Annotated in this window: 41 protein-coding genes (2 of these 41 cut by a window edge); 13 read left to right on the forward strand and 28 right to left on the reverse strand. The window is 73.1% G+C overall.

Annotated features, from left to right (window positions below; all coding sequences use genetic code 11):
• On the reverse strand, positions 1-2,289 hold the 5' portion of the coding sequence (locus ACZ4M5_RS15255; RefSeq protein WP_467736820.1) for a SpoIIE family protein phosphatase. The gene continues 384 nt to the left of window position 1, outside the view; the window shows 2,289 of its 2,673 coding nt (coding positions 1-2,289); it begins with the start codon at positions 2,287-2,289; its stop codon lies beyond the left edge, outside the window.
• A gap of 174 nt (positions 2,290-2,463) precedes the next feature.
• On the opposite strand from ACZ4M5_RS15255, the gene ACZ4M5_RS15260 reads away from it, so the two are divergent.
• The 3 genes from ACZ4M5_RS15260 to ACZ4M5_RS15270 are packed head-to-tail and all read left to right on the forward strand — an operon-like array spanning position 2,464 to position 4,336.
• Positions 2,464-3,591 carry a PP2C family protein-serine/threonine phosphatase gene (locus ACZ4M5_RS15260; protein ID WP_467736822.1) on the forward strand — a complete coding sequence of 376 codons (1,128 nt, stop codon included), beginning with the start codon at positions 2,464-2,466 and terminating at the stop codon, positions 3,589-3,591.
• A gap of 47 nt (positions 3,592-3,638) precedes the next feature.
• Positions 3,639-3,947, forward strand: a complete 309-nt coding sequence (locus ACZ4M5_RS15265; RefSeq protein ID WP_467736824.1) for an ArsR/SmtB family transcription factor — start codon at positions 3,639-3,641, stop codon at positions 3,945-3,947.
• Positions 3,944-4,336 carry a VOC family protein gene (locus ACZ4M5_RS15270; protein WP_467736826.1) on the forward strand — a complete coding sequence of 131 codons (393 nt, stop codon included), beginning with the start codon at positions 3,944-3,946 and terminating at the stop codon, positions 4,334-4,336. The genes ACZ4M5_RS15265 and ACZ4M5_RS15270 overlap by 4 nt, the downstream gene beginning before the upstream one ends.
• A gap of 436 nt (positions 4,337-4,772) precedes the next feature.
• On the opposite strand, the gene ACZ4M5_RS15275 is transcribed toward ACZ4M5_RS15270, so the two are convergent.
• The 4 genes from ACZ4M5_RS15275 to ACZ4M5_RS15290 all read right to left on the reverse strand — a co-directional run bounded on the left by ACZ4M5_RS15275 (position 4,773) and on the right by ACZ4M5_RS15290 (position 6,533).
• Positions 4,773-5,072, reverse strand: coding sequence for a hypothetical protein (locus ACZ4M5_RS15275; RefSeq protein WP_467736828.1), 300 nt, complete (start codon positions 5,070-5,072; stop codon positions 4,773-4,775).
• Between the two features lie 112 nt (positions 5,073-5,184).
• A complete protein-coding gene (locus ACZ4M5_RS15280) occupies positions 5,185-5,607 on the reverse strand; it encodes an ATP-binding protein (RefSeq protein ID WP_467736830.1) in 423 nt (140 codons plus the stop codon).
• 119 nt (positions 5,608-5,726) lie between these two features.
• Entirely contained in the window at positions 5,727-6,161 is a 435-nt protein-coding gene (locus ACZ4M5_RS15285; RefSeq protein ID WP_398107953.1) for a response regulator, read from the reverse strand.
• Between the two features lie 3 nt (positions 6,162-6,164).
• On the reverse strand, positions 6,165-6,533 hold the full coding sequence (locus ACZ4M5_RS15290; RefSeq protein WP_467736832.1) for a hypothetical protein: 369 nt from the start codon (positions 6,531-6,533) through the stop codon (positions 6,165-6,167).
• A 119-nt stretch (positions 6,534-6,652) separates the two neighbouring features.
• On the opposite strand from ACZ4M5_RS15290, the gene ACZ4M5_RS15295 reads away from it, so the two are divergent.
• Together ACZ4M5_RS15295 and ACZ4M5_RS15300 are read left to right on the forward strand one after the other, a co-directional pair.
• Complete coding sequence (locus tag ACZ4M5_RS15295; protein ID WP_467736834.1) at positions 6,653-8,239, forward strand: sensor histidine kinase; 1,587 nt, start codon at positions 6,653-6,655, stop codon at positions 8,237-8,239.
• Positions 8,236-9,450, forward strand: coding sequence for a PP2C family protein-serine/threonine phosphatase (locus tag ACZ4M5_RS15300; RefSeq protein ID WP_467736836.1), 1,215 nt, complete (start codon positions 8,236-8,238; stop codon positions 9,448-9,450). The genes ACZ4M5_RS15295 and ACZ4M5_RS15300 overlap by 4 nt, the downstream gene beginning before the upstream one ends.
• Before the next feature lie 69 nt (positions 9,451-9,519).
• On the opposite strand, the gene ACZ4M5_RS15305 is transcribed toward ACZ4M5_RS15300, so the two are convergent.
• From ACZ4M5_RS15305 to ACZ4M5_RS15315, 3 genes are all read right to left on the reverse strand, one after another.
• Positions 9,520-9,933: an SRPBCC family protein gene (locus ACZ4M5_RS15305; protein ID WP_467736838.1), complete on the reverse strand. Its 414-nt coding sequence runs from the start codon at positions 9,931-9,933 to the stop codon at positions 9,520-9,522.
• A 170-nt stretch (positions 9,934-10,103) separates the two neighbouring features.
• Positions 10,104-10,496: a hypothetical protein gene (locus tag ACZ4M5_RS15310; protein ID WP_467736840.1), complete on the reverse strand. Its 393-nt coding sequence runs from the start codon at positions 10,494-10,496 to the stop codon at positions 10,104-10,106.
• A 91-nt stretch (positions 10,497-10,587) separates the two neighbouring features.
• The gene (locus ACZ4M5_RS15315) at positions 10,588-11,346 is read right to left on the reverse strand and encodes a DeoR/GlpR family DNA-binding transcription regulator (RefSeq protein ID WP_467736842.1); all 759 of its coding nucleotides are present in this window, start codon (positions 11,344-11,346) and stop codon (positions 10,588-10,590) included.
• A 48-nt stretch (positions 11,347-11,394) separates the two neighbouring features.
• Between ACZ4M5_RS15315 and ACZ4M5_RS15320 the strand changes: the two genes are divergently transcribed.
• Together ACZ4M5_RS15320 and ACZ4M5_RS15325 are read left to right on the forward strand one after the other, a co-directional pair.
• Positions 11,395-11,778 carry a DUF4406 domain-containing protein gene (locus ACZ4M5_RS15320; protein ID WP_467736844.1) on the forward strand — a complete coding sequence of 128 codons (384 nt, stop codon included), beginning with the start codon at positions 11,395-11,397 and terminating at the stop codon, positions 11,776-11,778.
• Positions 11,775-12,437 carry an NUDIX domain-containing protein gene (locus tag ACZ4M5_RS15325; RefSeq protein WP_467736846.1) on the forward strand — a complete coding sequence of 221 codons (663 nt, stop codon included), beginning with the start codon at positions 11,775-11,777 and terminating at the stop codon, positions 12,435-12,437. Before ACZ4M5_RS15320 ends, ACZ4M5_RS15325 begins: the two co-directional genes overlap by 4 nt.
• Positions 12,438-12,444: 7 nt before the next feature.
• On the opposite strand, the gene ACZ4M5_RS15330 is transcribed toward ACZ4M5_RS15325, so the two are convergent.
• The 16 genes from ACZ4M5_RS15330 to ACZ4M5_RS15405 form a co-directional block, all read right to left on the reverse strand.
• Positions 12,445-13,410, reverse strand: coding sequence for a GNAT family N-acetyltransferase (locus ACZ4M5_RS15330; RefSeq protein ID WP_467736848.1), 966 nt, complete (start codon positions 13,408-13,410; stop codon positions 12,445-12,447).
• A 90-nt stretch (positions 13,411-13,500) separates the two neighbouring features.
• Positions 13,501-14,307, reverse strand: coding sequence for an SCO4651 family lipoprotein (locus tag ACZ4M5_RS15335; protein WP_467736850.1), 807 nt, complete (start codon positions 14,305-14,307; stop codon positions 13,501-13,503).
• Positions 14,308-14,511: 204 nt separating this feature from the next.
• Positions 14,512-15,243, reverse strand: a complete 732-nt coding sequence (locus ACZ4M5_RS15340; RefSeq protein ID WP_467736852.1) for a 4'-phosphopantetheinyl transferase family protein — start codon at positions 15,241-15,243, stop codon at positions 14,512-14,514.
• A gap of 9 nt (positions 15,244-15,252) precedes the next feature.
• Positions 15,253-16,506: an MFS transporter gene (locus ACZ4M5_RS15345; protein WP_467736854.1), complete on the reverse strand. Its 1,254-nt coding sequence runs from the start codon at positions 16,504-16,506 to the stop codon at positions 15,253-15,255.
• Positions 16,507-16,618: 112 nt separating this feature from the next.
• Entirely contained in the window at positions 16,619-16,933 is a 315-nt protein-coding gene (locus tag ACZ4M5_RS15350) for a hypothetical protein (RefSeq protein WP_467736856.1), read from the reverse strand.
• Positions 16,934-17,016: 83 nt separating this feature from the next.
• On the reverse strand, positions 17,017-18,309 hold the full coding sequence (locus ACZ4M5_RS15355; RefSeq protein WP_467736858.1) for a glutamate synthase-related protein: 1,293 nt from the start codon (positions 18,307-18,309) through the stop codon (positions 17,017-17,019).
• Positions 18,306-20,738 (reverse strand): amino acid--tRNA ligase-related protein, encoded by a 2,433-nt coding sequence (locus ACZ4M5_RS15360; protein WP_467736860.1) that lies wholly within the window; start codon positions 20,736-20,738, stop codon positions 18,306-18,308. Before ACZ4M5_RS15360 ends, ACZ4M5_RS15355 begins: the two co-directional genes overlap by 4 nt.
• A complete protein-coding gene (locus ACZ4M5_RS15365; protein ID WP_467736862.1) occupies positions 20,735-21,157 on the reverse strand; it encodes a cobalamin B12-binding domain-containing protein in 423 nt (140 codons plus the stop codon). The genes ACZ4M5_RS15360 and ACZ4M5_RS15365 overlap by 4 nt, the downstream gene beginning before the upstream one ends.
• A gap of 176 nt (positions 21,158-21,333) precedes the next feature.
• Complete coding sequence (locus ACZ4M5_RS15370) at positions 21,334-21,540, reverse strand: MbtH family protein (RefSeq protein WP_467736864.1); 207 nt, start codon at positions 21,538-21,540, stop codon at positions 21,334-21,336.
• Positions 21,537-28,652, reverse strand: coding sequence for an amino acid adenylation domain-containing protein (locus ACZ4M5_RS15375; RefSeq protein ID WP_467736868.1), 7,116 nt, complete (start codon positions 28,650-28,652; stop codon positions 21,537-21,539). The genes ACZ4M5_RS15370 and ACZ4M5_RS15375 overlap by 4 nt, the downstream gene beginning before the upstream one ends.
• A gap of 285 nt (positions 28,653-28,937) precedes the next feature.
• Positions 28,938-34,274 carry a condensation domain-containing protein gene (locus ACZ4M5_RS15380; RefSeq protein WP_467737364.1) on the reverse strand — a complete coding sequence of 1,779 codons (5,337 nt, stop codon included), beginning with the start codon at positions 34,272-34,274 and terminating at the stop codon, positions 28,938-28,940.
• 11 nt (positions 34,275-34,285) lie between these two features.
• A complete protein-coding gene (locus ACZ4M5_RS15385; RefSeq protein WP_467736870.1) occupies positions 34,286-36,130 on the reverse strand; it encodes a non-ribosomal peptide synthetase in 1,845 nt (614 codons plus the stop codon).
• A gap of 8 nt (positions 36,131-36,138) precedes the next feature.
• Positions 36,139-37,185 carry a TauD/TfdA family dioxygenase gene (locus ACZ4M5_RS15390; RefSeq protein ID WP_467736872.1) on the reverse strand — a complete coding sequence of 349 codons (1,047 nt, stop codon included), beginning with the start codon at positions 37,183-37,185 and terminating at the stop codon, positions 36,139-36,141.
• Between the two features lie 69 nt (positions 37,186-37,254).
• Entirely contained in the window at positions 37,255-38,043 is a 789-nt protein-coding gene (locus ACZ4M5_RS15395; protein WP_467736874.1) for a thioesterase II family protein, read from the reverse strand.
• An 11-nt stretch (positions 38,044-38,054) separates the two neighbouring features.
• Positions 38,055-44,441 (reverse strand): amino acid adenylation domain-containing protein, encoded by a 6,387-nt coding sequence (locus ACZ4M5_RS15400; protein ID WP_467736876.1) that lies wholly within the window; start codon positions 44,439-44,441, stop codon positions 38,055-38,057.
• A gap of 130 nt (positions 44,442-44,571) precedes the next feature.
• Positions 44,572-45,876, reverse strand: coding sequence for a helix-turn-helix domain-containing protein (locus tag ACZ4M5_RS15405; protein WP_467736878.1), 1,305 nt, complete (start codon positions 45,874-45,876; stop codon positions 44,572-44,574).
• Positions 45,877-46,390: 514 nt separating this feature from the next.
• On the opposite strand from ACZ4M5_RS15405, the gene ACZ4M5_RS15410 reads away from it, so the two are divergent.
• Positions 46,391-46,585, forward strand: coding sequence for a hypothetical protein (locus tag ACZ4M5_RS15410; RefSeq protein WP_451879494.1), 195 nt, complete (start codon positions 46,391-46,393; stop codon positions 46,583-46,585).
• An 83-nt stretch (positions 46,586-46,668) separates the two neighbouring features.
• Here the strand turns inward: ACZ4M5_RS15410 and ACZ4M5_RS15415 are convergent, their stop codons facing one another.
• Positions 46,669-50,205 carry an AfsR/SARP family transcriptional regulator gene (locus ACZ4M5_RS15415; RefSeq protein ID WP_467736880.1) on the reverse strand — a complete coding sequence of 1,179 codons (3,537 nt, stop codon included), beginning with the start codon at positions 50,203-50,205 and terminating at the stop codon, positions 46,669-46,671.
• A gap of 332 nt (positions 50,206-50,537) precedes the next feature.
• Here ACZ4M5_RS15415 and ACZ4M5_RS15420 point away from each other — a divergent pair, with 332 nt between their 5' ends.
• Positions 50,538-50,870, forward strand: a complete 333-nt coding sequence (locus tag ACZ4M5_RS15420; protein WP_467736882.1) for a nuclear transport factor 2 family protein — start codon at positions 50,538-50,540, stop codon at positions 50,868-50,870.
• A gap of 49 nt (positions 50,871-50,919) precedes the next feature.
• Here the strand turns inward: ACZ4M5_RS15420 and ACZ4M5_RS15425 are convergent, their stop codons facing one another.
• A complete protein-coding gene (locus tag ACZ4M5_RS15425) occupies positions 50,920-51,549 on the reverse strand; it encodes a dienelactone hydrolase family protein (protein ID WP_467737366.1) in 630 nt (209 codons plus the stop codon).
• Between the two features lie 200 nt (positions 51,550-51,749).
• Here ACZ4M5_RS15425 and ACZ4M5_RS15430 point away from each other — a divergent pair, with 200 nt between their 5' ends.
• Positions 51,750-52,319, forward strand: a complete 570-nt coding sequence (locus tag ACZ4M5_RS15430) for a hypothetical protein (protein ID WP_467736883.1) — start codon at positions 51,750-51,752, stop codon at positions 52,317-52,319.
• Positions 52,320-52,369: 50 nt separating this feature from the next.
• On the opposite strand, the gene ACZ4M5_RS15435 is transcribed toward ACZ4M5_RS15430, so the two are convergent.
• Both ACZ4M5_RS15435 and ACZ4M5_RS15440 read right to left on the reverse strand, forming a co-directional pair.
• Positions 52,370-53,233: a GNAT family N-acetyltransferase gene (locus tag ACZ4M5_RS15435; RefSeq protein WP_467737368.1), complete on the reverse strand. Its 864-nt coding sequence runs from the start codon at positions 53,231-53,233 to the stop codon at positions 52,370-52,372.
• A gap of 55 nt (positions 53,234-53,288) precedes the next feature.
• Positions 53,289-54,362: a LacI family DNA-binding transcriptional regulator gene (locus ACZ4M5_RS15440; RefSeq protein ID WP_467736885.1), complete on the reverse strand. Its 1,074-nt coding sequence runs from the start codon at positions 54,360-54,362 to the stop codon at positions 53,289-53,291.
• 295 nt (positions 54,363-54,657) lie between these two features.
• Between ACZ4M5_RS15440 and arfA the strand changes: the two genes are divergently transcribed.
• The 3 genes in view from arfA to ACZ4M5_RS15455 are tightly spaced (at most 56 nt apart) and all read left to right on the forward strand, a layout consistent with a single transcriptional unit that may run on beyond the window.
• Complete coding sequence (gene arfA, locus ACZ4M5_RS15445) at positions 54,658-56,163, forward strand: arabinosylfuranosidase ArfA (RefSeq protein WP_467736887.1); 1,506 nt, start codon at positions 54,658-54,660, stop codon at positions 56,161-56,163.
• 56 nt (positions 56,164-56,219) lie between these two features.
• The gene (locus ACZ4M5_RS15450) at positions 56,220-57,578 is read left to right on the forward strand and encodes an ABC transporter substrate-binding protein (protein WP_467736889.1); all 1,359 of its coding nucleotides are present in this window, start codon (positions 56,220-56,222) and stop codon (positions 57,576-57,578) included.
• A gap of 10 nt (positions 57,579-57,588) precedes the next feature.
• A protein-coding gene (locus tag ACZ4M5_RS15455; protein ID WP_467736891.1) for a carbohydrate ABC transporter permease crosses the window boundary here: on the forward strand, positions 57,589-57,671 show its 5' end (the start). The gene runs 904 nt beyond the window's last position; only the first 83 of its 987 coding nucleotides appear in the window; its start codon is at positions 57,589-57,591; its stop codon lies beyond the right edge, outside the window.

Here is a 57,671-nt window from a genome sequence, read left to right on the forward strand (position 1 = left end):
GGTGCGGGCGACGAGCAGGGCGACGTCGTCCTTGGGACGGTCGGGGAGTACGGAGTCCAGCACGTCCTGGCAGGTCTGCTCGGGCGACCGACCGGGATGACCGGCGAGGGCCTCACGCAACAGCTCCAGCCCCACGTCCAGGTCGCGACTGCGGTCCTCGATGAGACCGTCGGTGTACAGCACGAGCTGGGTCCCCTCGTCGAGGGAGACCTCCGCCGTCAGGAACGGCATGCCGCCCAGCCCCAGCGGCGGGCCGGTGGGCACGTCGGGGAACTCGACCGTCCCGTCGGGCCGGACCACGGCGGGCGCCAGATGCCCCGCGCGCGCCATGACGCAGGTGCGCGTCACGGGGTCGTAGATGCCGTACAGGCAGGTGGCGCCCACGACACCCGCCGCGCTCTCCGTCGCCTCCCGCTGGTCGATGCTCCCGACCAGGTCGTCCAGATGGTTCAGCAGTTCGTCGGGGGGCAGGTCGAGAGCGGAGAAGTTGTGCACCGCGGTGCGCAGCCGTCCCATGGTGGCGGCCGCGTGGAGGCCGTGGCCGACCACGTCGCCGACGGCCAGCGCCACCCGGCTGCCCGGCATGGGAATCACGTCGAACCAGTCCCCGCCCACTCCCGACTGGGCGGGGATGTAGCGGTAGGCGAGGTCCAGCGCGCTCTGCTCGGGCATCGCCCGCGGCAGGAGGCTGCGCTGGAGGGTGACGGCCAGGGCGTGTTCGCGTGTGTAGCGGCGGGCGTTGTCGATACTCACGGCGGCGCGGGCCACCAGTTCCTCCGCCAGCGACACGTCCTCCTCGTTGAACCGCTCGTGCTGCCGGGTGCGCCAGAAGCTGGCCATGCCGAGCACGACGCCCCGGGCCTGGATGGGTGCGGTGATCAGGGAGTGGATGCCGTAGTCGATGATCGCCCGGGCCCGCTCCGGGTCCTGCACGCGCCAGCCGGTGGCCGTCGCCAGATCGCTCACCAGCTGGGAGCGGCCGGAGCCGTAGCCGCGTGCCTGCGGGGTGGCCGGCTGGTAGTCGAAGAGCCGGCCCTGCTCGGTGAGCGGATGGTCGTCCGCGATGCCGGACACGGCGGCACGTCGCATCTCCGTCCCGGTACGGGCCGGCTCCTCGCCGTGCAGGACGGCGTCGGCGAGGTCCACGGTGACGAAGTCGGCGAAGCGGGGAATGAGGACGCGCGCCAGTTCGTCGGCGGTGCGCAGCACGTCCAGGGTGGTGCCGATGCGCAGTCCGGCGTCGTACAGCAGCCTGAGCCGCTCCCGGGCCACCTCCGCCCGGCCCGTCACCGCCTGCAGTTCGGTGGAGTCGCGCAGCGTCACGACCGTCTGCCCGGGTGGTCCTCCCTCGCGCCCCGTGGGCCGCTGGTTGACCGCGATGAGCCGTTCACCCGCGAGGTGGACCTCGTCGGTCGCCTCCCGCCCGGAGGCGAGCAGTGCCCGCAGGCCGGGGTCGAGGCCCGTCAGGTGCGAGACGGGCTGTCCCTCGATGTCCGGGGGCAGCTCCAGCAGTCGTCTGGCCTCGTCGTTCGCCAGCATCAGCCGCCCGTCGGCGGCCACGATCAGCACGCCTTCGCGGACCGAGTGGAGCACGGTGTCATGGTGCTCGTACATCAGGGCCATCTCGCTCGGCGCGAGGCTGTGTGTCTGGCGTCGCAGCCGTCTGCCCACCAGGGCCGTCACGCCGGCCGACAGCACGAGCGCCGCGGCCCCGGCGCCCAGGATGATCGGCAGTTGCCGGTGCAGCTGGCTTTCGACGTTCTTGACCTTCATGCCGGCCGAGACGAGGCCCACCACTGTGCCGTCGGCTGTCTTGACGGGAGTGGTGGCCTGCACCTCGCGCCCGAGCGGCCCGTCGACGCTCTCCACGTAGAGCCGGCCCTGCAGCGACGGTCCGATCTCGCCCACGAACCGTTTCCCGATCCGGTCCGGCAGCGGGTGCGTGTAGCGCAGGCCCGCCGTGTCCATCACCACGATGAAGTCGACATCGGCGGCGCGGCGTGCCGCCTCGGTGAGCGGTTGCAGGATCCTCGTTGGATCCGGGGCCTGCAGGGCCGCCACGACACCCGGCGCGTGCGCGAAGGTCTGCGCCACCGCCGTGGAGCGACGCCGGGCCTCGGCGCCGGCGTCCCGCTCCGACTGCAGGATCAGGGCGAAGACTCCGCAGCCCACGAGCAGCACCACGAGGGCGACCTGGAAGACCAGCACCTGCCCGGCTACTGTCCGCACACTCTTCGCGATCTGGCGCTTCACCGACAGGCGTCGCAAACGGGCGAAAGGATTCGCCATGTGACCTTTCTAGCACTGGCGATCCCGACCGGCCACGCGCGCCCGATCCCTGGCCGGCGGACCGCGCGTGCTCGCGAGGTCAGCCACCGCTCGACCTCACCCTGCGCCCACCAGGCAGTTCGCCGCGGAGCCGCACCCGGAGCCCGTGTCCGTTATGCCGGATAAGATACCTATGTGATCATGTCTGGACGGCCGTGGCGCCGTCGCCCGGCCTACAGCGGCCGATGGGAAGCCGCCCGGCTGTCGCCCGTGGTCCTGACGCTTCTCATCGCCGGCATGGCGTTCTCCACCCCCAGGGAGATCGCGTTCAGCCGACTCCTGCCCACGGCACCCGCCCTGGCGGCCGCGATGTGGCCCGTACTGCCCACGGTCCTCCTGGGAGCGGTCTGCCTGCTGCTCATGATCGTTCTGAGCTTCTTCCACACCGACCTGGGGACGCCGTACACGTCGGCCGCCATCGTCGCGGTCACCCTGGCAGCCGCGTACGGCAGCCACATCCGGCTGCAGCGGGAGGAGACGTTGTTCCAGGTCCGGCTCGTCGCCGACGCGGCCCAGAAGGTACTGCTGCGCCCACTGCCGCGCCGCATCGAGGACATCGAGATCGAGTCGCTGTACCTGGCGGCCCAGGAGCAGGCCCGGATCGGCGGTGACTTCTACGAGGCGATCGGCACTCCGCACGGGGTGCGCCTCCTCATAGGCGACGTGCGGGGCAAGGGCCTGTCCGCGGTCGGGGCGGCCGCGGCGGTGATCGGCTGCTTCCGGGAGGCCGCCTACGACGAGCCGGACCTGACGGGCATCGTCCGCCGCCTGGAGACGACCGTCACGCGCCACAGCGCGGCGTTCCCCGTGCACGACCAGCCCGAACACTTCGCCACCGCGATCCTCGCCGAGATCCCGCCCGGCGGCGGCCGGCTGCGGCTCCTCAACTGCGGGCATCCGCCGCCTCTGATCGCACACGCCGGCGGCATCCGGGTCCTCGAACCGACCATCCCGTCGCCGCCCCTCAACCTCGCGGCGCTCGTCGGCGAGCGCTACCGGGTCGACACCGTCACCTTCACGCCGGGCGAGCGGTTGCTGCTCTACACGGACGGCGTGTCGGAGACCCGGGACGACACGGGCCGCTTCTTCCCCTTGCCGGAATGGATGCGGCGACAGAGTCCGCAACACCTTCGCGGACTGCTGGACCAGTTGCACCTGGATCTGCTCCGGCACAGCGGCGGACGGCTCGACGACGACATCGCGGCCCTTGCGCTGACACCGACCACGGCGCGGGACCGCGGGGTCCTCGGCACCGAGGGATGAGCCGCGCGCACTTGATAGGCAAGTACTCACTTGCCTATGCTGACGTCGTGGCCGATGACCTGTTCAGAGCGCTGGCCGACCCCACGCGCCGCATCATCCTCGACGAGCTCACGGAGAAGTCCGGACAGACCCTGTTCGAGATCTGCTCCCGGCTCAGCATGAAGCACCACCTCGGCATGTCCCGCCAGGCGGTCTCCCAGCACCTCGCCGTACTGGAAGGCGCCGGGCTCGTCGTGACCAGGCGGGAGGGGCGCTACAAGTTCCACGACCTGCGTACCGCTCCGCTCCGGCAGATAGCCGAGCGGTGGCTCACGGCCGAACCCGACGGAACCGAACCGGAAGAGAGCACTCCATGAAGATCCACCTGACCAGCGTGTTCGTCGACGACCAGACGGCGGCGCTGCGCTTCTACACCGAGGTCCTCGGTTTCGTGAAGAAGCACGACGTTCCGGTCGGGGAGAAGGACCGGTGGCTGACCGTCGTCTCCCCGGAGAACCCCGACGGTCCCGAACTCCTCCTGGAGCCCCTGGGCCACCCGGCCGCCCGGACCTACCGCGACGCCCTCGCGGCGGACGGCATCCCGCTGGCCCAGTTCGCCGTCGAGGACGTCAAGGCGGAGTACGAGCGCCTGCGCGGCCATGGTGTCCGCTTCACCCAGGAGCCCTTGGAGATGGGCCCCGTGATGACCGCCGTCTTCGAGGACACCTGCGGGAACCTGATCCAGATCGCCACCCAGCCGCAGTAGGCACAGTCGATCCGCCGGGACGCCGTGCCGAACCCGAGCGCCGTGCGAGCCCCGTGCCGCGCCGGACTGCGCGGCGCTCTCCGAGCGGCCGACGCAGGGCCACCGTCCGCGGCCGGCTGCGGCGGTCCCCCACGCCGGAGCCGGCCCGTTCCGCGGCCGCACTGAACGCCCCCGCCATCCCACTGCTGACGGCCCACGACACCGCATCGTCCGCATTCTCCGCCGTCCGCCAATTGCCCGGCAGTTCGTCTGCCGCATGCCGAAACCACCCGGCGCGCTTTCCGGAACCACCGCCCTGCACGCGTTGCCGTGTGCCCCGGCGGCGGCCGGACCGGCCGTTGCGGGCACGGCGCGCGGCCCCGCGCGGGTCCCGGGCGCCTGAGGAACTGCCCGTGGGCGGGACGGACCGCCGGACCGTGCCGCCCCGGCCGGCTCCCTACCGCCCGCCGCGGGACGGCACCGGACGGTGTGCCGTGCGTGCGGGTGGGGCCGCGAACTGCAGGGGAAGCAGGCGGTTCCAGTACCGGTGCAGCGTCCGCGCCGGGGAGTCGTCCGGGGGTGTCGTCGCGTCGTCGCGGAAGACCCGGTGCAGTTCCTCGACGCGTTCCGGGGCCGGCACGTCCGTGTCGGGGTACGGCCGGCGTTCGCGGGAGCTCCACCAGCGTGCGCCGAGTGCGGCCCCGGCGGCCGCCGCAGCGGTGATGATCATGACCTCGCGAGACGGTACGGTCTGCATGACACTCCCCCGATTCCCCGGACCGGCACAGCACTTGCCTATGGGGGTGTCCCGCGCGGCACGGTTCATGCCCGCGCGGTCCGCCGGGAGCGTGCGGATCCTCCGTGAGCCGTCAGGGGCCGCCCGCCTCGTCGGCGAGGGCGATGCGAGCGGTGATGCGTTTGCCCACCTCCACCCGCGCCGCTTCGAAGCCCTGCGAGACGGCCATGACGATCTCCAGGCCGTGCTGGCCGACCCGGCCCGCGTCCGCCGCCCTCGCCACCGGGAGCACCGGGTCGGAGTCCCACACCGACACCTCGATCACGCCGTCGTGGATCCGCAGGTCCAGCCGCGCCGGACCCGGTGCGTACTTCCCGGCGTTGGTGACCAGTTCACTGACCACCAACTGCGTCACGTCCGTCGCGCGTTGTGAGACGGGCAGGCCGTGGGCGGTCCTGGCCCGGAGGAGGAAGTCGACGGCGCGGTGGCGTGCGTGTGCGATGCACGTGCCGTCACCGTCGAGATCGACCGAGATCTGAGGGTGCTGCTCGTCCATGCGCGCAGCTATGCCGTCACCCAACATCTGGACCCATTACGTTGCCTCTTGCTCCCCCCTCGCGCCCCGCGCGATCCCTGCCGGCGGCAGCGACTGCCGCAGGTGCGGTCCGGTCGTCGTCACTGCTTCGGCGGCTTCACGGCGATGTCGAGGTAGAAGGCGTCGATGCTGCGGACCGCCGCCTCGAACTCCTCCAGGTTGACCGGCTTGGTGACGTAGGCGTTGGCGTGCTGGTGGTACGCGCCGGTGACGTCGTCGGGCGCGGCCGAGGTGGTGAGCACGACCACCGGGATGGTGCGCAGCTCGGCGTCCTCCTTGACCACCGCGAGGAACTCGCGGCCGTTCATGCGCGGCATGTTGAGGTCGAGCACGATGAGGTCGGGGCGCTCGTTGCCGGGGTCGCGCAGGTAGTCCAGGGCCGCGATGCCGTCGGAGACCTGGGTGATGTTGCGGGTGCCGCGCTCGGACAGGGCGTCCTGGATGAGCATCGCGTCGGCGACGTCGTCCTCGACCAGCAGCACGTCGTGGGGGCGGGTAGCGGCGGCAGCGGCCATGGGTCACAGACTCCGAGGAGTGGAAGGGGTGGTGGAAAGGTGGGTGGTGCCGGTGATGAGCCCGGGCCAGCGTCGCCGGGCTCCCTGACGGCTCATGCTCACGGCCTGGCCGATCTCCGGATAGCCGGCTCCGCTCGCGGCGGCGGCCTGGGCCGCCTGGTCCTCGAGCAGGCGCACGGCCTCCTTGACGCCCGCGATCACCCTGAGGCGCGCGAGCGCGCGTCGCCGGGCGTCGTCGGCAGCCTCGGCCGAGTCCCCCGATGGGTGGAGGCCGTACTGGGCGAGGCGCCGGGTGATGTCCTCCACCACCGCGCTCACCAGCGCAGCCGTCTCACCGCCGGGCGGATCGGGCAAGGGTGGTGGAGCAGGCATGGAGCCACCTTAAGGCGTTGATCTCTCCCGAGACAACGTGTGTTGTCGGGGCCGGTACAGTGGGCGTGCCGTGTCCCAGGCCGTGCTCGCGGCCCGCCGAGGGGGAGCAACAAACCGCCATGAACAGCGAACAGTCCGTGACCGAGGGTGCGTTTTCGGGCTGGACCACGCGGCGTTGGCTGCGTGCGGGGGTCACCTCGACGCTCGTCGTGCTGGCCGTGCTCGGGTCGCTGGGCGGCTGGGCGATGTGGCGCACCTCACAACTGACCGACGAGCTCGTCGACCGGCGCTCCCCCGCCCTCATCGAGGCGATGCGGCTGGAGGCGGCCCTGGTCAACCAGGAGACCGGCATCCGGGGGTACGGCCTGTCCGGCCGCTCGGACTTCCTGTCGCCGTACCAGCAGGGCAAGGCCGAGCAGGACGCGGCGCTGCGCCGTCTGCGGCCGCTGGTCGAGGACGACGCGCGCGCCCGCGCGGACCTGGCCGAGGTCGAGAAGCTGGCCCGCCGCTGGCAGGAGCGCATAGCCCGTCCTGTCTCGGCGGCGTCCCCCGAGAGCGCGGTACGGCTCGCCACCTCGCGGGCCGAGGAGGGCCGGACCACGTTCGACTCGCTGCGCCGGACGATGAACGGCCAGCAGACCCGCCTCCAGGCCGAGAGGGCCGCGACGAACCGCGAGTTGCGGCAGGCCGAGACCTTGCGGAACTGGATGTTCGCGGTCATCGCCCTGGTGATCCTGTTGGTGGCGGCACTCATCTTCGAGGGCCTGCGCCGCGGCGTCACCGGACCGCTCACCCTGCTCAGCGCCTCGGCCCGCGACGTCGCACGCGGCCGCTTCGACCGCACCCTGAGCGTGACCGGCCCCTCCGACCTGCGTCAGCTCGCCGCGGACGTGGAGTCGATGCGCCGGCGTCTGGTGGAGGAGCTGCAGTTCAGTGAGGACTCCCGCCGTCTGCTCGACGAGCAGGCCGAGGACCTGAAGCGGTCCAACACGGAGTTGGAGCAGTTCGCCTACGTCGCCTCCCACGACCTGCAGGAACCCTTGCGCAAGGTGTCCAGCTTCACCCAGCTGCTGCAGCGGCGCTACGGCGGCCAGCTGGACGCGAAGGCCGACCAGTACATCGCCTTCGCCGTCGACGGCGCCAACCGGATGCAGAGCCTCATCAACGACCTCCTGGCCTTCTCGCGGGTGGGCCGGGTCCTCAACGACCACCAGAAGGTCGACCTCGAGGCGGTGATGGACGGGACCCTGAACGACCTCGGGGTGGCCATCGAGGAGACCGGCGCCGAGATCACTCACGACCCCCTGCCCACCGTCGTCGGTGACGCGAGCCAGATGGGCATGCTCTGGCAGAACCTGCTCTCCAACGCGATCAAGTTCCGCAGCCCGGGACAGCCGCCGCGGATCCACGTCGCCGCCACGAAGGACGGTGCCGACTGGCGGTTCGCCGTCAGCGACAACGGCATCGGCATCGCACCGGAGTTCCGCGAGAAGGTCTTCGTCCTGTTCCAGCGCCTGCACACCAAGGACGCCTACCCGGGTACCGGCATCGGCCTGGCCATGTGCAAGAAGGTCGTGGAGTTCCACGGTGGCGCCATCACCATCGACCCGGAGTACACCTCGGGCACCCGCGTGGTCTTCACCCTCCCCGTGACCACGGCCGGCGCCGGGACCGACACCGATGCGGAGAGAGAGGCGCAGCCGTGACCACCCCGTCCGCACGGCATGCCGAGGCGTTCCGCATCCTCCTGGTCGAGGACGACGACGGCGACGCCCTCCTGGTGGAGGAACTCCTCTACGACACCGACCTGCCGCACACCCTCGCCCGCTGCCGCACCGCCGCCGAGGCGCGTGCTGCACTCGCGGCCCGTCCCGTGGACTGCGTGCTGCTCGACCTCCACCTCCCGGACGCCTCCGGGGTGCAGACGGTCCAGGCGATCCAGGAGGAGGCCGAGGCCGCCATCATCGTCCTGACCGGCCTCGACGAACCGCGCGCCGGAGTCGACGCCCTCGCCGCGGGCGCGCAGGACTACCTGGTCAAGGGCAAGGTCGAGCCCGATCTGATGCAGCGTGCCGTCCGCTACGCCGTCCAGCGAAAGCAGGCGGAACGCGCCAACGCGGCCCTCCAGATCGGCCGGCTCAGGGCCGAGGAGAACGCGCGCCTGGAGCGCGGCCTGCTGCCCGAACCCCTTCTGACGTCGACCGCCGTCACCGCGGCGAGCCGCTACTACCCCGGGCGGGCGCAGGCGCTGCTGGGCGGTGACTTCCTGGACGTCGTCCAGACCGACGACGGACAGGTGCACGCCGTCATCGGTGACGTCAGCGGCCACGGTCCCGATGCGGCGGCCCTCGGTGTCTGCCTGCGCATCGCCTGGCGCTCACTGACTCTCGGCGGCCACCGGGACCAAGGGCTGCTCCACCTGCTGGAGCAGATCCACATCGCCGAGCGCGCCAACAGCAATCTGTTCACCACGTGCACCCTGATCACCCTGGACGCCGACGCGGCCCGGCTCACCCTGCATCTCGCCGGTCACCACGCGCCCCTGCTGATCACGCCCGACGGTACGACGGAGATCGAGGCCGCCCACGGGATGGCCCTCGGCATCGCCCCCGGCCTGGGCAAATGGCCCGCCACGACCCTGACCCTGCCCGCACAGGGTGCCCTCATCGCCTACACCGACGGGCTCATCGAGGGTTTCACCGACGTCGCCGGTGCCCGGCTCGGGGTCGACGGTCTGCTGCGCATCATGGACGAGCTGCGCACGTCCGATGCGGGCAGCCACCTCGACCAGCTCATCGGCAGGACCCGCACGCTCAACGCCGACCGGCACACCGACGACCTCGCCATCCTGCGCCTGGACTGGAACGCCGGCAGCGGACCCGCGGCCGGCGAGTGGCGCACGGCACCCTCCACCTGACGCGCTGAAGGGTGTCGTGGCCCGTGACGTGCCGTGCCGCCGGGGGCGTGGGCCCAAGGGCCGGCCGGGTCAGCGGTCGGCGGCCTCGGCAGCGCTCTTGATGCCGCGCAGGGCCTCCTCCAGGCCGTGATCGACCTGGGCGCCCTCGGTGCTGTCGGTGTGCAGCTGGACGGTCAGCCGCGACGTCGCGGCGTCGTCACCCGGGTCGATCTGCAGCCGGCCGTGGTAGTCGTGCTCGCCGGGGGCGCCCCACTCGAGCGTCTTCCCGTCCTCGATGACGTGGATCCACGCCTCGCTGGTGACGTCCTGCTCGGGGGCGTCCGGCGGGTCGATGTGGGCCGTGACGGTGACCTGGTCGCCGCCGTGCGGCCGCGCGGAGGTCAGGCGCGGCAGGTAGGCGGGCAGGTTCTGCACGTCGGCCAGGTAGGCGAAGAGCCGGTCCGGTGCGACCGTGACCGTGATCGTGTCGTTGTAGTCACCCATGCAGGCGGGGTTCCTCGGCACCTGTGCCGTGAAACGGGGCCGGCGGCCCGTCGCCCCTCGGATGCGGCAAACGGACGCACCCCCCGCCTCACCTGTGCCGATACCGGTGCCGGTGCCGGTGCCGGTGGTGCAGGGTGAGCACCACCGGCACGACGCGTGGTTTCGTTCTGTCAGCCCGAGATGCTGTCCTCAGCGTGGTCGCCCAGTCTGTCGCCGAGTACGAGGCACCCTGCCGCGACCACGAATCCGATCCCACCGGTCGCCAGCCCCGCCGCCCCGGCGAGCGCGGTGCACGACGCCTCGGCCGCCGCACCGACCGCGGCACCGGCCGCGATGCCCCACAGTTTCCTGCCGTTGCCCGCTTGGAAGGCCATGCCCGCTTCGGCGACCGACTTGATGTCGAGGAGCTTGCCGACGGTGTCGACGACCCAGTACGTGCCGCTCGGGTCGATGCGGTTGAGCGGGTCGCCTTCGGCGTACAGGTAGGGGTTCTTCTCCTGCCCCGAGGGGGGCGGGAGCCTGGGGCCCGCGCCGCCCCAGCCCCGGGAATTCCGCGAAGTCACGGCAAGATGAGGCGAGTTGCCGATCGCGCCGGTCCTGACATGTGTCAGGACCGGCTTCGACGGTTGTGGGCAGCCCGGGGCCTTCCGCGCTTCAGCCCGCCGTCAGGATCCGCACCCCGAGCTCCGTCAGCTGCTCGACGACCGTGTCCCCGGGGGACGCGTCGGTGATCAGTGCGGTGACCTTCTCCCAGGGCAGGACGCGGTACGGCGAGGCTGTGCCGATCTTCTCGGAGGACGCCAGGACATAGGTGTCGGCGGCCCGGGCGGACAGGGCGCGCTTCATCGCCGCTTCCTCGGCGTCCCCGGTGGTCAGGCCCGCCTCGGGGTGGACGCCGGTGACACCGAGCAGACAGAGGTCGGCGGAGACGTTCTGCGCGGCCTCGACCGCGGCGGCACCGCAGGTGACCGCCGAATGCTTGAAGACGCGCCCGCCCAGCAGGAAGAGCTCCGCACCGGGATGGTCGAGGAGGGCCGCGGCGATCGTCGGACTGTGCGTGATCACGGTGCAGACGAGGTCCCTCGGCAGCGCTTCGGCGACGGCGAGGGCCGTGGTGCCCCCGTCGAGGATCAGCGAGCCGTGCGGCCGCACCAGGCCGGCGGCGACCGCGGCGACCTTCCGCTTGCCCTCCGGCGCCACCGTCTGCCGCGCGTCGTAGTCCACCACCGCCGGAGACGCGGGCAGGGCGCCGCCGTACACCCGCTGGCACAGCCCCTCGGCCGCGAGTTCCCTCAGGTCGCGCCGCACGCTGTCCTCGGAGATCCCCAGCTCGGCGGCGACGTCCTTGGCGACGATCTTTCCGGTGCGGGCGAGGAGACCGAGTAGGTGCTCGCGTCGTTCAGCGGCCAGCATGCACGTTCCTTCCGAATGTTGCCTGTTTTTGCGTGTAGTCTAGCGGCCATGACCGACAAGCCGATGCTCATCCTGATCGCGGGCCCCTACCGCTCCGGCACCGACGGCGACCCACAGGCCATGGCCGCCAATCTGGCGCGGCTCGAAGCCGCGGCCTGGCCCGTCTTCGCGGCCGGCCACCTTCCGGTGATCGGTGAATGGATCGCGTTGCCCGTCCTCCGGTCCGCCGACGCGGGTCCCACCGACCCTCTCGCCGACCAGGTGCTCTACCCGACCGCCGACCGCCTCCTGGCCCACTGCGACGCGGTGTTGCGCCTGCCCGGCGAATCCACCGGAGCCGACCAGGACGTCGCCACCGCCCGGCGCCGCGGCCTGCCCGTCTATCACGACGCGGCCGAGATACCCCACCGCACGCCGCAGGAGGCCGCGTGACGAGCCGCCCAGGCATCGACACACCCGACCACCGCGGACGCACCCACCTCGACCGGGCCGGACGCGGCCTCGACCGCAACCCCGGCGTCGTGGTCCGCGACGTCGAACTCACGTCCCAGGGCTGGCACGTGCTGCGCCGCACCACCTTCGACTACCGCCGGCGTGACGGACGGTGGGAGAGGCAGCAGCGCGAGACCTACGACCGGGGCAACGGCGCCGTCGTCCTGCCCTACGACATGGAACGCGGATGCGTGCTGCTCACCCGCCAGTTCCGGTACCCGGCCTACGTGAACGACCACCCCGACGGCATGCTCGTCGAGGCTGCGGCAGGGCTGCTCGGCGGGGACGACCCGCACACGGCGATCCGACGCGAGAGCGCCGAGGAACTCGGCGTCACCCTCGGCCCCGTCACCCACGTCCTGGACGCCTACATGAGCCCGGGTTCCGTCACCGAACGCCTGCACTTCTTCACCGCTCCGTACAGGCCCGCCGACCGGAACGGCAGCGGTGGCGGGCTGGAGGAGGACGGCGAGGACATCGAGGTCCTCGAACTCCCGTTCACCGAGGCCCTCGCGATGACCCGGGACGGACGCATCGTCGACGGCAAGACCATCCTCATCCTGCACTGGGCGGCACTGAGCGGGCCCTTCGCGGGATGAGCGGTGGTCACGGCGCGGTACTGGTGCGCAGCTGCCATGTGTCGATGGCCTCGTCGGGCCGCATGCCCAGGTGCTCGTAGAGCGCGAGGGCCCCTGTGGTGTTCTCGGTGTCCACCCCGAGGCCCACCGTGTCCCTGCCGCGTGCGGCGAACGCGGCGAACGCGGTGCGCAGGAGGTGCGCGCCGACTCCACGGCCGCGCGCGTCCTCGAGAACTGCGAGTTGCCGGACCCAGCCCATCGTCAGGCGGTTGTCGTGGGCGGCGAGGGTGCCCACCGTGCCGCTCCCCGCCACGTCCGCGAGCCACACCAGCGACGGATCGGCCTCGGTGGTGGGCGTGGCCAGTGCCTCGCGCCACCGCTCGAAGCCCACGGGGTGATGGCCGAAGTGGTCGACGAAGGCCTTCTCGACGAGGTCGTGAGCGAGCCGCAGGTCCGCTTCGGACGTGCAGGTGCGCACGGACACTCCCGGAGGCGCGGCCGGCGGGGTGTCGGTGTCCGCGGCGACGGGTTTGCTGAGCACGTTGTACCGGCGCACCCGCTCCCAGCCCCTTGCCCGCAGCAGGGTGGGGTCGAGGGTCGAGGGGTCCCTGAGGTAGAGGTGGCACACCGCTTCGGTCCGGCCGTTGGCGCGCGCGACGGCCGCAGCGCGGGAACCCATCAGGTCGAGGAGGGCGGCCCCCGCCTCCTGGTGTTCCGGCAGCACGTAGTGATCGGCGTCGATGTGTCCGGTCCCGTGGCTGTCGCAGACCAGCGCGTAGCCGACCAACGTCCCGCCCTCGTCGAAGGCGAGCCAGGTGTCGGTCTCGGGCCGGGTGCCCGACAGCGTCATGTCGCGGACGACCTCGGCCACTTCGGTTCCCGGTTCACCGGTCTCGATGACGTCGATCTTGTTGATCAGTTCGCATATCCCGGCGGCGTCCTCGACCGTGGCCGGCCGTACGGTGATGCGTGATGTGGCGGAGCGCTGTCGCATGTCCGTCAGTGTGTTCGGCGGTGATGGAGGGTGCAACGGCTTTTCTGCGACCCGGACCTCCGGCCCCACCGGACGGGGGGGCCGGTGGGCTCAGCCGTTCAGGACGCCGCCGACCTCGGAGACGGGGACCGTGTCCGCGGCCGGCGGGACCTTCACGCGGATCGGCTCGCCGATGTCCGACAGGGTCATGGTCTGCTGGACCTGCGCGCCGGACAGGTTGACGCTCATCCGGGTCCTCGCCGGCCGTCCGCGGCCGTCGACCCACACGTCGGCGAAGACGGGGATGTCACTGCCCAGGGAGTCCCGCACCTGGTCCATCTTCGTGCGCACCTTCGCGGCCATGCGCAGGGTGACGGTCCGGTGGTCGAGGATCCCGCGGTAGTGCACGGTGCGCACGCCCCGGACCTTCTCCTCGCCCTCCCGGGAGATGTCGCGCATGGCGGCGATCTGCCGCAGGACGTGCTCGGGGTCGTTGAGCGGGGCTCGCAGCAGGTAGTGGGCCTCGGCCTTGGCGCGGGGCAGGACCCCCCAGGTGTCCTCCCCCATGCCCGCGGCGCCGCTGAGGTAGATCTGCCCGCCGGCGAAGACCTGGTCGCTGTGGTCGATGGCGCCGCCGGGGAAGTCGACCGCCAAGTGGCCCTTGTCGGCCGCGAAGTCGAAGCCGCCCGTGACGGTGAGGTCGTACACCTGGCCCTCGCCCTCCAGCCTGACCTCCTGGCGGACCGCGGCGCTGGTCTCACGGAGACGCGCGACGGCCTCTCGTACGGCGGAGCGGCCGTCGGACGCGGCGTGGGAGGCCGGTGACGACGCAGGCGCTGCGTGGTCCTCGGCGTCGGCCGTCGCACATCCGGCGCACAACAGCACGGCGGCGGCGACGAGCACGAGAGGGCGGCGCATGGGCTTCTCCGAGGTCCGGGCGAGTGACGCGGCCCCTGCGGCACCGTCTCGCGCCGCGATCATACGGAGGCCGCGCACAGCAGTGCGAATCGGAGCCGGCCCGTGACCACGGGTCGCTGACCAGGGGCGGGGAACGAGCGGAACGAGGGCGGAGCGGTGCCGGGTCGCAGGGACCCGGCACCGAAGTGCGGCCGTGCGCGACGGTCAGGGTGTGCGCAGGGCCACCGCCGCGCAGTGGCCCACCGGGACCGTGACGTCCGCCAGGGACCAGCCGGGCACGGGGGCCGGCCGGGGCCCTGAGCCGACGTAGTCCGCCGAAGGGTCGGCGGACAGGCCCACACCCAGCCCTTTCAGATAGGCCTCCTTGCGGGTCCACACCCGGGTGAAGGCCGCCGGCCGCTCCGTTGCGGGGAGGCGGGAGAGTTCCGCCGCCTCCCGTGGATGCAGGACGTCGGCGGTCTCCAGGATCGTCGCCGGCGCCACCAGTTCCTCCACGTCCACCCCGACCGGGGCGGTGGCGAACGCCAGGAGGCTCAGGCCGGTGCAGTGCGAGAGCGAGAAGTGCAGGGTGTCGCCGGGCAGGACGGGTCTGCCGTGGGGTTCGTCGCAGTGCAGGCACGGCGCCCGCTCGATGACGACCTCGCCCGGCGCGATGTCGAGGTAGAGGCCGAGGAGGCGGCGCAGCGCCACGTGCGCGCAGACGTAGGAGTCGCGGTCGGCGGTCTGGACGAACTCGGCGGCTCGCGCGAGTTCCTGGCCGTCCAGGACGGCCGGTGCCCCACGCTCGGCGTGTGTGCGGTACTCGCTGGTGTCCACCAGCCACACCTCCGGGCCCGGGGACGGGCGGGGTGTGCCGTCCGGCCCACCGCCGGGGTCGGGGGCGGAGCCGGTCAGCCGCCGGGGCAGCAGCAGACGGGGAACGGTCAGGACGGTCATGGCCCTCCTTCAGGCGGCGGCCGGCACGGGAGTTTCGGCGGCCTTCTGCTCGGCTTCCTCGACGCGGGCCGGGTGGCGCAGGGCGAGGACGGCGGCCAGCGGGGAGACGAAGGCGATCGTGCCGCACAGCAGCCACGTGGCCTGCACGCCCAGTACGAGCGACAGGCTGCTGAAGACGGCGATGGAGATCGGGGCGGTGCCGATGCCGGCGAGCGCTAGCGTGGACATCGCGGCACCCATCCGCTCCTCGGGGGCCGCCTCCTGGTAAAGGGTCACGATGGCGGGGCCGTTGAGGCCGGACAGCAGGCCGACGGCGGCGGCGACGGCGGTGAGCGACACGACCGACGGCATCAGTGCCATGACCAGGATGCCCGCGGCCAGACCCGCCCCGGTGACGACCAGGCGGACGTACATCGGGATGCGGTGGGCCAGCACGGCGCCCAGCGCGCTGGACCCGAGTGCGCCGACGCTGAAGGCGGCGAGCACCACGCCGACGGCACCGACGCCCCAGCCCCGTTCGGACACCAGCAGCGGCAGGGCGACCTCCGCGGGCCAGCTGAAGGCCATGTCCAGGGACAGGGAGGCGAGGAACATCCAGCGCAGGCGGGGGTGGCCCGCCAGCAGCCGGAAGCCGTCACCGGAGCGCTTGATCAGGGAGGCGCCGGGTTCCGGCTCGGGCCGGCGGAAGCCGTGGGTGACGTGCAGCAGGCAGCCCAGCCAGATCGCGCCCGTGACCGCACCGGCGGCCAGCGCCAGCCACAGTTCTCCCACGGAGATGAGGAACGCGCCGGTGGGGGCGCCGAGGATGGGTGCCACCCTCAGCACCATGGCGTACAGCGAGTTGGCGCGGGCCAGCTGGTCGCCGCGCGCCAGCATGGGCAGCAGGACGCCGGAGGCGGGTCCGGCCAGACCCAGCAGGACGCCCTCGATCAGGGCGATCACCACCAGGGGCCAGAGGGACTCGGTGGTGGCCGTGATCACGGCGCCGGCCGCCAGCAGGGCCACGCGGGCCGTGGTGGTGCGCAGCAGCACGAAGCGCGGGCCGAGGGTGTCGGCGACGGCACCGCCGAAGATGAGCATGAGGGCGCGCGGCACGGTCGCGGCGAGCATCAGCAGGGTGACGGCACCGGTGCCCCCGAGCTGGACGGCCGTCCAGTTCATGGCGATGAGCAGGGCGAAACTGCCGAGCTGGACGGCGGCTTGACCGCCGACGAGGGAACCGACCCGGCCCCAGGGGACCGGGTGCTGTGCGGTGGTGTCCATGGAGGTACCTGTTCTTCGGGAGGGAGGGAGGGAGGGAGAAGGGTGAGGCCGGAGCCGGTGGCCGGGCGGGGCCGGGGTCAAGGCGGACACGGGGTCAGGGGCGGGGCCGGGGTCAGGGGCGGTGGGCGGCCAGGGCGTGGCGTACGGCTCGGTGGGCGGCACGGTCCGTTTCGGCGGCCCGGGGGGCGCGGCCGTACGTGCGCAGTTCCAGGTGCCCCCCGAGGTGGGCGAGCCCGGCTTCGCGCAGGGCACGGGTGGCGGCCGTGCCGGCGGTTCCGGCGCCGGGGCCGGGCCGGACGCTGACGCCGGGCGTCCCGTCGGTGCCGGTGAGCCGGAACCGGGCCCGGACCAGCCCGCGAGCGGAGCGGGGACGGTCCGCCGCGGCCGGGCCGGACCGGCCGCGGGCCGGCCCCCTGCGGGGTCGCACCGGTCCCCGGCCCGAGCCGGGACGGTCGCCGGGTCGCCGCCGCCCCCGGGCCGGTCCCGGTGAGGCGTCGCGCGCGGACCGGCTCACGGCTGGTCCCCGGCCGTCACGGCAGGCGCTCGGTCCGGTTCCGCGACCGGACCCGCGGCCGGGTCCCACAGGTCCTCCGGCGCCAGGTCGCCGACCCGGTACTTGCCCAGCGCGCTGATCAGCAGGCGCAGTTCCAGTGCCAGGGCGTCGACGAGGCGGACCAGGCCGTCGTCCGGGTCCTCGTCCACGGCGAGCAGTGCCGCCCGGCCCAGACCGACGGCACGGGCGCCCAGGGCGAGGGCGCGCACGGCCCGGCCGCCCTCCCAGATCCTGCCGGTGGCCAGCAGGTCCCCGGCGGGCGGGCCGATGCGCCGCAGGCACTCGGCGAGCGGCAGGCCGACCTCGTCGAGGAAGACGCGGGGCGCCCAGCCGGTGCCGCCCTCCGCGCCGTCCACGGTGACGGCGTCGGCACCGGCCGCCCAGGCGGTGGCGGCGGCCAGGGCCACGTCGCGGCCGGGGTGGAACTTCACCCAGGTGCGGGCGAGGGGGAAGTTGTTCCGCATGAACCGCAGTTGCTGGCGGACGATCTCCTCGGTGAAGGTGCCGGGGGTGGCGCAGCGCAGTCGCCGGGCGGGATCGCCCAGCACGTCCTGGACCGTGAACTGCCCGGCCAGCCGCTCGCCTTCGGCGGTGTCGACCACGGTCATGCCGCCGAGGCCCGGCTTGGCGCCCTGGCCTGCCTTCAGCTCGAAGCCCAGCCGGCCGGAGTCGCGCAGGGCCCGGGTGCCGGGGTCGCTGTACAGGAGGTTCCACACCTCCGAGTCGGCGTCCTCGGTGGACTGCTGCACCACCACCCCGCCGACGCCGTCGGCCACGGTCTCCGCGTAGACGGCGATGCGTTCCAGCAGGGCCGAGCGCACCCGGCCGGCGTCGCCGCCGCGCCGGTAGCCGTGCACCGGCACCATGTTCTCGCCGATCACCATGGGGATGCCGAGGCGCGCGGCCTGCCGGGTCGCCGCCAGGGCGAGGTCGCCGCTGCCGGCCCGGGTGGAGCCGAACGCGGAGAGGTACAGCGGCAGCCGGGTGGCGAACCCGCCGGTGCGGCCGGACAGGTCGACGTCCTCGTGGGAGGGTTCCCGGCCGAGGTCGATCAGCTTCTCCAGCCGCCGGGGCATGAACACCGGTGGCGCGACGCGCAGTCGGTCGAGGCCGTCGGGAGGTTCGGCGGCCGTGGCCCCGAAGAGGGCGCCGCCGTACTGCTCGGCCGCCGGGAAGACGTCCGCGCTGCCGGCCCGGGCCCTCGCCCGTATGCGGCGCTCCGGGAACCCCGTCGCGTGCAGGGCGTTCACGGCGCGATCACCCCCGGCAGCTTCGGGTAGGCGCTGACCTGCCACAGGGAGTCCAGCCCGGTCAGGAAGCGGACCAGTCGCTGCAGTCCCATGCCGAAGCCGGCGCTGGGGCGGATGCCCTCGCGGGCCAGCTGCAGGTACCAGGCGTACTTGGCGGGGTTCTCGCCGCTCTCGCGCATCCGCGTCACGATCGTCGCGTAGTCGGACTCGCGTTCGCTGCCGCTGGCCAGTTCGCCGTATCCGCCGTGGGCGAGCAGGTCGAAGTTGCGCAGCACGCCCGGGCGTTCGGGGTCCTCGCGGTCGTAGAAGCCGCGTGAGCCCTTGGGGTAGTCGTCGACGAAGAAAGGGCGGTCGGCCTCCAGGGACAGCAGCCGCTCGCCCGTCCAGTCGATCTCGGCGTCGGGGCTCTGCGGGTGGCCTGCGGCGACGAGCCGGGCGACGGCCTCGTCATGGGTGCGGGTGTCGAACTTGCCCGACCGCAGTTCCGCGAAGTCGAGTTCGTCGCGGCCCAGTTCGCGCAGCACGTCGGGGACGGCCGTCCACACGTGTTCGACGACGTGGGTGAGCAGTCCGGCGGCGATGTCCTGGGCGTCCTTGCGGGTGCCGTCGGCCAGTTCCACGTCGATCTGGTGGAACTCCACGAGGTGGCGGCCGGTGCCGGCGGTCTCCGGGGGTTCCACGCGCACGTTGGGTGCGACGTAGAACAGGCGCGGGAAGCCCTTCAGGGAGGCCTGCTTGTAGAGGATGGCGCTGGTCATCAGCTTGTAGGGCTGTCCGTAGTAGTCGACGTCGAGTGCCTTGGCGCCCCGCCCGCCGGGGTCGGTGACCGGGCCCACCAGCGGCGGCAGCAGCTCGACGAAGCCCTCGCCGCGCAGGAACGCGCGGGCGGCGTACAGGGCTTCCTGCTGGACGAGCATCGCCGAGCGCAGTCGCGGTGAGGCCAGGTGCTCGCCCAGCGCGGGCGGGATGGTGGCGTCCATGTCGTCTCCTGGTCGTGAAGGGGGTGGGGTTCGATGTGTGGGCGTGGCGGGGCGGGCCGGCGTGCCGGGGGGCGCGGGCGTCGCGCGCGTGGGTGATGGGCCGGGGCGGTCGTAGCGGTCGGCCAGCGTGTGCAGGGCCCGCAGCAGGCCGGTGGAGGTCATGGGGCCGGGTGCGCCGGGCGCGGCGTAGGGCACGGCGGGCATCCGTCCCACGGCGGACCAGCGCAGCGTCCCGTCGGGGGCGAGGAAGCTGCGGCTGCGGCCCGCGTTGTCCGGGTGCAGGCAGTAGGGGACGTCGAGCACCCCCCGTGCGAACGCGGTGCGCAGCGCGCGTCCCGGGTCGTCGGAGAGCTCCAGGACGGCCTCCACGAAGGCCCGCGCCTCCCGGTAGACGGCGCCGTCCGCCGGGGCGCCGGTACCGTCCCGTTCGGCCAGGGCGGCCGCGGCCGCCGCGGTCTCCAGCGCCCGTACGTTCTCCCCCACGGTCGGGATGCGGTGCGCCTCGGCGGCCGTCTTGACGATCAGCCGTGCGGCACCGGACCGGACGGCGAGGTGTGCGGCGTCCTCCAGGAGCCGGGTCGCCCCGCGCTCGGTGCGGGGGAAGACGCCCATGTAGGCGTAGAGGACGACGTGCCGGTCCACGTCGGCGGGCAGGAACTCCTCGGCGAGGCGGCGCAGCGCGCGGACCGCCTCCGCGTCCTGCGCCTGGTCGGTCTGCTGCGCGTAGCTCAGGGAGATGCTGCGGATGCCGTGGCGGACGAAGAAGAGCCCTTCGAGGAGGCTGAGCGCGACGAGCAGTCCGGGCGGGCACAACTGTCCGAGCATGCAGCCGCCGAAGCTCTCGACGTGGGCGGTGCGACGGTCGGGGACCAGGGCGGCCAGCAGCTCGCACGAACGGGCCCAGTTGTCCACGGACTCGGCGAGCGGGGTGCGGCCGTAGGGCAGGCAGTAGGAGACGGGGCCGCCTTCGGTGGCGTCCAGACCGGCCGCGGTGAGCGCCCGGATGATGGGTTCGGGCCGGGAGGAGCCGTGCCGTACCTGGACGGGGAAGCCGGGGGCGCGGAGGGAGTTCAGCAGGTCGCGGGTGCGGTCCGCGGGGTGGGTGGCGATGGGGTAGCCGTTGAGCGGGGTGCCCTCGGCGAGCGCGGCCCGGGCGGCGGCGAGGTCGCCGGTGCGTGTGTAGCTGTCGATGGTGAGGGTGCCGACGGTGGTGGCGACGGCGGAGTGGGTGCGCCGCAGGCCCTCGCGCATCCGCCGCGGGTCGCTGAAGCCCATGCGGGGCTGGACGACGAGACGGCCTGCGGCGGCCGCGGCGGCGACGTACTCCCCGAAGGACGCGGTCCGCTCCCGTGCGTCGAACCCCCCGCCGGCGGGGGGTTCGGCCTGCCGGTCGCCCGCGCCCGCCGTGCCGGCCGGGTGCGGGGCGGGCAGCGTCGCGATGGTGTTCACGCGGCGGCCCGCCCGGTGAAGGTCTCGTCCAGCCACGTCCGCAGGGCGGCGGTGTCGCCGTCGTCGAAGACGGCCGCGCAGCCGGCGCGCAGCAGCCTGGCGCGCTGCTCGGGGTCGGCGCGGCCGGCGACGCCGAGCTTGCCGCCGATGACGACGGGCGGGTGCGGGCCGGCTGCGCGCAGGGCCCGCAGGGCGGTCAGCCCGTCGCGGTACCCGTGCCCGTTCACGCTGCTGATGACCACCAGGTCGGGCCGCTCGGCCGCGCAGACCCCGGCCAGCAGTTCGCCGCCGACGCACGGGCCGAGGTTGCGCACCCGGTGCCCGCACTCCTCCAGGAGCAGCTGGAGATAGACGAGGTTCCAGGTGTGGGAATCCGAGGCCGTGCCGGTCAGCAGGGTGTTCACATTCCGTCGTCGCATGCTCAGAAATATAGGAGAACCGAGCTTTCCGGAGAGGCAGTTGCGGCGGCAGGATCACGGGAAGAACGGGTTTCGCGTCAGTCGCGGAAAAGGGGCGGCCGGCGACACGGAAACGAAAACGGCCGCGCCCCGTGACTTCACGGGGCGCGGCCGGTGGTCTTCCAGCGATGCGGACGTCAGGAATACTGCGCGACGAGGCTGAGCGGGCGGATGTCGGTCCAGTTCTTCTCCACGTACTCCAGGGCGGCGGCCCGCGATCCGGGACCCCACACCGCGTCCCAGCCTGCGGGGATGTCCGCGAAGACGGGCCACAGGGCGTGCTGCCCCTCGGCGTTGACCACGACGTGGAAGGTGCCCTCGGGGTCGTCGAAGGGGTTGGTCATGACAGGCTCCTCAGTTTCTCGGAAAGGATGCGGCCGATCAGGGCGAGCGGTTCGGGTTCTCCCATTCTGGTGTGGGGAACCCCGATCAGATGGTTTTCCACGGGACCGTCGATATAGGGGATCCAGTTCTGCGCGAGAGTGTTCTCCGTTTCTCCCTCTTCGAGTGCGCCGAGGAAGACCAGGTCGGTTTTCACCGGGCGCGGGGCATAAAGGTTCATGATTTCGGCGTGGTTGATGGAGGCGCCGATCACCGAGCGGATCTCGTCGTCGGAGAAGGCACCGAGCACCGGGTCCTTCAGCCGGACCAGGCCGATGAGCGCCTCGACGTCGAAAGGGGCGTCCTCGGGCTCGTCCGAGGCGTCGCCGACGAGCATGTCCCGCTTCTGCGCCGGCGTCATGTGGCGGCGCCGGGGCTCGGTGGGCAGCAGGTGCACGTCCATCATCGCGAGCAGGTCGCACCGCTCCCCCAGGTCGGCGAGCCGCGCCGCCAGCGCGTGGGCGACGGTGCCGCCGAAGGACCACCCGAGGAACCGGTAGGGGCCGTGCGGCTGGACCTCGCGGATCAGCGGCAGGTAGTCGTCGACCATCTCCTCGACCGACCGGGGCGAGTGGCCCAGCTCCGCCAGGGCGCGCGCCTGCACCGCGTACAGCGGCTGGTCGGGGCCCAGGTGGCGGGTGAGCCCGGCGTAGGTCCAGCCGACGCCGGTGCCGGGGTGGAGACAGAACAGCGGGGGCCTGCTGCCCTTGGTCTGCAGGGGCAGCAGGACGCCCATGGGGTCGAAGCCGTTCGGTTCGTCGGCCAGCAGCCCTGCCACGGTCGGGGTGCGGAACAGGTCCCGCACGCCCAGTTCGAGGCCGAGGACCGCCCGCATCCGGCTGATCAGACGCACGCCGAGCAGGGAGTGGCCGCCCAGGGTGAAGAAGTTGTCGTCGATGCCGACGCTGTCGGCGCCGAGCACCTCGGCGAACAGGCCGCACAGCAGTTCCTCGCGCGGGGTGCGCGGCGCGCGGCCGGCGGTCCGGACCGCCGGTGCGGGGGCGGGCAGTGCCGTGCGGTCGGGCTTGCCGTTGACCGTCAGCGGGATCGCGTCGAGCAGCACCGCCGCCGAGGGCACCATGTGCTCGGGGAGTTGGTCCGCCGCCCAGCGCAGCAGATCCGGGCCGGTGAGTTCGTACCCGGTGCGCGGCACGGCGTAGGCGACCAGGCGCTTGCCGCCGGGGCCGTCGTCGAGGACCACCACAGCGGCCTGCCCGACGCCGGGGTGGCGGGCCAGGGTGGCCTCGATCTCGCCGGGCTCGATCCGGAAGCCGCGGAGTTTGATCTGGCCGTCGGCCCGGCCGAGGAAGCGCAGTTCGCCGTCGGCGGTCCAGCACACCAGGTCTCCGGTGCGGTACATCCGACCGCCGTCCGCGCCGAACGGGTCGGCGACGAAACGTTCGGCGGTCAGCGCCGGGCGGCCGACGTAGCCGCGTGCCACCTGGGTGCCGGCGATGTACATCTCGCCCGCCACACCCATGGGCACCGGGCGCAGCCGCTCGTCCAGGACGTAGACCCGGGTGTTGTCGAGTGCCGCGCCCAGGTACACGCCGCGCAGGGCGCGTTCGGTGACGGGGAAGTGCTGGTGGTGGGAGGCGAAGGTGGTCTCGGTGGGTCCGTAGCTGTGCACCAGGACGGTGTCCGGGCAGTGGGTCAGGACCCGTTGGAGCGCCTGGGGGGAGGCGACGTCGCCGCCGGTCCACACCTCGTCGAGCAGTTTGAGGGTGTCCAGGCCCTCGTCGGCCATGATGTGGAACAGGCCCATGGTGAAGTAGGCGGCGGTGACGCGGTGGGTGCGCACGGTGTGGTCGATCTCGGCGAGGTCCGTGCCGTCGCCCGGGCAGAACACCAACTCCCCGCCGCTCAGCAGCGGTACCCACAACTCGTAGGTGGACGCGTCGAAGCCGATGGCCGAGTGCACGAGCATGCGCCGGTGGTGGTGGCGGTTCCAGCAGCGGTCGGTCGCCAGCTCCACCACGTTGCGGTGGGTCACCCCGACGCCCTTGGGCCGGCCGGTGGAGCCGGACGTGAACATCACGTACGTGAGGGCGTCCTCGCCGACCGTCACACCCGGGTCCCCGGTGGCGGACGGGTCGAAGGCGCCGGGCGCGTCCACCGCCAGCACCCGCAGCCCGGCCGCCTCCTCGGCGGTCACGGAGGGCGAGTCCAGGTGTGCCCGCTGGGTGAGGAGCACCCTCGCGCCGGTGTCCTGCGTCATCGTGCGCACCCGGGCCTCGGGCAGCCGGGGGTCCATCGGCACGTAGGCGGCACCGCACTTGAGGACCGCCAGCAGCGCCACCGGCAGCAGGGGCGTCCGGTCCATGAGCACGGCGACGGCCGCATCGCGGCGCACCCCGGCGGCGAGCAGGGTGTGCGCCAGCGCGGTGGCGCGGGCGTCCAACTCGGCGTAGGTGACCCGCTCCTCGCCGTGGGACAGGGCGATCCGGTCGGGGGTGCGCCGGGCCTGGGCGGTGAACCGCTCGTGCACCAGCCCGCATCCGGCGGTCGGGGCGGCCGTGTCGTTGTACGACGTCAGCAGGCGGAACTCCTCCTCGGCCGACAGCAGCACGAGATCGGTGATCCGCTGCGCGGGGTCGTGCGCCACGGCCCGCAGGATGCGCTCCAGGTGGGCGGCCAGCACGGCGGCCGTCGCCGCGTCGTACAGGTCCGTGGCGTACTCCAGGACTCCGCCCAGACCGGCGGCCCGGCCGTCGGCCGTACGGGTCTCCCGCAGGGACAGGGTCAGGTCGAACTTGGTGTGGCCCGACTCGGTGGCCAGCGGGGTGCCGGCCAGCGCGCTGCCCTCCCCCGGACCCGCCTCGGCGGGCTCCACCTGCACGATCGTCTGCACCAGCGGGTGCCGGCCGGTCGACCGGGGCGGGTTGAGCCGCTCCACCACCAGGTCGAAGGGCAGCTCCTGGTGGGCGAAGGCCGCCAGGTCGGTGGCGCGCACCCGGTCCAGCAGCTCCTCGAACCGCGGGTCGCCGGAGGTGTCGCAGCGCAGCACGAGGGTGTTGACGAAGAACCCCACCAGGTCGTCGAGGGCCTCGTCGTCGCGTCCGGCGACCACCGTGCCCAGCGGCAGGTCGGTGCCGGCGCCGTGCCTGGTCAGCAGCGCGGCGAGCGCCGCCTGCACGACCATGAACAGGGTGGCCCCGTGGCCCAGGGCGAGCCGCTCCAGGCGTGCGTGCACGTCCGCGTCCAGGGCGAGCGGGACCGCCGCGCCCCGCTTCGACGCCTCGGCCGGGCGGGTCCGGGCCGGGGTGGGTTCGAGCACGTCGGGGGCGCCCGCGAGGGTCTCGCGCCAGAAGGCGACGTGCGCCTCGGCCGCCTCGTCCCGGAGGGCGTCGCGTTCCCACAGCGTGTAGTCCGTGTACTGCACCGGCAGCGGCTCCCAGTCGGGGGCGGAGCCCGCGCTGCGCGCCGCGTAGGCGGCGGCCAGGTCGTGCAGCAGCGGACCGGTGGACCAGCCGTCGGCGGCGATGTGGTGCACGAGCAGCACCAGGATCTGCCCGGCGCCTTCCTCGGTGAGAAGGGTGGCGCGCAGGGGCGGGTCGACGGCCAGGTCGAAGACGTGACCGGCCGCCTCGTCGACGGCTGCGGCCAGTGCGGCGCCGGCGGGGCAGTCCACCACGTCGAGCACCGGGCGGGCCGCGGCGCCCGTCAGCACCCGCTGGTACGGCTCCCCGTCCACCGCGGGGTAGACCGTGCGCAGCACCTCGTGCCGACCGGCCACGTCGGCCAGCGCGTCGGCGAGGACTTCGGGGTCGAGCGGCCGGTCCAGCCGCAGCGCGAAGGGGATGGTGTAGGAGCGGCTCGGGCCCTCCAGCTGGTCCACGAACCACAGCCGCCGCTGCGCGTACGACAGTGGCACCCGCTCGGGCCGGAGCCGGGCGGGGACGGGTGCCGGTCCGGACCTGCCGGACGGGATGGCCTGCCCGGCGAGACGGGCCGCGAGCTCGCGGGGCGTGGGGGCGAGGAAGAGGTCCCTGATCCGGGCCTCCAGCCCCAGGGTGGCCCGTATGCGGTTGACCAGGCGCACCCCGTACATCGAATGCCCGCCCACCGAGAAGAAGTTGTCGTCCGGGCCGAGCTCCGGGCGGCCGATCACCTCGGCGAACAGGGTGCGCAGCACCTTCTCCACGTGCGGCTGCCCGGTGGCGGCCCCGGCTCGTGCGGTCTCCCGCTGCTCGCGCCGGGCCTGCCGGAGCCGGTCCCGCAGGCCGGTGACACGGGCCGCCTCCTCGGGGGTGAGCAACTCCCGTGCGCTGACGGGAGCGTGCGGATCGGCGCCGGCCCGCTCCAGGGCGCGCACGAAGAGGTCCAGCAGCAGGCGGGCGGTGTCCGGTTCGAAGAGATCGGCCGCGTACTGCCACCACACGGTGAGGGAGCCGTCCGCGGGCCGGGCGACACAGGAAGCGCTGAGGTCGAACTTGGCGGCCTCCAGGCCGGGTTCGGTGAAGCGCCCGGCGAGCGGGCCCCTCGTGCCGGAGCCGGAGCCGTCGTCGGTCTCGGCGGTGAGCATCACCTGGAAGAACGGGTTCACCGCGAGGGACCGCTCCGGCGCCAGGTGCTCCACCAGCAGATCGAAGGGGAGGTCCTGGTGCGCGTAGGCGGTGAGGTCCGCGTCCCTGGCGCGCTCCACCAGTTCGGCGTACGAGGCGGGTCCGGACACGTCGGTGCGCAGCACCAGGGTGTTGACGAAGAAGCCCACCAGGTCGTCCAGGGCCTCGTCGCCCCGGCCGGCGACGGGGGTGCCGACGGCGATGTCCTCCCCCGCTCCCGCGGCCGCCAGGGCCAGTGCGAGCGCGGGCTGCAGCACCATGAGCAGGCTGGCCCCGTGCTCGTCGCCGAGCGCGGTGAGCCGCTGTAGCGCGTCCGCGCCGAGGCGGGCGGTGAGGGTGGCGCCGGCGCCGGTGGGCTCGGCGGGGCGGGGGCGGTCCGCGGGCAGGTCGAGGACGGTCGGCATGCCGTCCAGCGCGGCACGCCAGTGTGCGAGCAGCGGAGCCGGGTCCGCGAGCAGGTCCCGCTGCCACAGCGTGTAGTCGGCGTACTGCACCGGCAGCGGCTCCCAGTCGGGCGCCGCACCGGCGCGGCGCGCCGCGTAGGCGGTGCCCAGGTCGTGCAGCAGGGGGCCCACGGACCAGCCGTCGGTGGCGATGTGGTGGGTGAGCAGGACGAGCGTCGCCCCCGGCTCGCCGTCCGCCGTGGCCTCGGTGCGCAACAGCGCCGCGCGCAATGGCAGTTGGGATGCCAGATCGAAGGTCGCGGAGGTGAAGCGGGCCACCTCGGCAGCCACGTCGTCGGCCGCGCAGGTGTGCTGGTGGAGCGGGACCGGCGGCTCGTCGAGGACGTGCTGGTAGGGCTCGCCGTCGACGGCCGGGTACACCGTCCGCAGCACCTCGTGGCGTTCCACCAGGTCACCGAGGGCGGCGGTCAGGGCGGCGGGGTCGGGATCCTCGTCGAGCCGCAGCACGACCGGGAGGTGGTAGGTGGTGGAGGGGCCCTCGAGACCGGCGAGGAACCACAGCCGCCGCTGGGCGTACGACAGCGGCACCCGGTCCTCGGCCGGCAGCGGTTCCCCGGCGAACACGTCGAAGGCCGGGTCCGGTGCCGTGACGGGGGCCGGGGCGGCTACGCGGGCGGCGCGGGCGCGCAGTTCCCTGCGGTCGATCTTCCCGGAGGAGGTGCGGGGCAGTGACCGGACCGGGGTGAACGTCGTGGGTACGGCGGCCGGGGGCAGCGCCTGCCGGGTGTGCTCGCGCAGCGCGGACGGGCTCACGCCGTCCTCCGTGACCACGAAGGCGGTGAGGCGCTTGCCGCCGCCGGGGGCTTCGGTGGCGACCACGGCGGCCTCGCGCACCCCTGCGTGGCCCGAGAGCACCGACTCGACGGAGGCGGGGTCCACCCGGTGGCCGTTGATCTTCACCTCGTCGTCGGCGCGGCCCTCGAAACCGAGTCGGCCGTCGTCCCGGATGCGTACGAGATCGCCGGTGCGGTAGGCGCGTTCCGTGCCGAGCCGGGCGAAGCGGCGCTCCGTCAGCTCGGGCCGGCCGAGGTAGCCCAGGGCCAGCTGTCCCCCCAGCAGCCACAGTTCACCGTCGACCACGGCGGCCCGCACACCGGGCAGCGGCGTCCCGATCGGCACCGGCCCACCGGTGTACCGGGACAGGTCGGCGACGGTGGCGACGACGGTCGTCTCGGTGGGGCCGTAGGTGTTCAGCAGCCGTACCTGCTCGGGGTCCACGGACGCGCACCACTGGGCGACCCGCTCCGGCAGCGCCGCCTCACCGCCGATGACCACGGTGCGCAGCGCGGGGGGCAGTTCGGCGAGCCCGGCGGCCAGGGTGTGCGCCAGTTCGTGCCAGTAGGCGGTGGGCAGGTCCAGCACGGTGACACCGTGTGCGGCGCAGCCGGCCAGCAGTCCGGGGACGTCCAGCATGTCCTCGTCGCGCAGGACGAGGGTGGCGCCCGCGCACAGGGTGAGGAAGACCTCCTCCACACTGGCGTCGAAGTGCAGCGGGGCGAACTGCAGGACGACGTCGTCCGCGGTGATGCCGTAGACGTCGGTGGCCGCGGCGGTGAAGGCGGCGAGCGCGTCCTGCCCGACGACCACGCCGTTCGGGGTGCCGGTGGAGCCCGAGGTGTAGATGACGTATGCGGCGTCGGTGTCCACGCCGGGCCCCGGCAGGACGTGTTCCCCGTCGACGGAGGTCAGGGCCGTGCCCGTGCAGTCGGCGAGGACGGCAGCGGTGCGGGCGGCGGGGGCCGCGGGGTCCAGCGGCAGATAGGCCGCGCCGGTGCGCAGGGCGGCGAGGAGGCCCACGATGGCGTCGACACCGCGCGGCCTGTGCACGGCGACCAGCCGGCCCGGGCCCGCACCGCGGTCGGCCAGCTCGTCGGCGCGGAACGCCACGGCGAGGGCCAACTGCCCGTACGTCATGCGCCGTTCGCCGTGCACGAGGGCGATCCGCTCGGCGTCCTGACCGGCGATCCGGTCCAGGACGCGGGACGCCGTGCGGGGCGCCGGGCCGCCGTCCAGGACGGCGGAGGCGGTGGGGACGGTCGAGGGCATCGCGGGGCCTCCAGGCGAGGGTTCGGGGTGTGCCGCCGGCTGACGTGCTCCCACGCTAGGCAGCGCAGGCAGCCGCGGCGGGCAGTCGGCGGGGCAGCTGTCCGGCGGCTCGTCGCCGGTTTCCTGCCGCTGCCGGCGCGAACTGCCGCCGCGGCTGCCGCCGTTCGTGTTCGGCGGCGCCGGGCAGGGCGAAGCCCGGGGCACCCGACGGCGGTCGGGTGCCCCGGGCGGCAGGGCTGCAGGGCTGCAGGGCGATGGCCGTAGGTGCCTTCTCGCCGATGTCGGTTACGGCTGGCGGACCCGGCTGCCGGTGCGCGCGCGGCGGCGCAGCGGCGGGGCCTGGGCGGGGCCGGCCGCGGCGGCGCCCGCCAGGTAGGCGGCGAGCTTCGCCGGGGTGGGGTGGCGGAACACCTCGCGCAGGGTGAGTTCACGGCCCAGTTCGGTGCGGACCCGGTTGACCAGGCGGACCGCGAGCAGGGAGTGGCCGCCCGCCTTGAAGAAGTTGTCCCCCGGGCCGACCTCCCGCCCGTCGAGCACCTCCGCGAACAGCCGCAGCAGACCGGTCAGCAGGGTGTCCCCCGGCCCGGTGATGCCGGCGCGGTCGTCCCGGTCGTCGTCCCGCGGATCCGCGCAGTCGCCGTGCGCGACGGTGATCACGGCGGGCACGCTGTACTCGGGCAGCCGCTCGGCCACCCAGGCCTGCACGTCCTCCTCGACGAGCCCCGCGCCCGTCACCTCGGCCGTGACCCGCTCGTCGGCGACCCGCACCCGGGCCTCGCGCACCGCCGGGTGCGCGGCCAGGACGGCCCGCACCTGCTCGACGTCGATCGGGTAGCCGTTCACCACGGGTCTCTCGCCACGCCGGTCGGCCGGGGCCGGAAGGTCTCCGACGCGCGCGTCCGGGTCGGCCGCGTACAACTCCAGTGCCCTCGTGAGCAGATCGGTCAGCCGAGCGGCCCCGGACGGCCCGTACAGGTCCGTGGCGTACTCCAGCACGCCCGCCAGAGAACCGTCCGGCTGCTCCGTCAGCGCGAAGGTGAGGTCCGACTTGGCGGTCCGCGAGGTGTGGGGCAGTCCGGTGCCGGCCAGCGGACCGGCGGGCGTGTCGTGCTGCTCGGCGCGGGAGTCGACCTGGAGCATCACCTGCACCAGGGGGTGGTGGGCGGTGGACCGGTGGGGGTTGAGGTGCTCCACCAGCCGGTCGAAGGGGAGGTCCTGGTGGTCGTAGGCCGCCAGGTCCGCGTCGCGCACACGTTCCAGCAGGGTGCCGAAGTCGGGGTCGCCGGAGGTGTCGGTGCGCAGGACGAGGGTGTTGACGAAGAAGCCGACCAGGCCGGACAGCGCCTCGTCGCCGCGTCCCGCCACACTCGTGCCCAGCGCCAGGTCGGACCCCGCGCCCAGGCGGGTCAGGCAGGCCGCCAGTGCCGCCTGCACCGCCATGAACAGCGTGGCGCCCCGGGCCCGCGCGGTCCGCACCAGGGCCCGGTGCGTGGCGGCGGGCACGGTGAAGGAGGTGAGCGCACCGCGTCCGGACGGCAGCGCCGGCCGGGGCCGGTCCGTCGGCAGGTCGGTCAGCGGCGGCAGATCCGCCAACGTGTCCTGCCAGAAGCGCAGTTCGCGATCAGCGCCGCCGTCCGAGAGCAGTTGTCGCTGCCACAGCGTGTAGTCGGCGTACTGCAGCGGCAGCGCGGGCCGGTCCGGCGCCTGCCCTCGTGCCCGCGCCTCGTACGCGGCCGCCAGGTCCGCCAGCAGCGGGCCGGTGGACCAGCCGTCGGCGGCGATGTGGTGCAGCAGCAGCACGAGGGTCTGCGGGCCGTCGCCCTGCGGATGGAGGAGCCACGCCCGCAGGGGGATGTCCCGCGCCAGGTCGAAGACGTGCGCGGCGGCGGCGTCGACGGCCGCCGGCACGTCGGCGGGCCGGCCCAGCTCGAGGTGCGGACGGGCCACGTCCAGCACCTGCTGGTAGGGCTCGCCGCCCTCGCTGCCGTAGACGGTGCGCAGTACCTCGTGCCGTTCGGCGACGTCCGCGAGCGCGTCGGCCAGCGCCATCGGATCCAGCGGCCGTTCCAGACGCCGCACCAGGGCGATGTTGTACGTGGCCGACGGGCCTTCCATCTGGTCCACGAACCACAGCCGGCGCTGGGCGTACGACAGCGGCAGCCGCGCGGGGCGCCGCCCGGCGGGGAGCGCCACCGGCCCGGGCCGGGAGGCCGCCCGGTCCGCTGCGGTCTCCGCCAGCCGCCGGTGCAGGGCGAGCGGGGTCGGCGCGAGGAACAGGTCACGGATGCCCAGTTCGACGCCGAGCACCCGCCGGACGCGGTTGACGAGCTTGCTGGCCAGCAGCGAATGTCCGCCGCACTTGAAGAAGTTGGCGTCGGCGGCGAACGTGTCACGTCCCAGTGCCGTGGCGAAGAGCCCGGCGAGGATCTCGACACGCGGCGCGTGCGGGGCTGCTCCGGCGGCGTCCTCGGCGGGCTGTCGCGCGGAGGCGGCCGCGAGTCCTTCGCGCCGGGCGGTCAGCGCCCGGTCCTCCTCGGCCGTCACCAGCTTGAGTCCCGACAGCCGCACCGAGGCGTCGGCGGCGACGGCCCGCAGCGAGCGAGTGAAGACGTCCAGCAGCAGCCGGGCCGTCTCCGCCTCGAACAGGTCCGCCGCGTACCCGAGGTGGAGGTCCACGCCCGCGGGCCCGCCGTCCGCCGTGCGGCGCACGGCGCAGTGGAACGACAGGTCGAACTTGGCGGCGCCCAGGTCGGTGCTGGTGGCGGTGGCGGTGAGGGTGCCGAGGCGGGCACGTTCGGCGGCGGTCTCCTGCACGGTGAGCATCACCTGGAAGAAGGGATGCTCGCCCAGCGCCCGTCCGGGCTCCGCGAGCTGCTCCACGAGCAGGTCGAAGGGCAGGTCCTGGTGGTCGAAGGCGGCCAGGTCGGCGTCGCGGACCCGGTCCACGAGATCGGCGGCGGTGGGGTCCCCGGACAGGTCGGCGCGCAGGACCAGGGAGTTGACGAAGCAGCCGACCAGGTCGTGCAGGTCCTGGTGGGAGCGGCCGGCCACCGGGGTGCCCACCGCCAGGTCCGTGCCCGCGCCGACGGCGTGGAGGGTGGCCGCCAGTGCCGCCCTGACCACCATGAAGAGGCTGGCCCTGCGTTCCCGCGCGAGTGCGGTGAGCGCCCGGTGGGTGTCCACGTCCAGGACGGCCGTCACCGCCGCTCCGCGCCCGGACGGCTCGACGGGCCGCGGGTGGTCGTACGGGAGGTCCGTGCGCGCCGGCAGGCCGGCCAGGGCCTGCTCCCAGAAGGCCTGCAGCCGCTGCCGGGCCGGTCCGGCCAGCAGGTCGCGCTGCCACAGGGCGAAGTCGGCGTACTGCACGGGCAGGGGCCGCCAGAGCGGTGCGCGGCCCGTGAGGCGAGCGGCGTAGGCCTCGCCCAGGTCGCGCGTCAGCGGGGCCAGGGACCAGCCGTCCGTGACGATGTGGTGCACGAGCAGCACGAGGACGGCCGTGCCGTCGCCGGGCAGGAACACCCGCGCCCGCAGGGGCCCTTCGGTTGCCAGGTCCAGGACCGAACGGCCGAACGCGGCCACCCGGCCGTCCAGTTCGCCGGGCGGGCACTGCTCCCACCGCACGGCGTCCGGGATCCCGTCCGCCGGCACCACCCGCTGGTGGGGCTCGCCGTCCTCGGACCCGTACACCGTGCGCAGCACCTCGTGCCGGGCGCGTACGTCGGCCAGCGCGGCGGCGAGCGCCCGCCGGTCGGGCACCCCGTCGAGCCGCAGCACCAGCGGCGCGTTGTAGGCGGCCGAGGCGCCCTCGATCCGGCCGAGCAGCCACAGGGCGCGTTGTGCGGCGGACAGCGGCAGCCGGGCGGGCCGTTCCCCGGCGGGTACGGCGGTCAGCTCCGGCCGGTCGTCGGCGCGGGTGGTCCGGGCGGCTTCGGTGAGCCGCCGGTGCAGGGCGGCCGGGGTCGGGGCGAGGAAGAGGTCGCGGATGCCCACCTCGGTGCCGAGCGCCCCGCGGACGCGGTTGACGAGCTTGCCCGCGAGCAGGGAGTGCCCGCCGTTGCGGAAGAAGTTGGCGTCCGCGGCGACCGTCTCCCGGCCGAGCACCTCGGCGAACAGGCCGCAGAGGATCTCCTCGCGCGGGGTGAGCACGTCGGCCCGCACGGCCGCGGGAGCGGACTCGGCGTCGGTGGTGCGCCCGGTGCGGGCCCGTCGCCGCTGAAGCTCCCGGCGTTTCCCGCCGCTGAGCAGCTCGAGTTCGGCGGTGGGTCGCAGCGGGTCGGCGGCGCAGGCGGCCAGGGCCTTCAGATAGGCGTCGAGCAGCAGGCGGGCGGTGTCCGCGTCGAACAGGTCCTCGGCGTAGGTCAGGGCCACGTCGACGCCGTCCGGGCGGCCGTCCTCGGTGTGGTGCTCGGCGCAGTACCAGGTCAGGTCGAACTTGGCGGCGTCCGGACCGGTGTCGGCGGTGCGCCCGGTGAGCCCGCCGGCGAGCGGGACCGGGCCCGGTCCGGTGCCGTCGGCGGCGACGGTCAGCATCACCTGGAAGAACGGGTGGTGGCCGAGGGCCCGTTCCGGTGCCAGGTGCTCCACGAGCACGTCGAAGGGCAGGTCCTGGTGTTCGTAGGCGGCCAGGTCGGTGTCGCGGACCCGGTCGACGAGCTCGGACACGGTCGGGTTGCCCGACAGATCGGTGCGCAGGGCGAGGGAGTTGACGAAGAACCCGACGAGCTCGTGGAGGTCCTCCTCCGGGCGGCCTGCGACGGGCGTCCCGATGACGACGTCCTCGCCGGCCCCGGCGGCCGCCAGTGTCGCTGCCAGAGCGGCCCGGGCCACCATCGTCAGGGTCGCGCGCCGGCCGCGGGCCAGGGTCAGCAGTCCGCCGTGGGCGGCCGCGTCCAGCCGGCCGGTGACGGTGGCTCCGCGGCCGGACGGCTCGACCGGGCGGGGCCGGTCGGCGGGCAGGTCGAGCACGGCGGGCGCTCCGTCCAACGCGACACGCCAGTACGCCAGTTGCTCGGCGGCCAGACTGCCCGGGTCGGCCGGGTCGCCCAGCAGTTCGTGCTGCCACAGTGTGTAGTCCCGGTACTGGACGGGCAGCGGCTCCCACTCCGGCGCCCGGCCCGCGCTCCGGGCGGCGTAGGCCCCCGCCAGGTCGCGCAGCAGGGGCCGCACGGACCATCCGTCGGTGGCGACGTGGTGGAGGAGCAGCACGAGCACGGAGGTGCTCCGGGCGCGGGAGGTGTCCGTGGACGGGCGGGCGCCCGTGGTCCCGTGACCGGTCCGGAACAGCCGGGCGAGCAGCGGCGGCCGGGCGGTGATGTCGATCGGCTGCCGGACGAACGCGGCCACGGCCGCGTCGCGTTCGCCGGGTGCACAGTCCTCGACGGCCAGGGGTTCGACGGCGGAGGCCGGCCGCACCTGCTGGTACGGCTCACCGTCGGGGCCGGCCGCCAGGACCGTCCGCAGCACCTCGTGCCGCTCCACGACGTCGGCCAGGGCGGCCCGCAGGGCCTCGGGGTCCGGCACTCCGTCCAGGTGGAGCACGACGGGGGCGTTGTAGGCCGCGGAGGGCCCGTGCAGACGGCCCAGGAACCACAGCCGGCGCTGGGCGAACGACAGCGGGATCACGGTCATGGTCCTTACGCGTCCTGGCCCGGCGCGGCGGCGACGAGCGTGTCGATGTGGGCGGCGAGGTCGCGCAGCCGGGGATTGGTGTAGACGGCCTTCACGGGCAGGGCGACGCCGAGTTCGGCACGGACCCGCGACACCAGCTTGATCGCGAGCAGGGAGTGGCCGCCCAGCTTGAAGAAGTTGTCGTCCGGTCCGATCCGTGAGGCGCCGAGCACGGTGGACCAGACCCCGGCGATCAACGCCTGGGAGCGCGACAGGGCCGGGTCGGACGCGTCGGCCGTGGCCTGCTGCACGGCGGGGGCGGGCAGCGCGGACCGGTCCAGCTTGCCCTGGGTGGTGGTGGGGAAGCGCTCCACGGCCACGAAGGCCGCCGGGACCATGTACGCGGGCAGTGTGGCCGTCAGGTGTGCGCGCAGGGCCGTCGGGTCCGCGGGACCGGCTGCCGGGTCGTGCGGGCGGTGGTAGGCCACGAGGCCGGGGGCTCCGTTGACGTCGTCGCGCAGGACGACCACGGCCTCGGCCACCTGGGCGTGAGCGGCCAGGGCCGCCTCGATCTCCGGCAGTTCGATGCGGTGGCCGCGCAGCTTGACCTGTCCGTCGGCCCGTCCGAGGCAGAGCAGCCGGCCGTCGGGCAGCGGCGTCACGAGATCGCCGGTGCGGTACATGCGGGATCCGGAACCGTCCGGGTCGGCGACGTAGCGCTCGGCCGTCAGGGCCGGGCGGTGCCGGTAGCCCCGGCCCACGCGCGGGCCGGCCAGGTACAGCTCGCCGCGGCCGCCGGGCGGCACCGGGCGCAGGGCCTCGTCCAGGACCCGTCCGCGCAGGCCCGGCAGCACCGTGCCGATGTGCGGTGCGTCGGCACCGTCGATCCAGCCCGCGGTCGCGTCCACGGTGCATTCGGTCGGCCCGTACAGGTTGACCGCGCGCAGCACGCCGGCCTCGGTCTGCTCGCCGATCCGTCGCCACAGGGCGGGGCCGATCGCCTCGCCGCCGACGAGCAGGGTCAGGGGGCGCGGCCCGCCGTCGGCGGTCAGCAGGTCCAGCAGCGGTTCGGCGTGCGCGGGGGTGATGTCCAGCGTCGTCAGGGCGTGCTCGTCGACGAAACGGGCCAGCAGCGCCGGGTCGGCACGCGTCTCGTCGTCCACCATGACCAGGGTGTCTCCGCGGCACAGGCGTATCCACTGCTGCACGGAGGCGTCGAACGACGGCGAGGCGTTCCAGCCGACCCGGCCGGTGCCCGGACCCGTGATGCCCTCGGACTCCAGTTCGGCCAGCAGCGCGGACGCGGCGGCCCGGCCGATCTCGACGCCCTTGGGCCGGCCGGTGGAGCCGGACGTGTAGATGACGTACGCGAGACCGTCCCCGGGGACGGGTGCGGGGCGGTACGTCGCTTCCCCGGCCCCGTCCGGTGCGGTCAGTTCGCCGACGGTGACGTGCGCGGTGCCCGGTGCCAGGGCGTCGGCGGGGCCGTCGGCGGTGACGACCAGGTCGGCGCCGGAGTCCTCCACGAGGTAACGGCGCCGGTCGGCCGGGAGCCTGGGGTCGACCGGCAGGTAGGCCGCGCCCGCGGTGAGGGTGCCGATCAGGGTGGTCACCAGGTCGGCGCCGCGCGGCAGGGCCAGGGCGACGACGCTCTCCGGGCCGATGCCGCGGGCGGCGAGCCGGCCGGCGATCCGCATGGCCTCGGCGCGCAGCCCGGCGAAGGTCAGCTCGCGGTCGGCGGCGACCACGGCGGTTCGGCCGGCGGGCGCCTGGGCCAGGCGGTCCAGCAGGTCGGTCACGGAAGAGGCGGCGTACCCGGTGATGTCCGGGGCGGTGGCGGTGGCGGGGCGCTCGGGCAGAACGGCGGTCATGGCGGCGGTCACTCTCCGGTGAAGACGGTCGTGGCGGGCTCGGTGGTGGGGGCGCAGTCGGCGAGGGCGATCGGCTCGCCCATCGCGACGAGGATCTTGCGGTCGCCCTTGAACGCCTCGCGGCCGTGGGCGCACAGGAGGTTGTCGACGAGCATGAGGTCACCCTCCTGCCAGGTCTCGCGGACCGTCACCCGGTCGTAGACGGCGTTGACGGCGTCGACCTCGTCGTCGGTGAGGCGGCTGCCGTCACCGAGATAGGTGTTGAAGGGCAGGCCGTCCTCGCCGTACGTCTCCACCAGCACCTCGCGGACGTCCGGGTCGAGGGTGCGGCTGTTCCAGAACGCGAAGTGGTTGAACCAGCTGCGCTCCCCCGTCACCGGGTGGGTGATGATGGCGGAGCGGCGCTGGCGGGTCACGAGCGCGTCGTCGTCCAGCCACTCGAAGCCGACGGTGTTCTGCCTGCAGTACGCCTCGGCGACGGCCTTGTCCTCGGTGGCGAAGGTCTTGTACCAGGGCAGCCCGGCCAGTTCCGAGTAGGTGCGCACCAGCAGCCAGCCCATCCGTTCGAACCGGGCGACCAGGTCCGGCGGGAGCAGCCGCAGCGCCTCCCGCATGTCGCCGACCGTGGTGGCGCCGCCTTCCTCGGGCGCGGTGATGCAGCCGAACAGCAGCACGCCGGGGAAGTCGAGGGTGTAGCTGTTCTCGTTGTGCAGCCGGATGGGCTGGACGGCGGGCAGATCGGTGGAGGAGAAGACGCCCTCGCCGAAGTCGGTGCGCGGGGTGGCCTTCTCCTTGTAGCCGGCCCGCTGCGAGATCAGCGCGTCACGGGCGGCGGCGAAGCTCGCGGCGTCCCGCACGGGCAGTCCGCGCAGCAGGACGGCACCGGAGCGGTGCAGTTCGGCCTGGATCTGCTCGCGGTGAGCCGTCAGCCAGGCCACCGCCTCGTCGAGTCCCGCGGTGGCCGGGACGTGCACGACGACGGGCTTGCCGGGTTCGCGGACCGGGGTGATCGGACCCGTCGCGGGGAGGGCCGGGGCGTCTGCGTGAATGGTCATGAGGAGTCCTTGGAAGGTCGAGGAGAAGAAGGGCGAGAGGAGGAAGGCGGAGGGGGCGGCCGCGGGCCGTCAGGCGGCCGAGGCGGTGACCCTGCCGCCGATCACGTGGGACAGCGCGGAGAAGAACCGCGGCAGCTGGTCCTGGAAGTAGAAGTGCCCGCCCGGCAGGACGTGCTGGGTGAACGCCTGGCCGGTGACCTCGGCCCAGCGGCCGAGGGAGGCGGCCGGGGCGACCGGGTCGGCGTCGCCGCCGATCACCGTCACGGGGCACTCGACGCGGGCCTCGGCGACCGGGCAGCGGTAGACGTCGTCGATGGCGAAGTCGGCGCGGATGGAGGGGATGACGATCTCCCGCAACTCCGGGTCGTCGAGGATGCCGTCGTCGGTGCCACCGCGTTCCTTGATGGCGGCCACGAGCTGGTCGTCGTCCAGCCGCTCGGGGTGGACGACGGCCGGATTGGCGAGGAACGGCGCCCGGCACGCGGAGGCGACCAGCGCCCGCGGCGTACGGCCGGACGCCTGGAGCAGCCGCACCACCTCGAAGGCGACCAGGGACCCCATGCTGTGCCCCAGCACGACGAGGTCGTCGGTGGCGCCGGCGGGCAGGCAGGCGGCCACCGGACCGGCCAGGTCGGCGATGTCGCGCGGCAGATCCTCGGCGTAGCGGGCACCGCGCCCCGGGTACTGGCCGATCAGCAGCCGCACGTCGGCGGGCAGGTGCTCGCGCCAGTCCGCGTAGGCGTGGGCGTTGCCTCCGGCGTGCGGCAGGACGAGCAGCGCGCTGCGCTGCGGGCCCTCACCGGGCAGGTCCCAAACGACGTCGTCGGGGGCGGCGGTCACTGCGGTGTGGTCGGTCATGGAGGGCTCCGTTACTGGTCGTCGGTGCGGCGGCGGAGGGTGGGCCGGACCCGCTTGGGCGCGGCGGCGCCGGCCGCCGGCCGGGACTCGATGTGCTCGGCCAGGGCGGCCGGGGTGGGGTGCTGGAAGACGTCGCGCAAGGTGAGCGTGACGCCCAGGGCGGTGGCGATGCGGTGGGTGAGGCGGGCGGCGAGCAGGGAGTGGCCGCCGTGGTCGAAGAAGCTGTCGTCGACCGTCACCGTCCCCGTCACGGGCAGGACGTCGGTGAAGAGACCGAGCACGGTCGACTCGAGCGGGGTCCGCGGCGCGCGCCCGCTCCCGGTCGTCCGAGGCGCTCGGACGGCGGGCAGCGCCCGTTTGTCGATCTTCCCGTTGGGGGTGAGCGGAAGCCGGTCCAACGCGACGACGAACGCCGGGACCATGTGGTCGGGCAGCCGCTCGCGCAGCCAGCGGCGGATCTCCTGCGGCTCGGGGCCGGGGTCGGTGGTGGGCACCACGTAGGCGGTGAGGTGGTCGGTGGCCAGGAGCACGGCCTGGGTGATGCCGGGATGCCCGGTCAGCACGGTCTCGATCTCGGTCGGCTCGATCCGGAAACCCCGGATCTTGACCTGCCCGTCACTGCGCCCCGCGTAGTGGAGGTTCCCGTCACCGTCCCAATAGGCCCGGTCACCCGTGCGATAGCAGCGACTGCCCACCGGACCGAACGGGTTCGGAACGAAACGAGCCGCGGTCACGGCCGACTGGGCCAGATACCCGTGCGCGATCCCCTCACCGGCCAGATACAACTCACCCGTCACACCCGGCGGAACAGGACGCAGACCCTCGTCCAGAACATAGGCGAACTTGTTGACCACCGGACGCCCGATCGACACACTCACACCCAACTCCCGGGAGCGATCGACCGTGTGAGTGGTGGTGAAACCCATCGACTCCGCCGGACCATAACCATTGGCCACCGTCACCCGCGGACACAGCCGCTGCAGCCGGGCGATGTGTGTGGGCGAGGCCGGCTCACCCCCGGTGAACACGACCCGGACCGTCGAAAAGGCGTCCGGATGCTCATCGACCAGATAGTTGAACAGACTCGACGACAACTGAAGCATCGTCACCCGATGCCGAACGGCCAACTCCGCAACCAGCGCCGGCTCCGGCCGCTGACCGGGCTGCAGAACCGTCGCACCACCGTGCAGCAACGCCCCCCAGAACTCCAGACTGAAGGCATCCCACGACACCGGCGAACATTGCAGGAACACCTCACCCGCACCGAACACCGCATACGACTGCGCCGTCACCGTCGACACCAGATTCCGATGCGAGGACACGATCCCCTTCGGACGCCCCGTCGACCCCGACGTGAACATCACACACGCCGCATCCTCACCCGCCAGGGCGAGGGGGAGGTCTTCTCCGTCGTGGGCGGCGACGACTGCTCGTTCCTCGTCGACCAGCACCTCACTCCACGGGCCCCTGATGTGGCGGCGTTGCCGGTCCGCATCGGTGATCAGGAGGCGCAGTCCGGCCTCCTCGGCCGTGCCGCGCAGCCGCTCGTCGGGGAACTCCGGGTCCAGCAGCACATACCCCGCACCCGCCTTCACCACCGCGACCACCGCCACCGCGAAGTCCACGCCCCGATCCAGCAACACACCCGCCAGATCACCGCGCCCCAACCCCAGCCCCCGCAGATGTCGGGCCAGCCGATTCGCCCGACCGTTCAACTCCCCGTACGACACACACTCGTCACCGAAGACGACCGCCACTTCATCCGGCCGCGACCGCACCCGCTCCTCGAACCGGGCCGTCAGCACCGGCTCCTCGTCACACCCCACCGACCTGCCCGCCCACTCGCCCAACATCCGCCGGCGCTCCGCGCTGCCGAGGATCTCCAGGTGTGACACAGGGGTCCCGGGAGCGGTCACCGCGTGTTCCAGCAGGCGGCGCAGGGCCTCCACCATCCGTTCGACGGTCGAGCGGTCGTAGAGGTCACAGCTGTAGAGGACCGTTCCGGACAGGCCGGTGCTGTCGTCGGCCGTCAGCAGGAACTCCAGGTCGAACTTGACCGAGCCGGGGGCCGGTGGCTGGGCGGGGGCGGCCTGGATCCCGGGGAGGTCGGGGAGGACGGGCGGGCCGGACTCCAGCGTCAGGCAGATCTGGAACAGGGGGTGCCGGGCCAGGGAGCGCGCCGGGTTCACCGCCTCCAGGACTTGGTCGAACGGTGCGTCCTGGTGGGCGAAGGCGTCCAGGTCGGTCGTCCGCACGCGGGCGAGCAGGTCCCGGAACTCCGGGTCACCCGAGGTGTCGGTGCGCAGCACCACCGTGTTCACGAAGAAGCCCACCAGTTCCGTGAGCGCCTCGTCGGGACGGCCCGCGACCGGGGAGCCGAGGGGGATGTCCGTTCCGGCGCCCAGCCGCGTCAGTGTCGCGGCCAGTGCGGCTTGGAGCACCATGAACGGGGTGCATCTCTCGGCGCGGGCCAGTTCGAGGACCCGCTTGTGGAGGTCGCGGCCGAAGTCCACCCGGATGGCGTCGCCGCGCCGCCCGGCGACCGCCGGCCGTGGCCGGTCCGTCACCAGAGCCAGTTCCTCGGGCAGGTCGGCGAGCGTCGTGCGCCAGTACGCCACCTGTTCGTCCAGCGCCCCGCCGTCCAGGGCCGTGCGCTGCCAGAGCGCGTAGTCGGCGTAGTCGAGGGGCAGCGGCTCCCAGTCGGGGGTGTGGCCGGCCACTCGGGCCGTGTACGCGGCGGACAGGTCGGCGAACAGCGGGCGCAGGGACTGGCCGTCGGTGGCGATGTGGTGCAACAGGAGGAGCAGGGTGGCCCGGTGGTCGCCCTCGCGCAGGAGTGTCACCCGCAGCGGGTGCTCGGTGGCCAGGTCGAAGGTGTGCCGGGCCGCTGCGTGCAGCTCGGTCTCGACCTCGTCCGGCGCCACCTCGCGCACCTCGACGTGGACGCCGTCCGCGGCTTCGTCGGCCGGCGTGACGAGCTGGTACGGCTGCCCCTCCGCGGTCGCGAAGCGGGTCCGCAGGGGCGCGTGCCGCCGTACAAGGTCGCCCACCGCCGCTCGTAGCGCTGCGGCGTCCACCTCGCCTCCGCTCAGCCGGACGGCCATGGGCACGTTGTAGGCCGTGTCGGGTCCGTTCAGTCCGGTCACGAGCCACAGCCGTCGCTGTGCGCTGGACAGGGGCAGCCGCTCGGGGCGCACGGCCGCCCGGGTGAGGGCGGGCAGCGCCGGGCGGCCGGTGGCCTGCGTGATCCGCCGGGCGAGGGCGGCGGGGGTCGGGTGCTGGAAGACGTCGCGCAGGGTGAGTGTGACGCCGAAGGTGGCGGCGATGCGGTGGGTGAGGCGGGCGGCGAGCAGGGAGTGGCCGCCGTGGTCGAAGAAGCTGTCGTCGATCGACAGCGGTGCCGCCGAGCCGAGCACCTCGCTGGTCATGTCACGCACCAGCTCTTCGAGTTCGGTGCGGGGGGCACGGCCGTGGGAGGTCAGTGGGGCTTCCACCTGGGGCAGGGCACGTTTGTCGATCTTCCCGTTGGGGGTGAGGGGCAGCCGGTCCAGCAGGACGAAGTGGGCGGGGACCATGTGCTCGGGCAGCCGCTCCCGCAACCAGGCGCGCAGGGCGGCAGGCGTGACAGTGGCGCCCGGTGCGGCCGTCACGTAGGCGGTGAGGTGGTCGGTGGCCAGGAGCACGGCCTGGGTGATGCAGGGATGCCCGGTCAGCACGGTCTCGATCTCGGTCGGCTCGATCCGGAAACCCCGGATCTTGACCTGACCGTCACTGCGCCCCGCGTAGTGGAGGTTCCCGTCACCGTCCCAATAGGCCCGGTCACCCGTGCGATAGCAGCGACTGCCCACCGGACCGAACGGGTTCGGAACGAAACGAGCCGCGGTGACGGCCGACTGGGCCAGATACCCGTGCGCGATCCCCTCACCGGCCAGATACAACTCACCCGTCACACCCGGCGGAACAGGACGCAGACCCTCGTCCAGAACATAGGCGAACTTGTTGACCACCGGACGCCCGATCGACACACTCACACCCAACTCCCGGGAGCGATCGACCGTGTGAGTGGTGGTGAAACCCATCGACTCCGCCGGACCATAACCGTTGGTCACCGTCACCCGCGGACACAGCCGCTGCAGGCGGGCGATGTGTGTGGGCGAGGCCGGCTCACCCCCGGTGAACACGACTCGGACCGAAGCGAAGGCGTCCGGATGCTCGTCGACCAGATAGTTGAACAGACTCGACGACAACTGAAGCATCGTCACCCGATGCCGAACGGCCAACTCCGCAACCACCGCCGGCTCCGGCCGCTGACCGGGCTGCAGAACCGTCGCACCACCGTGCAGCAACGCCCCCCAGAACTCCAGACTGAAGGCATCCCACGACACCGGCGAACACTGCAGGAACACCTCACCCGCACCGAACACCGCATACGACTGCGCCGTCACCGTCGACACCAGATTCCGATGCGAGGACACGATCCCCTTCGGACGCCCCGTCGACCCCGACGTGAACATCACACACGCCGCATCCTCACCCACCAGAGTCACAGCGAGATCGTCCCGGTCGTGCGCGGCGATCGACTCGCGGTCACGATCGACCAGCACCGACGCACCGCCGCCGACCACCCGGCCGTGATGCACGGAGTCGGTGATCAGAACACGGACTCCGGCATCCTCGGCCGTGCCGCGCAGCCGCTCGTCGGGGAACTCCGGGTCCAGCAGCACATACCCCGCACCCGCCTTCACCACCGCGACCACCGCCACGGCGAAGTCCACACCCCGATCCAGCAACACACCCGCCAGATCACCGCGCCCCAACCCCAGCCCCCGCAGATGCCGGGCCAGCCGATTCGCCCGACCGTTCAACTCCCCGTACGACACACACTCGTCACCGAAGACGACCGCCACCTCATCCGGCCGCGACCGCACCCGCTCCTCGAACCGGGCCGTCAGCACCGGCTCCCCGCCATACCCCACCGACCTGCCCGCCCACTCCCCCAGCACCCTCTGCCGTTCACCGGTGCCCAGCACCTCTGTCCGGGACAGTGCGAGTCCGGGCTCCGTCAGGAGGCGTTCCGCGAACCTCACGAAGCGGTCCTGGTGTCCGGCCACCGCCGCGATGTCGCAGACCTCGGGTGAGGCGTCGAAGTCGATCCGCAGGCCGAGTTCGGGCCCCAGGTCGTACACGCCGACCGCCAGGTCCTCCACCGGGCCGTTGCCGAGGTTGTGCTGGACCGTCGGCAGGCCGAAGAAGCGCTTGCCGGGCGCGAACGCCATGATGTTCACCTGGGGGGACGCGATCCGCCGTGCCGCTTCGCCGAGGCCCAGGTCGCGGCAGACGTCCTCGTAGCGGGTCCGCTGGTGTCTCAGCCCCTCGCGGGCCTGTGCCCGTACCGTCGCGAGCAGGTCGGTGAGCGAGTCGTCGGCGCGGACCGGTACCCGCAGCGGGATGACGTTCGACATCATGCCGGGGGTGCGGCGGGCCAGTTCGGTGCGCCGGCTCGTCACCGGCAGCCCCAGCACGGGTGCGTCGGCCCCGCCGACCCGGTGCACGTAGGCCGCGACCAGCGCGAGGACCAGCATCGTCCAGGGCGCCCGGTGGGTGCGGGCGACCTCCTTCAGCCGGTCGGACCGTTCGGCGCCGAGGAGGACGGTGCGCCGGGTGAACGGCAGCGCTCCGGGCCGGACGGTCGCGGTGTGACCCTCGGCGAGCCGCGGCACGGGCTGGACATCGGCCAGCTGCGCGGCCCAGTGCGCCCGGTCCTCGGCGGCCTCCGGGGAGGCGCGGTACGCCGTGTCCTCGGCGAGCAGTTCCTCGAGGCTGCCGAAGGGGGTCTCCCCCCACGGTTGTCCCGCGGCCGCACGGTCGTACAGGTCGACCAGCCGTTCGTCGAGCAGGGCGATGCCCATGCCGTCGATGGCCAGGTGGTGGAAGGCGTGGAAGTAGAACCAGCGCTCCTCCCCCGCGTCGGTGCGGCCGGCGCGGATCAGCGCGTGGCGGGTGAGCCAGTCGTGCGCCAGGTCGAAGGGGCGGGCGAGTTCGGCGTCCATCCAGGCGCGGGCCGCCGCCACCGGGTCGTTCTCGTCGCTCAGGTCGACGATGCGCAGGCTGCGTCCGAGCGGTTTGGCCTGCACCTCCTGCCACAGGGTGCCGTCGTCGCCGGAGCCGACGCCTCGGATGCGCAGCGCGTCGGCCTCGCAGGCGAGCCGGTACCAGCAGCAGGCCAGCAGGCCGGTGTCGAGCGGCCCGGTGAGTTCGCGGTACTCCCCGATGTTGTAGCGGCAGCCGGAGGTGTCGAGCCCGTGCGCCATCCAGATGTCGCGCTGCGCCGCCGACAGGGGCAGCCGCACGGTGGAGGGCCCGTGCGCGGTGCCCTGTTCCGACGTGGTCGGGGACATGGGGGTGCTCCTCGGAGTCGTGGGGCTGCTGGAGTGGGGTGACTTGCCCGGGCCGTCGTGGCGGCCGGATGCCATACAAGCCCTGGCGGGCGCCGCCGAGCGGCAGTTGGCCCGGCAATACGGGAGCAGGTCAGTGGGCGGGGGCAGTTGCCGCGGCAGGCTGGGCGAGGGCGGCGCGGACCAGGCCCAGGACGTGGAAGCGGGAGGCGCCGTCCCGGTACACCGCGCTCACCGTGCCGCTGAGCAGCAGTTCGCGCAGGTGCCGGCCGCACTCGGCAGGAGTCAGGCCGGTGAGTCCGGTGAGGTCGTTCAGCTCGTGGCCCTGACCCGGGACGGCGCCGCCGGTGGCCGTCGGCGTGCACAGGGCGTCCAGCAGGGCGCGGGGCCCGGCCTGCAACCGCTCCAGACGGTCGTGCAGCCGGGTAAGGAAGTCGCCCGCACCGCCCGTCGGGTCGAGGTGGTCGAGCAGTGCGGCGGGGTCCGCGGCCAGGCAGCCGCACAGGGTCGCGAGGTCGTACACCACCAGCCAGGACGCGGCCGCGAGGAGCGCCCCGGGATGGCCGTCCAGCAGACGGCAGACGGCGGTGGCCCGTGCCATGTCCGCGGGTGCGGCCGTGAAGTCGGGCCGGGCCCGGCGCACGTGGTCGAGGAAGAGCCGGACGGCCGGTGAGTCGCTCACCCCGGCGCCGTCGACCGGCACGTCCAGCGGGGACAGCAGGAAGATGCGCTCACCGGGCACACCCCACGGCGCGTCGGACGTCACGAGCAGCCGCAACCCCGGGCAACCGCGCAGGAGCGCGGTCAGCCGGTCGGTTCTGGGTGGTGTGGCCGGAGCGCCGTCCAGCACGAGCAACGCCGGTCCCTCACCGACCAGTTCGGCCAGGGCAGTGACGGCTGGGGTCCCGGTGCCCGGGGCGTGCCGAGCGAACAGCTCGCCCGCCAGGGAGGCGAGTTGAGCGGTGAGAGTGGTGTCCCCGGGCGCCAGGTACTCGCCGCGGTGCCCGGGGAAGGCGTGCCAGAGCACGGGCAGGCCCGCACCGTGCAGTCGCTCGGCCACCGCCAGGGCCAGCCGGGTCTTGCCTACGCCGGTCAACCCCACGACGTTGACCAGCCGTTCCGTCCCCGACTCCGCCAATTCCGAGGCCAGGATCCGTGTCTCCCCTTCGCGTGCCACCATCGCGTGCGGGGCGGTCGGCGGTGCCGTCGGCTCCTGGGGGCCCGGGCCGATGCCGCGGCCCCGCTGGGCCGCTTCCTCCAGGGCGGCCCGGGCGCGCGGACCGAGCCGCAGCGCGTCCGCCACCAGCTGGACGGTGCCGGAGCGCGGCCGTCTCGCCTTGCCCTGCTCCAGGTCCCGGATGGCCCGGACGCTGATCGTGGACAGATCGGCGAGTTCCCGCTGCGTGAGCCCGATGCGCAGGCGGTGCGAGCGGATCAACGCACCTATCGCAGTCGTCCCGTGGGCCGGCGTCGCAGGGGTGAGGGCGGCATCCGCGGGACGGGAGGCGGCCCGGGGGAAGCCGAGGCCGCCGGCCGGACCGGCGGGCGCTGCGGGGGTGACGGGGGCGAGGTGGGGCCGGCCGAAGGTCCCGCCCGGTCGGGCGGGAACGGTACCGGCGGAGCCGGCAGGGCCGGCGGAACGGGCGGCGCGGGTGGCGAGGGTGTCCATGGTGACGCTCCCGGTGAAGACGGTGGTCGATGACGGGACGGGACGGCGCGGCCCGGTTCCCGTCCTCCATCGTCCGCAGGGCACTATCCCGCCGACATCGTGCGGCGGGCGTCCGCCCGCCGCCCCGCTATCACCGGCTGTCCCCGCCCCGGCGCGGGGCGTGATAGCGCGGCGATAAGGGCGGGGGCGGTGCCGGGATTCCGGTCGTTCCTAGCGTGGTGCCCACGAAGAAGGAAGCGCCCCGGGAAGCCGGGGACGCCCTACTACCGGAAGGACACTGATCATGACTGTCGCTCCTGCTCTCCGCGCCGCCCTCGTCACCGTCGCCGTCGCCGGAGCCACGCTGCTGGGCGCGCAGATCGCACAGGCCGACGGCCCGGCCGTCACCACCTCCGGTACGGCAGGCACGACCGGTGTGACCACGCCGCAGGCCACCCCGTCGCCCACCGCTTCCGGTGACACCAACCCCTGGGACTGACCGCGTCGGCCCGATCCCGGAAGCCGGTGCTGCGCCTGATCACCGCAGCCACCGCAGCCACTCAGTCGCAGCGGCCACCGAAGTCACCCGGTCACGGTGAAGCTCTCTCCCACCGGTCCCGCCGCGCGAGCGGACCCCGTCGCGTCGAGCAGTCGCTCCGCCTCCGCCAGCTCCGCGGCCATCCTCCGCTCACGGAACGCGGCCGTCGCCTTCCTCAACTGGTCGCGGGACCACTCCCGGTCCGCCGCCGCATCGCTCCCCGTGAGCAGCCGCGCCAGGTCCAGCCGGATCAGCGCCGCCCCACCGTGGTCCATGATCTGCTCGCGCACCGTCAGCGCCTGCGTGTAGAAACCCCGCGCCGCCTCATCACGCCCCAACTCCGCGTTGGCGTGGCCGAGATCGCGCAGCAGGTGTCCCTCCCCGATGACGTCGCCGTGGTCCCGGCACAGCTCCAGCACCTCGGTGTAGGTCCGCACCGCGTCCTCGTGGCGGCCCTGCCCCTGTTGCAGCTGCCCGGCGCGGCGCAGGGTCCGCGCCTCCCCGCCCGTGTAGCCCACGGACCGGTAGATGCCGAGGGCCTCGTCGAGGCGGGCCTGCGCCCCCGCGGTCTGTCCGCGCCGCATCCAGATGTGCGCGCTCTGCGTGAGCACGATGGCCCGGCCCACGACGTCACCGGCCTGGTCGAAGTCCCTCAGTGCCCGGTCGTACAGGGTCAACGCCCGGTCGTCGTCCCCGCGCATCCGTGCCAGCAGGGCGAGGTCGCGGTGGCACAGGGCGAGGCCCTGACGATCGCCGAGCACCTGGAAGAGGTCCAGCGCGGACGTCAGCGCGCCTTGCGACTCCTCGTGCTGGCTGCGGCCGAGGTGCAGAACTCCCAGGGAGCTCAGCAGGGCCGCCGTGCCGCGGGTGTTGCCGGCCGCGCGGGCGCAGTCCAGCGCCAGTTGGTGCGTACGCTGCCAGTCGTCGAAGTACCCCTTGCCCTCGAACAGGGTGGCCAGCGTGGCGGCCAGATCCCAGCACAGCTCGTCCATCCCGGCGGCCGCCGCCTGTTCGACGGCCTGGACGAGAGCGGCGTGCTCGCTGTCCAGCCACTCCAGCGGGTTGACGAGCAGGTCGTCGACACAGTTCTCCGGTGGCACCCAGCGGGTCGCCGTGCCGTGCAGGACGGTGAAGTCACCGCCGTAGATGCGGCGGTGCGCCTGCTCGGCCAGGGAGAGCCAGCCGCCCATCATCCGCTCCAGGGCCGCCGCCTGCACGGCCGGTTCGTCGTGCAGGACGAGCTGCTCCCGCGCGAACACCCGGATGATCTCGTGGAAGCGGTAGCGGAACCCGCCGGTGGACTCGACTCCCACCACGTCCAGCATCTGTACGTCGACGAGGGGTTCGAGCAGGTCCGAGGGGTAGGCGCGGTGATCGTCCAGGAGGGCACCCGCCAGCCAGCCCGGCAGCGTCGCGGCCTGCGCGAGGCTCAGCAGCCGCATCAGTCTGCGGTCCTCGGGTGCGAGGCCGTCATGGGTGAGGGAGAGACTGGCCCGCATGGTCATCTCGCCGTGCGTCAGCTCGTCGAGCCGGTGCCGTTCGTTCGCCAGCCGCTGCACCATCGACGCCAGGCTCCAGTGCGGGCGGGCGGCCAGCCGGGCCGCCACGATCCGCAGCGCGAGCGGCAGCCCTCCGACGGTACGGATCAGCATCTCGGCCGCCGGCTTCTCCCGGCCCACCCGGTCCGCGCCGATCACCCGGGCGAGCAGTTCCAGCGCCCGCTCGGTGTCCATCACGTCCAGTTCGACCCGTTCGGCCCCGGGCAGGCCGGTGAGCCGCAGGCGGCTGGTCACCAGGACCGCGCAGTGGCTGCTGCCGGGCAGCAACGGCCGCACCTGGCTCTCGGACACGGCGTCGTCGAGCACGACCAGCACCCGGCGCGAGGCCAGCAGCGTGCGGTACATCTCGGCACGTTCGTCCTGGGACTCGGGAATGACCGGCCCCGGTATGCCCAGCGCCCGCAGGAAGCGCCCGAGGACCTCGTTGGCCGCGGCGGGCGCACCGGTGGTACCACGCAGGTCGCAGTACAACTGCCCGTCCGGATAAGCGTGCTGGGCCAGCAGGTGGGCGACGTGCGTGGCGAGGGTGGACTTGCCGGTGCCCGGCTTGCCGACGATGACGGCCAGCCCGACGGAGCGGCGCAGCCCGTCGCCGAGCAGGGTGGCCTGGAGTCCGGCGATCTGTCCCTCGTCGCCGACGAAGTCGGAGGTGTCGGCGGGGAGTTGCCGCGGGATCTCGTCACCGGGGTGTGCGGGGAAGGAGGGGGCGGGACGGCCCGTCGAGGCGTCGGTGGAGTCGGCTGCGGCGCGGGGTGCGTCGGCGGGGAAGTGGGGTGCGGCGGAGCTTCCGGGCAGGCCGGGCGGGGTGACGGGGTCGGGTGCCCCGGCTGTCCCGGCCCCTGGGGCGCCGGGCCGCCGAACCGCAGGCGAGAGCGTGCCGGGCACCACCCCGGAGGCCGCCGCGGTCACGCCGGTCGCCTCCCGTTGACCGGGCATGGCGGGAAGGACCGGGCCGCGCTCCGCCGGTCCACGGACGTCGGGGAGGGTGTCACCCGCCGCGGCGGAGACAAGTGTGCCGGCACCGCCCGGCACGGGGGCGGTGCCGGCCGGGTCGCCTCCGGCCCCCGCTCTCGTCCCGGTCCGGTGCGAGGAGGGCGCCGCACCCGCGCTCATGGCCGAGCCGCCTCCGGCCGGCCCTCCGCCCGACGTCCCGCCGGCGGCCGGAGCGTTGTCGGCAAACGGCGTACGGCTGCCGTGCGGATCCTGGTCGGCGCGTGCGGCGGTACCGGCGGGCGCCGGCGGGACCTCGCCCGCCAGGATGGCCGCCTCCAGACCGCGCAACTCGCTGCCCGGCTCCAGTCCCAGTTCCTCGACGAGGAGTTCGCGCCCGGCGCGGTAGGTCTCCAGCGCCTCGGCCTGTCGCCCGGAGCGGTACAGGGCGAGCATCAGCTGACCGCGCAACCGCTCGCGCAGCGGGTGGACGTGCACCAGCGTGCGTATCTCGGCGACCAGATGATGGTGGCGGCCGAGATCGAGTTCCAGGTCGATACGGGTCTCCGCGGCGGTCATCCGCTCCTCGTCCAGCTGGAGCGCCTTGCTGCGCAGCGTGTCGCTCGGCACGCCGTTGAGGCAGTGGCCCTGCCACAACGCGTCGGCGGCGCGCAGCAGGTCGGCGGCGGTGTGCGGATCGCCCTGCCGTGCCGCGGTGCGTGCGTCGGCGACCTGCCGTGCGAAGAGCAGGGCGTCGACCGACTCGCCCCCGGTTCTGAGGACGTAACCGGGCGGGCGGGTGGTGATGGCCGCGGCGATCTCGGCCTTGGTGAGGAGCTTGCGCAGGCGTGACACGCAGATCTGCACCTGGGTGCGGGCGGTGTCCGGCGGCTCGTCGTCCCAGATCAGGTCGACGAGATAGTCGGTGCTGACGACGCGGTCCGCCTCCAGCAGCAGAGCCGCCAGGATGATCTCCTGCCGTCCGGGCGGAACCCGCACGGGCCCGCCCGCGCCGACGACCGTCAACGGGCCGAGGATGCAGAAGGCCACCGGTTCGGGGGCGCTCGGAGCCCCGCCGGGCGAAACGGTCATGAGTCTCCCAGCAGGAGCCGCACCTGGACAGATGGTGGAGCGGGCACAGTCTTGCTGAAACGTTCAGGCGTTGTCCATGGTGTGGAGATTTCATGACGATGAACCGTCGTTGGCCGGATTTGATCGCCCGGTCGACCCGGGCGTCGATCGCGTCGCCGCAGGCCGCAGCGGCGCCGAAGCGGAATCCGGCTCTCACCGGCGCGACTCTTCCGGGGCGCGATCGCGCGTGATAGGGGAGCGATAGCAGCAGGATGCGGGTGTCCCCGAGGCTGAGGGCACGGCACCGCCCCTCACCGATCTCACGCGGAGCAGCCGAACGAAAGGACCCCGTCATGAGCATCCCGCCGCCCCGCCGCCCCGGCACCAGCCGCGTCATCACCGACTCGGGGGTCGACCACGTCCGGCTCGCGTACGACTACCTCGACGCCGGGGACATCGACGGCTACGGCTCGCTCCTGGACACCGGCACCCTCGGGGCCGAACTGGAGCGGCCGCGGCCTCCGGGCGCCCGGCACCTGATCACCCGCATCGTGGCCGACGGGAACTGCGTGGTCGCGATGGGCCGGCTCGCCCCCCAGCAGCGGGAGTTCGTGGACGTCTTCACCCTGTCGGCGCAGGGCATGCTGCGCACGTGTCACCGCTACTACGCGGCGACGGACAGGTGAGACGTGTGCACGACCGTGCGCCGGCTGCCCCGTCCCCCCGCATCGACCTCTACCCGACGCGGTCGAGGAAGCGCAGCACCCGCCCCGTGACCTGCTCGGTGGCCTGCTCGTCGTAGGAGGGGAGACTGCTGTCGGTGAACAGGTGCCGGTCGCCGGGGTAGAGGAACAGCTCGGCGTCCACCGCCGTCTTCGCGAGCGCCCGGGCCGCGTCCAGATCCCCCTCGGCGGCGAAGAACGGATCGGCGTCCATGCCGTGTACCTGGACCGGGACGTCGTCGGGCCAGGCGTCGCCGAACTCGGTGACCGGCACACATGCCTCCAGCAGCAGGGCGCCCCTCGCCCCGGGGCGGGTCTGGGCCAGCTTCTGCGCCGGCAGGACGCCGAGCGAGAAGCCGACATGGACGAGCTCGGCCGGCAGGCCCTCGGCGGCGGCGGTCCCCCGCGCGACGACGGCACCGTAGCCGATGTCCGCGACGTAGCCCATGCCCTGCTCGAGGCTGTCGAACGTGCGCCCCTCGAACAGGTCCGGCACATGGACGGTGTGCCCGGCCCGACGCAGCCGCTCGGCGAACTGCCGGACGCCGGCCGTCAGCCCGTGTCCGTGGTGGAAGACCAGCACCCCGGTCATGTCGCTCCCCTCCGGCGGCGGCGTCTGGCCGGCCCCGCCCGGTACGAGTATGACCCGGGGCCTCCCGCGAGCCGCCGTCCGCCCCGAGGGGACTGGACCTGCCCGTGCACGGCATGCCCGCGGGGCCTCGGCCGCCTGCACCCGACTGGCCCGCCGGTGCTGGCGGGACACCCGTGGTCGGGCGAAGGTGGGCGGGTGGCCGCGGTCCGCCCGGCCACCCCCCTGTGACCGCCGGAACGAGGAGCCCTGTCATGTCGGAACGCAACACCGTCATCCGCAGCCTGCACGATCTCGGCCTGGCGGCCTGGTTCGGAGGCTCGTTGATGGGGGCGGTCGGCCTCAACGGAGCGGCCCGGGAGGAAGGCGGCACCGAGGCGGCCCGCGACCGGATCTCCTCCGCCGGGTGGGCGAAGTGGACGCCGGCCAACGCCGCCGCGATCGGAGCGCACCTGTTCGGCGGTGGCGGACTGCTCGCCGCCAATGCGAGCCGGGTGGCCACCCAGCAGGGTGTGACCGCCTCGACGGCAGCCAAGACGGTGGTCACCGCCGCGGCCCTGGCCGCGACCGCCTACGCCCGGGTCATGGGCAAGAAGGTCGAGCTGGCGTCCTCCTCGGACCCCGGCGACGTCGAGAAGGCCGGGAAGCACCCGGTCGACCTCGACAAGGCGCGCCGCCACCTGGCCTGCGCGCAGTGGGCCGTCCCGGCCCTGACCGGGTGCCTGGTGGTGCTCAATGCCCTGCACGGCGAGCAGCAGCGTCCGGCCGCGCTGATCCCCGGCATGTGGGAGCGGGCGCGCACCGCGGCGCACCTCGCGTGGTAGACGCGGCCCGGCGTCCTGAAGGCCCGGCGTAGTCCGCTGACCTCCGTCCCTCAGGCCCGGGCCGGGGTCTCGGTCTGCTTCACCAGGACGGCACGGGTGTAGAGCAGGTGGAACCCCTGACGCTGCACGTTCTGCTGTGACTTCGAGCCGGGCTGGGTCGTGACGACGGCGAGGTCGCAGCCCGCTGCGGCGGCATCCGCGAGCCGGGCCGCCAGCAGCGCGGTCTGGACACCCCGGCGCCGGTGGGACGGTGCGGTGGCCGCACCCGTCAACTGGGCGATCCCGTCGGTCATACGGACGCTTGCCCCGCCCACCACCGTGCCCTCGCTCACCGCGCTGTACCGCCTCATTCCGGCCGCACTCACGAGGTCACGCACCGCTGCGGCGATCACCTCGCGCGGGAACTCCTCATGCGAGGCGACTCCTTGTGTGTCCGGGTGCGCGAAACCGTCCGCGACGACGTCGAGCCACTGCTCGAACTCCTCGTCGCCGCTGGTTCTGACAGCGATTCCCTCGGGCGCGAACCGAGGGTGCCCGGCGGACAGGGAGAACCCGAGGACGTTCTCGAAGGACGTGAGCCGGTAGCCGCGTTCCGTCAATCTGCTGCCGATGTCCGGGTCGCCGAGGTGCGCCAGCTCCACCTGCACGGGCGCCCCTCGCTCGGCGAAAGCACGCTCGACGTCGTCGAGCAGACCGTCGTCCGGCACGCCGTCGAACCCCAGCCCGGCGACCTTGTTGAGCGGAGAATCGTCTTCGGCGAAAGACGCCACGCCTCCCATGACCGGCTTCAGGAACCCCGTCCCCTCCCCCCGACGACGATGTGCGGCCGCGCTTCCGCTCGAGATGAGTTCCACTTCGGCCCGCTCGATGCGCGCGGCGAGGTCGACGTCACAAAAGAGGGGCTGTCCAGTCATATCCACCGCGGAAGAGTACCTGCGACACGGACAGGAGCCCACCGGATTTTCGGTGTCAGGAGAGCCGGCGACCCAGCCCCGCCTCATGCGACTCCGCAGCAGACGCGCCCTGTCCGCTCGTGCTCTCGCGCACCAGCAACCTGTGCGCCGCCGTGACCTCCCGCGGAAGCGGGCGGCTTCCCGTGGGCCGGGAGCCGTAGATCTGTTGCTCCAGCATCTCGACGGCGACCCGGGCGAGTTGTTCCTTGTCCGGGGAGACGGTGGTCAGCGTCGGCGTGCTGTAGCGGCCGTCCTCGATGTCGTCGAAGCCCGCGACCGCCACGTCCTGCGGGATGCGCAGACCCCGGGCGAGGGCGGTGCGCTGGGCGCCGAGCGCGAGGAGGTCGTTGAAGCAGAAGACCGCCTGCGGCGGTTCCCCCAGGGCCAGGAGCCGCTCCATGACCTGCGCGCCGTCCCGGCGGTGGTAGGAGTCGGTCGGCGGGGCGAGCGCTTCGTCGTAGGGGATTCCGGCTGACGCCAGTGCCTCCTTGTAACCGGCCAGACGCAGATGGGCCGTGTTCGCGTTGAGGCTGGTCTGCCGCCCGATCGCGGCGATGCGGGTGCGGCCGAGCGACAGCAGGTGCTCGGTGACCTCCCGCGCCGCGCGCTGGTTGTCGATGGCGACGTGGTGGGTCGGGCCCTCGAAGATGCGCTCGCCGAGCAGGACCAGCGCGGTGGAGTCGTCGCGGTCGGCCAGCTCGTCCCGCCCCACCGTGATGGGGCTGAAGATCAGGCCGTCGATGCGCTGCTCGCGGATCCCTCCGAGGACCTGCCGTTCGCGCTCCGGCCGGCCGTCCGTCTGCTCGATGATCACGGTCCAGCCCCGTTCGGTCGCCGCGTCGATGACGAAGCGGGTCAGTTCCGCGAAGTACGGGGCATCGAGTTCGGGCAGTGCGAGGGCGACCACGCCGGTGCGTCCCTGGCGCAGGTTGCGGGCCGACAGGTTCGGGCGGTAGTCCAGTTCCGCCAGGGCGCGTTCGACCTTCTCCCGGGTCGGCGGGGCGACGTAGGTGTAGCCGTTCACCACGTTCGACACGGTCTTCACCGAGACTCCGGCCAGGGCTGCGACGTCCTTGAGACTGGCTGCCACCAGATCACCTCCACTGCGCCTCTCGGGGCGCTCTCACTCACGCGGCGAGCACCACCCTGGCACAGGGGTTGATCGCTCCGGGCACCGTGCGCCCCGCCTCGCGTCGCGGCCACGATTCGAGCAACTGACGTCCAACCACTTTACGACGCTGTTTCAACGATGTAATCGTACTCCCACAAGCGGCGCACCGGTGGCGTGTGTGCGTCGCGGTCGCCTCGTTCCGCCCTCCCACGGCGGGGGAACGGACGGCGGCCGTGTCCGGCTTCCCTTCGTCACACCCCAGGAGTTCTCCCGCATGGTCACAGCCCGACTCACCCTGGACCCGGCCTTCGAGGTCGGCACCGTCGACCGCCGGCTGTTCGGCTCCTTCGTGGAGCACATGGGCCGGTGCGTCCACACCGGTGTCTTCGAGCCCGGGCATCCGGCCGCGGACGAGGACGGGTTCCGCACCGACGTGCTGGACCTCGTGCGGGAGCTCGGGGTCACGACCGTGCGCTACCCGGGCGGCAACTTCGTCTCCAACTACCGCTGGGAGGACGGGGTCGGGCCGGTGTCCGAGCGGCCCCGGCGGCTGGACCTGGCGTGGCGGAGCCTGGAGAGCAACGCCTTCGGCCTCAACGAGTTCATGGCGTGGGCCGGCAAGGCCGGTGTCGAGCCGATGATGGCCCTCAACCTCGGCACCCGCGGCGTCGCGGAGGCGCTCGACCTGCTGGAGTACACCAACTACCCGCAGGGAACCGCCCTGTCGGAGCTGCGCCGTTCCCACGGCGTGGACCGGCCGCACGACGTGCGCATGTGGTGTCTCGGCAACGAGCTCGACGGCCCCTGGCAGATGGGCCACAAGACCGCGCACGAGTACGGGCGTCTGGCGGCGGAGACCGCCCGCGCCATGAAGCGGTTCGACCCGGATCTGCACCTGGTCGCCTGCGGCAGCTCCAACGCCCACATCGACACCTTCGCCGCGTGGGAGGCGACAGTGCTGGAGCACACCTACGAGTTCGTCGACTACATCTCGCTGCACGCCTACTACCAGCCCGACAACGGTGACGTCGACTCCTTCCTGGCGAGCGGCGAGGAGATGGACCGCATGATCACCGCGATCACCGCGACCGCCGACCACGTCGGCGCGCGGGTGCGCAGCGGCAAGAAGATCAAACTGTCCTTCGACGAGTGGAACGTCTGGTACCAGCACCGCTTCGGCGGCGAGGCCTCCCTGCCCTGGCGTGAGGCGCCCGAACTGATCGAGGACGTCTACGACGTGACCGACGCCGTCGTCGTGGGCAGCCTGCTGATCACCCTGCTCCGGCACGCCGACCGCGTGGGGGCGGCCTGCCAGGCCCAGCTCGCCAACGTCATCGCGCCCATCATGACCAGGCCCGACGGTCCCGCGTGGCGCCAGACGATCTTCCACCCGTTCGCCCGCACGGCCCGCCACGCCCGCGGGACGGTGCTGCGTGTGGAACCGGACTCCCCGCTCGTGGACACGGCCAAGTACGGGCCCGTTCCCGCCCTGTGGGCGACCGCCACCCACGACGAGGAGAGCGGCGAGGTCGTGCTGTTCGCGGTGAACCGCAGCGCCCGGGAGGAACTGGCGCTCTCCGTCGATCTCGGTGCCTTCCCCCGCCACCGCGTCGCGGAGCACGTCGTCCTGCACGACACCGACCGCACGGCGGCCAACACCGAGTCCGCCCCCGACCGGGTGCGGCCGCGGGAGGTCAGCGGCACCAAGGTCGACGACCACGTCCTGAGTGCGGATCTCCCCCCGGTGAGCTGGAGCATGATCCGCCTCTCCGCGGCCTGAGCCCTCCTCGGGCAGCACCGCCCTCACGACACCGCATCCCACCTCAGGAGCAGAGAATGACGCGCAGCACCACCTCACCTTCGTCCCCCGTCCACCGCAGAGCGTTCCTCGGCGCGGCGGCCGGTGTCACCGCGGCCGGTGTCCTCACGGCGTGCGGCGGCGGCACGAAGGTGGGCGCAGGACAGGGCGGCACCGACGACGCCCCCACCTTCAACGGCGACGAGTACAAGGGCCCGAAGGTCACCCTCGAGTACTGGAACGGCTTCACCGGCGGCGACGGCCCGCACATGCAGACCATGCTGGCCTCGTTCAACAAGAAGTACGAGGGCCGCATCACCGTCAAGAACACCACCCGGCGCTGGGAGGACCTCTACCCGGCGATGCCCACCGCCATCAGCGCGGGCAAGGGGCCGGACATCGCCGTGATCCACAACGACCAGATCGCCACCTTCGCGGTGCGCGGCACGCTCATGCCGTTGGACGACGTGGTCTCCGCCCTGAAGCTGAGCGAGTCCGACTTCATCCCCGCGGTGTGGCAGGCCGGCCTCTACGACGGCAAGCGCTACAGCGTTCCCCTCGACGTGCACTGCCTGGCCGACTACTGGAACGTGCGGCACCTGACCCGCGCCGGGCTGGACAAGGCGCCGGTCGACCGCGCCGGGTACGAGGACGCGCTCGCGGAACTGAAGTCCGCCGGCGTCGCCCAGCCCTTCTGGATGCCCAACAAGTGGCCGGCACACCTGATGTTCATGAGCCTGCTGTGGCAGTTCGGCGGCGAGCTGTACAACGCGGAGGGCACCGAGGCCCTGTGGGGTTCGGACGCCGGCGAGGAGGCGCTTGCCTGGATGACCGAGCAGATCCGCAAGGGCTACAGCCCCGCCCGGGTGGCGCAGGACTCCCAGTACAACGCCTTCAAGAACGACAAGGTCAGCTTCACCTGGGACGGCATCTGGCAGATCAACGACCTCAAGTCGACCGCGGGGAAGGTCAAGTGGGACATGTCCCCCCTGCCCACGATCGGACCGACGCCCGCCGTCTGGACGGCGAGCCACAACTTCGTCCTGACGTCCCAGGCCGGACGCGACAAGAACAAGGTGCAGGCAGCGAAGTTCTTCATCGACTACATGAGCGAGCGCTCCACGGAGTGGGCCAAGGCCGGCATGATCCCCGCCCGCAACAGCGTGCGCGCCACCCCCGAGGTGTCCCGCCTGCCGCAGACCCCGCTCGCCCGGGACGTCGACGTCTTCCGTTTCCTGCCGGCCCTGCCCGGCCTGGGCGACGTGCAGAGCAAGGCGCTCGAACTCGCCGTCCAGAAGGCCGTCCTGGGCCAGCAGTCGCCGGGGGACGCCTTGGCCGACGGCGTGCGGACCGCCAACAAGATCCTGGCCGACAACAAGCAGAAGTACGCGAAGTGAGGCGGAACCGGTGCGACGGCTGACGACCCCGTCCGCCACGGAGGACCCGCGAGCGCGGGAGGCGGACCCCACCGCGGAGGCGGACCCCACCGC

This window comes from Streptomyces sp. NPDC026246 (assembly GCF_055567995.1).

What these genes read in the sequence shown, in the direction of transcription:
- ACZ4M5_RS15415 (WP_467736880.1), bottom strand. Translation starts at nt 50,205, where the DNA reads ATGACCGTTTCGCCCGGCGGGGCTCCGAGCGCCCCCGAACCGGTGGCC.
- ACZ4M5_RS15345 (WP_467736854.1), bottom strand. Translation starts at nt 16,506, where the DNA reads ATGGACACCACCGCACAGCACCCGGTCCCCTGGGGCCGGGTCGGTTCC.
- ACZ4M5_RS15270 (WP_467736826.1), top strand. Translation starts at nt 3,944, where the DNA reads ATGAAGATCCACCTGACCAGCGTGTTCGTCGACGACCAGACGGCGGCG.
- ACZ4M5_RS15410 (WP_451879494.1), top strand. Translation starts at nt 46,391, where the DNA reads ATGACTGTCGCTCCTGCTCTCCGCGCCGCCCTCGTCACCGTCGCCGTC.
- ACZ4M5_RS15450 (WP_467736889.1), top strand. Translation starts at nt 56,220, where the DNA reads ATGACGCGCAGCACCACCTCACCTTCGTCCCCCGTCCACCGCAGAGCG.
- ACZ4M5_RS15390 (WP_467736872.1), bottom strand. Translation starts at nt 37,185, where the DNA reads ATGACCATTCACGCAGACGCCCCGGCCCTCCCCGCGACGGGTCCGATC.
- ACZ4M5_RS15435 (WP_467737368.1), bottom strand. Translation starts at nt 53,233, where the DNA reads ATGACTGGACAGCCCCTCTTTTGTGACGTCGACCTCGCCGCGCGCATC.
- ACZ4M5_RS15400 (WP_467736876.1), bottom strand. Translation starts at nt 44,441, where the DNA reads ATGTCCCCGACCACGTCGGAACAGGGCACCGCGCACGGGCCCTCCACC.
- arfA (WP_467736887.1), top strand. Translation starts at nt 54,658, where the DNA reads ATGGTCACAGCCCGACTCACCCTGGACCCGGCCTTCGAGGTCGGCACC.
- ACZ4M5_RS15335 (WP_467736850.1), bottom strand. Translation starts at nt 14,307, where the DNA reads ATGCGCCGCCCTCTCGTGCTCGTCGCCGCCGCCGTGCTGTTGTGCGCC.
- ACZ4M5_RS15320 (WP_467736844.1), top strand. Translation starts at nt 11,395, where the DNA reads ATGACCGACAAGCCGATGCTCATCCTGATCGCGGGCCCCTACCGCTCC.
- ACZ4M5_RS15375 (WP_467736868.1), bottom strand. Translation starts at nt 28,652, where the DNA reads ATGCCCTCGACCGTCCCCACCGCCTCCGCCGTCCTGGACGGCGGCCCG.
- ACZ4M5_RS15280 (WP_467736830.1), bottom strand. Translation starts at nt 5,607, where the DNA reads ATGGACGAGCAGCACCCTCAGATCTCGGTCGATCTCGACGGTGACGGC.
- ACZ4M5_RS15340 (WP_467736852.1), bottom strand. Translation starts at nt 15,243, where the DNA reads ATGACCGTCCTGACCGTTCCCCGTCTGCTGCTGCCCCGGCGGCTGACC.
- ACZ4M5_RS15295 (WP_467736834.1), top strand. Translation starts at nt 6,653, where the DNA reads ATGAACAGCGAACAGTCCGTGACCGAGGGTGCGTTTTCGGGCTGGACC.
- ACZ4M5_RS15395 (WP_467736874.1), bottom strand. Translation starts at nt 38,043, where the DNA reads ATGACCGACCACACCGCAGTGACCGCCGCCCCCGACGACGTCGTTTGG.
- ACZ4M5_RS15305 (WP_467736838.1), bottom strand. Translation starts at nt 9,933, where the DNA reads ATGGGTGACTACAACGACACGATCACGGTCACGGTCGCACCGGACCGG.
- ACZ4M5_RS15365 (WP_467736862.1), bottom strand. Translation starts at nt 21,157, where the DNA reads ATGCGACGACGGAATGTGAACACCCTGCTGACCGGCACGGCCTCGGAT.
- ACZ4M5_RS15370 (WP_467736864.1), bottom strand. Translation starts at nt 21,540, where the DNA reads ATGACCAACCCCTTCGACGACCCCGAGGGCACCTTCCACGTCGTGGTC.
- ACZ4M5_RS15430 (WP_467736883.1), top strand. Translation starts at nt 51,750, where the DNA reads ATGTCGGAACGCAACACCGTCATCCGCAGCCTGCACGATCTCGGCCTG.
- ACZ4M5_RS15420 (WP_467736882.1), top strand. Translation starts at nt 50,538, where the DNA reads ATGAGCATCCCGCCGCCCCGCCGCCCCGGCACCAGCCGCGTCATCACC.
- ACZ4M5_RS15290 (WP_467736832.1), bottom strand. Translation starts at nt 6,533, where the DNA reads ATGCCTGCTCCACCACCCTTGCCCGATCCGCCCGGCGGTGAGACGGCT.
- ACZ4M5_RS15275 (WP_467736828.1), bottom strand. Translation starts at nt 5,072, where the DNA reads ATGCAGACCGTACCGTCTCGCGAGGTCATGATCATCACCGCTGCGGCG.
- ACZ4M5_RS15285 (WP_398107953.1), bottom strand. Translation starts at nt 6,161, where the DNA reads ATGGCCGCTGCCGCCGCTACCCGCCCCCACGACGTGCTGCTGGTCGAG.
- ACZ4M5_RS15315 (WP_467736842.1), bottom strand. Translation starts at nt 11,346, where the DNA reads ATGCTGGCCGCTGAACGACGCGAGCACCTACTCGGTCTCCTCGCCCGC.
- ACZ4M5_RS15330 (WP_467736848.1), bottom strand. Translation starts at nt 13,410, where the DNA reads ATGCGACAGCGCTCCGCCACATCACGCATCACCGTACGGCCGGCCACG.
- ACZ4M5_RS15385 (WP_467736870.1), bottom strand. Translation starts at nt 36,130, where the DNA reads ATGACCGCCGTTCTGCCCGAGCGCCCCGCCACCGCCACCGCCCCGGAC.